Genomic DNA, 57,413 nt, shown 5'->3' with positions numbered 1-57,413 from the left:
CCTCAACAGCCACTTTCCACCGCCCACCGAATACCTGCGCCAAGGCTGGCGCTCGTTGTCGCTGGTCGGGCCGACCTTCGCCCGCGTGCTGTTCGCGCATCCGGACGCCCCGGACTTCCTGCGCAGCAACCTGGGACGCAGCATTGTGTTCGACGTTGGAATCAGTCTGTGAGCCCGTTGCAGGAATTGCTCGCTGAAGTCCCGCAAACCGGCCACGTTCGCTGGATTGGCGTGCGACCGGAACCGCACGTGCCGATGATCGAACTCGATGCCGTGGAAGCGCGCCTCGAGGCAGGCCTGACCGGCGATCGCGCCCGCCCCGGCGTGCGTAATGCCCGGCAGGTAACGCTCATTCAGTGGGAACACCTGGCGGTGATCAGTTCACTCATGGGGCGTTCGGTCGATAACCCGGTGTTACCACAGGATTTGCGACGCAATCTGGTCATCAGCGGGATCAATCTGTTCAGCCTCAAGGGTCGACGCTTCCGGATTGGCCAGGCGATTTTCGAAACCACCGGTTGGTGCCAGCCCTGTGCACGCCTGCAGAACAACCTCGGCCCCGGGACGTTTCAGGCCGTTCGTGGACATGGCGGAATCACAGCTCGAGTGTTACAAAGTGGAATCATTCGCCTAAACGACACCGTGAGCGTCGAGCCCATTCCGGACAGCGGCTATGCTCCGTTCAACGTGCGTTAAATCAGCCTGTAGCTTCTATACATTCAGCAACGTCTACCTGATGAGGCCTTTATGACCAGCCGCCTGAACCCGGACGACCAGAAGCATGTCGAAGAGTACCTGCACCTGTCCCAACACCAAGTCGAGCGCCGGCCCTTCCGGCCGTGGATGCTCCTTGTGCTGGTGCTGGCAGTGACCATTGGTTTGGGCTTGTTGAGCCGTTTCATCAGTTACCTGACGCTATGAGCCGCCTCGCGCTCGCTCGGGTAATTGCACCGATTTCTTTTAGCCTTGCGAGATATCCCCATGACTCATCGTATTGTCATCGTTGGCGGCGGCGCCGGCGGCCTGGAGTTGGCTACCCGTCTGGGTAAGACTCTGGGCAAGCGCGGCACAGCCAGCGTGATGCTGGTCGACGCGAACCTGACTCACATTTGGAAACCCCTGTTGCACGAAGTGGCCGCTGGATCGCTGAACTCTTCCGAAGATGAACTCAACTATGTCGCCCAGGCGAAATGGAACCACTTCGAGTTCCAGCTGGGGCGCATGAGCGGGCTCGATCGCACCCAGAAGAAGATCCAGCTGGCCGCGACCTATGACGAAGCGGGCGTAGAACTGGTGCCTGCCCGTGAACTGGGTTATGACTCGCTGGTGATTGCCGTTGGCAGTACCACCAACGATTTCGGCACACAGGGTGCGGCGCAGCATTGCCTGTTCCTCGACACCCGCAAACAGGCCGAGCGCTTTCACCAGCAACTCCTGAATCATTATCTGCGCGCCCACGCAGGACAAACCGACAAGGTCGAGCAAATCAGCGTCGCCATCGTCGGCGCAGGTGCGACGGGTGTCGAATTGGCCGCCGAGCTGCACAACGCCGCCCATGAACTGGCAGCGTACGGACTGGACCGGATCAAACCAGAGAATATGCACATCACCCTGATTGAAGCCGGACCACGGGTGTTGCCAGCATTGCCGGAGCGAATTGGCGGGCCTGTGCATAAAACCCTGGAGAAACTTGGGGTCAACGTCATGACCAATGCTGCTGTCAGTGAAGTGACGGCTGACAGCCTGATTACGGCGGATGGCAAAGTGATCAATGCCAGCCTGAAAGTCTGGGCCGCAGGGATCCGCGCACCGGGTTTCCTCAAGGACATCGATGGTCTGGAAACCAACCGCATCAACCAGCTTCAGGTGCTGCCGACCCTGCAAACGACTCGCGATGAAAACATCTTCGCCTTCGGTGACTGCGCGGCCTGCCCGCAACCGGGCACAGATCGCAACGTGCCGCCACGGGCGCAAGCCGCGCACCAGCAGGCGTCATTGCTGGCCAAATCGTTGAAGCTGCGCATCGAAGGCAAAGCGTTGCCCGAGTACAAATACACCGACTACGGCTCGCTCATCTCGCTGTCGCGTTTTTCGGCTGTGGGTAACTTGATGGGCAACCTGACCGGTAGCGTCATGCTTGAGGGCTGGCTGGCTCGGATGTTTTATGTGTCGCTGTATCGCATGCACCAGATGGCGCTGTATGGCGCGTTTCGCACGGCGATGTTGATGCTGGGCAGCAAGATCGGGCGCGGGACTGAGCCGCGTTTGAAACTGCATTAAATTTCGGCGCCCGTCAGGGCCTCATCGCGGGCAAGCCCGCTCCCACAGGTTAGGTGTTGATCTTGGAATCCGGGTCCAGCACTAAACCTGTGGGAGCGTGGCTTGGTCTGGGCGGCATTCCGACGATGCGGTCGCCTCGGTTTAACCTGCGCAAACTGTGTCCCACTGTATCCCCTCCCCGATTCAGCCCCTTCGCTTACAAACCTCCCCCTGGCGCGACACAGTAGCGATACACCCATCCCGCTAAATGGCCACACCCGATCAAGGCAACCCGCCTGCTCTGGCTACCAGACCCTTTATCGAGCGGTTGTGTCGTGCAACCCAGGAGAATTCAAATGTCCCGCATCCCTACTCTCGGCAAGAACACTTTTGGTCTGCTCGGCGCTGTACTGGCCGGCGGCATGATGTTGTCCGGCTCCGTATTTGCCTCCCAGCCTTTGACTCAGGGCTATTTGCTGGCGTCGGCCGAACAGGTCGTGAAGACCCCTGAAGGAAAATGTGGTGAAGGCAAGTGTGGCGACGAGTCGATGGCCCGGACCGATACCGACGGTGACGGCAAAGTATCCCGCGCAGAATTTTTGAAGGTGGCGCCCAAAGCGGACTTCGACAAGATCGATACCAATCATGACGGGCAGATCGATGAGCAGGAGGCATTTGATAACGTGAAGGCTAATTACGAAGCCAATGGCAAAAAAATGCCAAAAGGCTTGTTCGAACACCTGAAGGACAACAGCTAAGCCCTGAACGTCGCACCCACGCCTCGCTTCTCAACAAGAGACGCGGGGCTTTTTATGTGCATTTCCAGCAGGCAAAAAAAATCCCCGTATCTTTCGATACGAGGATTTTTAATATGGTCGGGGTAAGGGGATTCGAACTCCTGACATCCTGCTCCCAAAGCAGGCGCGCTACCGGACTGCGCTATACCCCGGTAAAAAAAAGGCGACCTTATCAGTCGCCTTCTTCGATCAGTGCTTTTGGCCTCTGATCTTAAGATCTGATTCCAGCGTTAACTGGTTTCAAAAATGGTGGGTCGTGTGGGATTCGAACCTACGACCAATTGGTTAAAAGCCAACTGCTCTACCAACTGAGCTAACGACCCAAAAATGGTCGGGGTAAGGGGATTCGAACTCCTGACATCCTGCTCCCAAAGCAGGCGCGCTACCGGACTGCGCTATACCCCGGTTTGAAATTGGCTCCGTGACCAGGACTCGAACCTGGGACCCAATGATTAACAGTCATTTGCTCTACCGACTGAGCTATCACGGAACTACATATTTCAATTTACAACATTGAAGCTTTACAGCGTTCTCTTCGACCCGTTCGCATCGCTGCGTTCGTGTGTCTGAGGCGCGCTATTCTACAATCTTAAGCACCTCTGTCAACCCCCTAAATTGCTTTCAAGTTAATGATTTGCAACTTATTTCAGATTTCTGCTTGGGGAGCAGAAACCCTTGCGGGTGACTTACTGCGGGGCGCACTTTACAAGCCTTTTCCTTTGAGTTCAACAGCCTAACGAAAAAAAGGCCTCGCAATGCGAGGCCTCTTCTATTTTGCTGCCGCTTTGGATCAGACGAAGACGATTTCGTCGTTCTCCACGACACCCTGAGCGGTATCGCCAGGCATGAACCGACCCGAAAGGATCAGCTGTGCCAACGGGTTCTCGATCCAGCGCTGGATCGCTCGTTTGAGCGGCCGTGCGCCATATACCGGGTCGTAACCCACCGCGATCAGCTTGTCCATGGCCTCAGGACTGAGATCAAGCTTCAGTTCCCGTTCAGTCAGACGACTGCGCAGGCGACTCAACTGAATCTCAGTGATGCCGGCGATCTGATCGCGAGCCAGAGGCTCGAAGATCACCACTTCATCGACCCGGTTGATGAACTCCGGACGGAAGTGTGTGGAAATCGCGTCCATCACCGCAGCGCGCTGAGCCTCACGGTCACCGACCAATTCCTGAATCTGTACCGATCCCAGGTTAGAGGTCATGACAATCACGGTGTTCTTGAAGTCCACCGTGCGGCCATGACTGTCGGTCAAGCGGCCATCTTCCAGCACTTGCAGCAAGATGTTGAACACATCGGGATGGGCCTTCTCGACCTCGTCCAGCAAGATCACCGAGTAAGGCTTGCGACGCACTGCCTCAGTCAGGTAACCGCCTTCTTCATACCCTACGTACCCTGGTGGCGCACCAATCAGTCGAGCCACGGAATGTTTTTCCATGAACTCGGACATATCGATCCGCACCATCGCCTCTTCCGTGTCAAAGAGGAACTCGGCCAAAGCCTTACACAGCTCGGTTTTACCCACACCGGTCGGGCCGAGGAACATGAACGAGCCACTCGGACGATTCGGATCGGACAACCCGGCCCGCGAACGCCGCACCGCGTTGGAAACGGCAATCACCGCTTCGTCCTGGCCGATCACACGCTGGTGCAACAGGCTTTCCATCTTCATCAGCTTGTCGCGCTCGCCTTCGAGCATTTTCGATACTGGAATACCGGTCCACTTGGAGACGACTTCGGCGATCTCTTCTTCAGTGACCTTGCTACGCAGCAACTGGTTTTCGCTCTTGCCGTGCTGGTCGACCATCTGCAGGCTGCGCTCCAGATCCGGGATAACCCCATACTGCAACTCTGCCATACGGTTGAGGTCGCCTTTGCGGCGGGCCGTTTCCAGCTCCTGTCGCGACTGCTCGATTTTCTGCTGGATCTGCGCAGAACCCTGGACTTCAGCTTTCTCCGCGTTCCAGATTTCTTCCAGGTCCGAGTATTCGCGCTCCAGGCGGGCGATTTCTTCCTGGAGTTTTTCCAGGCGTTTTATCGCCGGCTCGTCACTTTCTTTCTTCAGCGCCTGGGATTCCACCTTCAGCTGAATCAAGCGACGCTCCAGACGGTCCAGCACTTCCGGCTTGGAATCGATCTCCATGCGGATGCGGCTGGCAGCTTCATCGATCAGGTCGATGGCTTTGTCCGGCAGCTGACGGTCAGTGATATAGCGATGACTGAGCTTGGCCGCAGCAATGATCGCACCATCGGTGATCGCCACCTTGTGGTGAACCTCGTAACGCTCTTTCAAGCCACGCAGGATGGCAATGGTGTCTTCTTCGCTCGGTTCGTCTACCAGGACTTTCTGGAAGCGCCGTTCGAGGGCCGCGTCCTTCTCTATATATTGGCGGTACTCGTTGAGCGTGGTAGCACCCACGCAGTGCAACTCACCCCGAGCCAATGCCGGCTTGAGCATGTTGCCCGCGTCCATCGAGCCTTCGCCTTTACCGGCGCCAACCATGGTGTGCAGTTCGTCGATGAACAGGATGATCTGCCCTTCCTGCTTCGACAGTTCATTGAGCAGGGATTTCAGACGTTCCTCGAACTCACCGCGATATTTGGCGCCGGCAATCAGCGCCCCCATGTCCAGGGACAACAGGCGTTTGCCTTTCAAGCCATCCGGCACTTCGCCATTGATGATCCGTTGCGCCAGACCTTCAGCGATGGCTGTTTTACCAACGCCAGGCTCACCGATCAGTACCGGGTTATTTTTCGTACGACGCTGCAGCACCTGAATCGTGCGGCGAATTTCGTCGTCACGGCCGATAACCGGGTCAAGCTTGCCGTCTTCGGCACGCTTGGTCAGGTCGACGGTGTATTTATCCAGCGCCTGACGCGACTCTTCGTGGTTGGCGTCGTTGACGGCCTCACCACCGCGCAAGTTGTTAATGGCATTTTCCAGGGCTTTTTTGCTGACACCCTGGCCAAGCAACAATTTGCCGAGCTTGCTGTTCTCATCCATCGCCGCCAGCAATACCAACTCGCTGGAGATGAACTGGTCACCCTTCTGCTGTGCCAGACGATCGGCCTGGTTGAGCAGGCGCGCCAGATCCTGCGACATGTTGACGTCGCCGGTCGGGTTCTGGATTTTTGGCAGCTGGTCGAGCTCTTTCGTCAGCTCTTTGCGCAGGCTGTTGACGTCGAAGCCTACCTGCATCAGCAGAGGCTTGATCGAACCACCCTGCTGTTCGAGCATGGCTTGCATCAAGTGCGCCGGTTCAATGCCCGGATGGTCAAGGCCAACCGCCAGCGATTGGGCGTCGGATAGTGCTAACTGTAATTTGCTTGTTAAACGGTCGATACGCATAAGTCACCTTCCTTTTGAGCAGGCCGGACCTATAAAACATCCTGAATGAAGAAACCTGCCAGATACCGTTATAGATGCGGTCGATTCTGGGAGTTTCAAGCGTTGATCAGTTGATGCAGGTCAGGGAAGTCTAGCGTTCAAGCCAGATAAGGGAGGCAAACCGGCCGGTACGGGATGAACGGCGGTAAGAAAAGAAGCGTGGATCGGTGACCGTGCAGAAATCACCACCATAGACAGCGGTTACTCCGCGAGCCGCCAGACGCAGGCGTGCCAGCTCATAGATGTCGGCCATGTACTTGCCGACGTTTTGGCTGGCGACAAAGGCTTTCTCGGTTTCGGGTAACTGCTGGATGAAGGTTTCACGGACTTCGGGGCCGACTTCAAAGGCCTGTGGGCCAATGGCCGGACCGAACCAGACCAGCACTTCTGCTGATGGCAACGCCAGGGTATCGAGTGTTGCTTCGAGCACACCCGCCGCCAACCCGCGCCAACCGGCATGAGCTGCCGCGACGCGAGTGCCGGCACGATCACAGAACAGCACAGGCAGGCAGTCCGCCGTCATCGCCGCGCAGGCGATACCCGCGGTTGCCGTCCAGCTCGCGTCGGCCGTGGCTACCACGCCCGGATCAGCATGAGCCACGGCAATGCCATGAACTTGCTGCAACCAGGCAGGTTGAATAGAGAAACAATCGGTTAGGCGCCGGCGATTTTCGGCAACAGCTTCAGGGCTGTCATCGACATGATCACCGAGGTTGAGGCTGTCGAACGGCGCCAGACTGACGCCGCCCGAACGGGTGGTAACACAGGCTTTTACCCCGGCAGGCGCAGGCCAGTCGGGAATCAGCCAGTCACTCATCCGATGAACGCCTCGCGGTCTTGCTTGAGCAGCGTCAGCAACCAGACGAAATCGTCCGGCAATGGCGATTCCCAGCTCATGCGCTTACCGGTCGTCGGGTGATCCAGTTCCAGGAATCGCGCGTGCAATGCCTGGCGCGGGAACGCCTTCAAAGATTCGACCATGGTTACACTGGCTGCCGGCGGAATGCGGAAACGACCGCCGTAGGCAGGATCTCCGACCAACGGGTAGTTGATGTGAGCCATGTGCACACGAATCTGGTGCGTACGACCGGTTTCCAGCTTTACCCGCACGTGAGTATGGGAGCGGAAACGCTCAAGCACGCGGTAGTGGCTGACGGCTTGCTTGCCACCTTCCATCACGGCCATGCGCTGGCGCTGCTGGCCGTGACGACCGATCGGGGCGTTGATCTTGCCGCCAGCGGTCACCACACCAATCACGATGCACTCGTAGATCCGGCTTACGCTGCGGCTCTGCAACTGAGTGACAAGTTGTGTCTGCGCTTGAATGGTCTTGGCCACCACCATCAGACCGGTGGTGTCCTTGTCCAGGCGATGCACGATACCGGCGCGGGGCACATTGATAATGTCCGGCACATGGTGCAGCAAGGCGTTGAGCAAGGTGCCATCGGCATGACCGGCAGCCGGATGCACCACCAGGCCCGCAGGCTTGTTGATCACCAGGATGTCGTCGTCTTCATAGACGATGTCCAGTTCGATGTCTTGAGCGATCCATTCGCCCTGAGCTTCCTGCTCGGCAGTCAACTCAAGAATGGCGCCACCGTGAACGATGTCTCGCGGGCGTATTACCGCCCCATCCACAGTCAGGCGGCCGTCTTTGATCCAGGCGGAAAGGCGCGAGCGCGAGTGCTCAGCGAATAATTGTGCGGCGACTTGATCGAGGCGTTGGCCGCCCAATTCGGACGGCACCTCTGCGCGAAGTTCAATTTTATCGGACATGCTCAGACTAGGCGTCGGCACAGCCTTTGGTTTCGGCTGCGCGCTTGTGGTTAAATACGGCGTCTTTTGCCCCGAGGCTTTTCAACGGGGCGCTCATCATAACAGGACGGCCTCGCCCAAGACAGCGGCCGTCATAGGGACGCAAGCCGCCATGCAAGTGAAACACCTGCTGCTGATCGCCATCCTCGCATTGACCGCTGCTTGCTCATCGAAGGAAGTCGTAGACGAAAACCTGAGCGAGGTCGAGCTGTACCAGCAGGCTCAGCACGATCTGGATAACGATAACTACACCGCGGCCACAGCCAAGCTGAAGGCCCTGGAATCGCGCTATCCGTTCGGTCGCTACGCCGATCAGGCTCAACTCGAGCTCATCTACGCCAACTACAAAAACACCGAGCCTGAGGCTGCGAAATCGGCTGCCGAGCGTTTCATTCGCCTGCACCCACAGCATCCGAACGTGGATTACGCTTATTACCTGAAGGGTCTGACGTCTTTCGACCAGGACGTCGGTCTGCTGTCGCGTTTCCTGCCGCTGGACATGACCAAGCGTGACCCGGGCGCTGCTCGCGACTCCTATAACGAGTTCGCCCAGCTGACCAGCCGCTTCCCGAACAGCCGTTACTCGCCTGACGCCAAGCAGCGCATGATTTACCTGCGCAACCTGTTGGCGGCCTATGAGATCCACGTCGCCGACTATTACCTGACTCGTCAGGCCTACGTTGCCGCTGCGAACCGTGGCCGTTATGTAGTGGAAAACTTCCAGGAAACCCCATCGGTTGGCGACGGTCTGGCGGTGATGGTCGAGGCCTACCAGCGTCTGCACCTGGACGAACTGGCCAGCACCAGTCTCGAAACCCTGAAGCTCAACTACCCGAACCATCCAAGCCTGGAAGACGGTCAGTTCAAGCCTTCGGTTGCCGAAGCCGACAACCGTTCGTGGTTGAGCAAGGCCACATTGGGCCTGATCGAATCCCGTCCGCCACTGCCGCCGGGTGAAACTCGCGCCAATCAGGACGTGCAGAAGCAATTCCAGGATGCCAAGGACGCGATCCCTAACGATCTCAAGCCGCGCGATGAAAACGGCGACGTGATCGAAGAAGAGGAACAAGAGTCCGAAGGCAATAATGACGACCGTTCCTGGTTCAGCTACATGACGTTTGGCGTGTTCGACTAACGCTTCAACGTTGCGCGAAAAGGGAGACTCTAGAGTCTCCCTTTTTATTGCCTGATGATTACGGCGAGTTAATCCGCTGTGCGCCTGCCCCGTCCTTGGCTAAACTGCCGAATCATCAATCAAATAGCAGCTGACCATGCTTCGTTTACTGTTCTGGATCGCCCTGATTGCCGCCGCCATATGGTTCTGGCGCAAGTTCAAGGGACAGGCTTCCGCGCCAAAGTCATCTGCCGAGCTGGAAGCGGCCCCCATGGTTCGCTGCGCTCACTGCGGCGTGCACCTGCCCCGTGACCGAGCGCTGAACCTTCAGCAGCAGTGGTATTGCAGCCAGGCTCACCTTGAGCAAGGCCCGGGCACCAGTGATCGCTGAGACGTCCAGTCCCGGCAACAAACAAGCCCAGCGACTGCTGCGCCTCTATCATCTCTACCGTTTAAGCGTTGGCATCATTCTGGTGCTGCTGATCTCCAGCAACATGGACGGTCAGTTGCTTTCACGTGCCAATGGCGACCTGCTGAGCAACGGCAGCTGGCTGTACCTGGTGCTGAATATTCTGTTGGTGGTGTTCCTCGAGAACACCCGCCGTCCAGCCCAGCTGTTCACCCTGGCGCTGGTCGACGTCGTGTTGCTGTGCGGGCTGTTCTATGCCGCCGGCGGCGTCGCCAGCACGATCGGTAATCTACTGATCGTCTCGGTCGCCATCAGCAACACCTTGTTGCGCCGACGCATCGGACTGTTGATCGCCGCCATCGGCGCGATTGGCATCGTAAGCTCGAGTTTCCTGCTGAGCTTCAGTCGCCCCGCCAGCCCTAACGATTATTTACAGGTCGGTACGGTCGGCGCCCTGTGCTTTGCAGTGGCATTGCTGGTGCAAGGCCTTATCCGACGTCTGGAAGTCAGTGAAAGCCTGGCCCATCAGCGGGCGAACGAAGTCGTCGGCCTTGAAGCCCTCAATGCGCTGATCCTGCAACGCATGCGGACCGGCATCCTCGTCCTTGACGACGTGCAGCGCATTCAACTGGCGAACATCAGCGCGCTGACCTTGCTAGGCCAGGAAACACTTGAAGGCCTTCTGATCGAAGACGTCTTCCCCCTCCTCGTCGAACGCCTGCAACTGTGGCAAAACAACCCGACGCTGCGCCCCCAAAGCCTGAAAGTCGTCAGTAACGGACTGGAGCTGCAACCGAGCTTCATTGCGCTGGATAACAGTCCAAGCCAGCAGACACTCATTTTTCTTGAAGACCTGGCCCAGATTGCCCAACAGGCTCAGCAGCTCAAACTCGTCGCCTTGGGTCGACTGACCGCCAGCATTTCCCACGAAATCCGTAATCCACTGGGCGCCATTAGTCATGCCGCCCAGCTATTACAGGAATCCGAGGAACTGAACAGCGCGGATCGGCGTCTGACCCAGATCATTCAAGACCATTCCCAGCGGATGAATCGGGTTATCGAAAACGTTCTACAACTGTCTCGGCGCCAGCAAACCTTACCGCAACGACTTGATTTGAAGCCGTGGCTGGAACAGTTCGTCAGTGACGTCCGCGAAAGCGCTACCGAGAAGCAGAAGATTCATCTGAACATCGGTCCGGGAGACTTCAAGACCCTGATGGACCCGAACCAACTGACCCAAATTCTCGACAATCTGTTACGCAACGCCTGGCGCCACAGCGCCCAGATCCATGATCAGGCACAGGTCTGGCTGGCATTGTTCGTAGACCCGCAAAGCCAGCTGCCAATGCTCGAAGTGCGGGACGACGGCTCTGGTGTGACTGCGCAATCCCAAGCCCATTTGTTCGAACCATTCTTTACCACCAGCAACCAAGGCACAGGTCTTGGGCTTTATCTGTCCCGTGAGTTGTGCGAAAGCAATCAAGCCCGCCTAGACTTCCAACCACGCCAAGGCGGCGGCTGCTTTCGCATCACCTTTGCTCACGGACGGAAACAAAGTTGAACATGAGCCCACTGCAAAAAATCCTGATCGTCGATGACGAACCCGACATACGCGAACTCCTCGAAATCACGCTCGGCCGAATGAAGCTCGATACGTTCAGCGCTCGCGACCTCGGCGAAGCCCAGGCGCTGTTGGCTCGGGAGAAGTTTGATTTGTGCCTGACCGACATGCGCCTGCCTGACGGTACCGGACTCGAACTGGTGCAGTTCATCCAGCAGCGCTACCCGCAAGTACCAGTGGCGATGATCACGGCCTACGGCAACCTGGAAACGGCGATCAACGCCCTCAAAGCTGGCGCGTTCGACTTTCTGACCAAACCGGTCGACCTGACCCGCTTGCGGGAGCTGGTGAGCAGCGCACTGCGCCTGCCTGTGCCCGGTGGCGCCAGCACGTCAATCGAACGTCGGCTGCTGGGTGATTCATTGCCCATGCGCAACCTGCGTAAACACATCGACAAACTGGCTCGCAGCCAGGCGCCGGTCTACATCAGCGGCGAATCAGGAAGTGGCAAGGAACTGGTCGCACGCCTGATCCATGAACAGGGCCCGCGTACCACTCAACCGTTTATCCCGGTGAACTGCGGCGCGATTCCATCGGAGTTGATGGAAAGCGAGTTTTTTGGGCACCGCAAAGGCAGCTTCAGCGGCGCCGTCGAGGACAAGCCAGGGCTGTTCCAGGCCGCTCATGGCGGCACTTTGTTCCTCGATGAAGTGGCTGACTTGCCTTTGGCGATGCAAGTCAAACTGCTGCGCGCCATTCAGGAAAAAGCCGTGCGCAGTGTCGGCGGTCAACAGGAAACCGTCGTTGATGTCCGCATTCTCTGCGCCACGCATAAAGACCTCGACGCTGAAGTCGCCGCTGAACGCTTTCGTCAGGATTTGTACTATCGGCTCAACGTGATCGAACTGCGGGTTCCATCCTTGCGAGAGCGTCGCGACGACATCGAACTGCTCGCCAGCCATGTACTCAAGCGTCTGGCAGCGGACAGCGGCGAACCCGTCACAAAACTTCACCCCCAAGCTCTGGATGCGCTGAAAAGCTATCGTTTCCCAGGCAACGTACGGGAGTTGGAAAACGTCCTTGAGCGCGCTCATACGTTGTGTGAGAACAAGCAGATTGAGGCGAGCGACCTGCGGCTGGTTGATGGCAACTGCAACGCAGAGGGAGATGTGCCAGACCTGACACAGATCGACAACCTGGAAGATTATCTGGAAAACGTTGAACGAAAACTGATTCTCCAGGCTCTGGAGGAAACCCGCTGGAACCGCACCGCAGCGGCTCAGCGGTTGAATCTTTCATTCAGGTCGATGCGTTATCGGCTCAAGAAACTGGGATTGGATTAACGCCAAAAAAGATCGCAGCCTTCGGCAGCGCCTACTGGAGAGTGCATTCCTCTGTTGGAGCTGCCGCAGGCTGCGATCTTTTGCTTTTCTGTCAAATCCGGCCTGTCGGCGCATAAGGCGCAGGATCAATAATCGGCTCACGCCCAAGCATCACATCCGCAAACAACTGGCACGACGCAGGCGCCAACACCAACCCGTTTCGATAATGCCCGCAATTGAGCCAGAGCCCTTCAAATCCAGGCACCGGGCCGATATAGGGAATCCCCTCCGGCGACCCCGGACGCAACCCGGCCCAATGCCCTACCACCTCGGCATCCGCCAACGCCGGAATCAATTCCACCGCCGAAGCCTTCAGGCTCTCCAGAGCCACTTCGGTCGGCGTCTTGTCGTAGCCTTCGTGTTCGAGCGTACTGCCAATCAAGATGTGCCCGTCGCGCCGTGGAATTGCATAGCGCCCTTTGGCCAGCACCATGCTCGGCAGGAAATCCGCTGCGCACTTGTAAAGAATCATCTGCCCTTTCACCGGTTCAACCGGCAAATCCAGACCCAGGCTTTTAAGCAAGTCCCCACTCCACGCACCTGCGGTCAGCACAACCTGGTCGGCACGAATGGCACCCGTGGACGTTTGCACACCCACCACTTGATCACCTTCGCGGATAAACCCGTCGACCTCGCACTGCTCGTGAATCGTGACGTTCGGCAGTGCCAGTAACGCCGCCTTCAGGGACTTCACCAGCCGCGGATTACGTACGTTGGCGACATCAGCCATGTAGATCGCTCGCGAAAAACCGGCACCCAGCACCGGCACCGCGTCATGAGCCGCGGAGATATCCACGGCCCGCAACGGACGGTTTTCCCGCAGCGCCCAGGCCAGCGCTTGCGCTTCATCGTCCAGATCCAGCCAATACAGCCCGGTGACATGCACTTCGGGATCGACGCCGGTCGCAGCATGCAATCGCTTACCCAGCTGTGGATAGAAATCCTGTGACCAGTGCGCCAGCGCGGTGACGGCCGGGCTGTATCGCCATGGATAGAGCGGCGACACAATCCCGCCGCCCGCCCAGGAGGACTCCTGGCCAACATTCGAGCGATCCAGCAGCACCACGCTTTGTACTTCGGACGCGAGATTGAACGCTGTCAGCAAGCCAATCACACCGCCGCCGACAATCACTACTTGCTGTTGCCTGGTCATGTTCTGATCCAACCGTTAGATAGACAGAGGGCGCAAGGAGCGCCCAAAACGTAATTCAGCGACCCCAGCAGTCCTTGGTGGTCAGTCCGGCTGTCGCGTTCACCATGCTCCTGATGCCGGTATTAGTGATGGTGAAGTCCCCGCACTTGTCACCCGCCATGGCAGTGCCAGCCTTGCGCACAGCCGTCAGCAGGAAGGTCTGATCGGTCAGCGTCGGGGTGATGGTGTAGAAGTCATTGCCGGCGCTCAGCCCGGTGGCACCGGTGTAGACACTGGTTTTCGAATTCGAGTAGAACCGCTCGAGTATCTGCGCCTGCTCCGAAAGCAACCCCGCCACTTCAGTTCGGCGCCCCTTTTTCACGTATTCGGTCAGGCTCGGGTAGCCAATGGTGATGACGATCCCGATGATCGCAATCACGATCATGATTTCGATCAGGGTAAAACCTCGGTTGGATCTGCGCATGCCTCAACTCTCACTTACTGTATTTGTCGCCACATGATGCGACGGCTGCCGCCGCCGGCCTTTTCCACCAGCGTCGTTGGCGTTCCGCTGGAGTCGTTCACGATCTTGCGGGCGCCGCCGTTGACGATGGCGTTGAGCACCGGCATTCCGCCCGTGAAGATCACGCCGCTGGAAATCGTGTCCGTGCCGTCAACCAACCCGTCACCGTTGGTGTCGAGTACCGCGTAGTTGAGCATCTTACCGCTGAACGCATCGAGTTCGACCAGTTTGCCCGTGCCAAAACTGGCGCAAGGGTCGGTGGTGTCGACACTGGCCGTGGTAAAGACGATCCGCCCCAACACCAAAGCGGCCTGATTGATCACCCGTTCACCGGTCAGGGCACTGTTATAGACCAACGGCAAATACCAGCCCTTCTCCGCCGGATAGGTCACGTCGTTCTGGCTTGTGGTGATGAACTGTCCCGAACTTCCCGAGAACACACCCGTGACAGATTGAGCTTGCAGGCTCGCGGTGGTGATCTGCCCGGAGCCGCCATCTGCGTCCCACACCGCATAAAACGCCTGCAGGTCCTTATTGGTTTTATCGGCGGTTTCGTTGAATTTTCCGGTGCCGAAAAATACCACTTTGCCGCCCTGGGAATTGTCCGCGAGCAACGGCTGTGCAGTGATCGGTTGGGTGGCGCCCCCGGCGGTGGTAAATAACGGTTTACCGGAGAACGCCACGCCCCATGCATCGGGACTTGTACTGCTCAAATCAAACTTCCACAGCCGTCCTTTCAGGTCGCCACCATAAGCCGCCTGCACCACGTTCTGGGAGTTGACCTTGAGCTTCACCGAGGACAGGCCGTTCGTGGTTTCGGTACTGTCGACCACGATCTTCCTGATCAGCGAGCCGTTGCGGATATCGACGACGTACAACGCCGCCACACCCGAATTGCTGCCATAACCGTTTGAGATAAACGCCGCCCAGCGACCATCATCAAGGCGTGCTACCTCGGGACGGGCGTAGGCGTAACCCAGATCGTTGAAAGCATTCGACGGGCTTGCCGTGGCCGGCGCGCTGATCTCCCATAACGCCTTGGGAGTGTTGTTGGGCGAAGCATCAAACAACTGCAACGCGTAATACGTCCGGCCACCGGCACCTGTTCCGCCCAGCGCCAGGGTTTTCCAGTCACTGTCGAGTTGGGCGTCGAACACACCTACCTGACCGTCCACCAGGAATTTGTGGCTGACGCCATTGATGTAAGCGACATCGGCAATGTTACGCAGCGATGGCAACACACTGGAGGGCATGTAGGCATAACGTCGGGCGCCATTGTTTGCATTGATGACGCTGACAAAACCATCGTTGCCGTTCACCACCAGACTGGTAGTCATATTCTGGGCCTTCTTGGCCAGATAGGTGGTGTAGCTCGAATTACCCGATAAATCCGAGGCGGTTTTCTCCGAGGACGAAGCGAGTACCAGTGGCGAATTGATGACGTCGCCGAGCAAAACGCTTCGTACCCTCAGCCCTGCTTTGTTCGTCCCCTTGCTCCACTCCACCAGATCGCCGCCGCCTATGTTGGTGGGCAGTCCCTGGTTGAGGACTGTTTGCTGAGCGGGAGAGAAATTCGTGAACGCCAATGTCACGGGCGTATTGTTAAGGGAGTTCCAGGACTGGTAAGTGGGTGCCGTTGCGCCGGGGACAATGGCCTTGTCCGTGGTCCAGAGCACCGAAGATGTATCCACCGCGCCTGCAGAAGTGAAGCCGAACGCTTTGATTGTGCCGCGCCAGTCTTTGGGGTCGTAGCTGGTCTGGTAGTACGAGGAACCCGACCCGACGATCGCGCTGCTGGTGGTGCCGCTGCCCCCTGAACCCGCCTTGGAGGTAATGTCGCTCAACGCCGATGACAGCGCGGTGGTCAGGCCAGTACTGTCGGTTGCCAGGTAATACTTGCCCTGACCGTACCTCGCGGCATCCTCCAGCATCTGATTGGCGGTGGTGAAGCCCACGGTGTAGGTGTTCATGTTCTGCTTGGGAAAGTCCGTCGCGTCCCAGCTTTTTTTCGCCAGATCGACACCGGTCGAGCGCATGTCGATGTCGAAGGCAAACTTGGCGATGTCATCCAGAAACAGCGAATCACCTTCGTCGTCGCCGCCCAGCGGGTTATCGCCATCGTTGTTGATGCCGTCCCAGTTCGGCAGTCGGGGGCCGCCTTGGGCAATGGCTTGAGGGTCATTTGTGGGAAAAGTGCGGTCGTAGGTTGGCAATCCATCGGTGATCACCACCCCATAGTTTTTCTGGCAGCGATACTGGATCGGGCTCGTGTACAGGCTGGGCGTGGTGTTGTAGTACGGAGCCAAACCGCGCATGTAACGGGTGACTTCGTAGTAGGTTTCTGCCAGTGGCGTGTTCGCCACGGCACCCAAGGCCGCGATTGAATCGGTCAGCGTCTTGAATTTTGCATCTGTCGTCAGATCGTCGATGGGGACGGCGATGTAACCACCATTGCCGCGGTTGTTGCTGTTGACCGCATTGAAGGTTGCAAGCCCGATGCGCAGCGTGCGATTCGCCCTGACCAAAGCGGTTGATACATTTCGCGCAACACTGATGCGCGAGTCGATGGAAATGGGGGAACTGGCGGTTGAAAAGTCGGTTCTCTGCCCATTCGCCAAACCGACCACGTAGGAAATGTAGTCCCCCGAATACCGTGTATCGCCGTTCCCCGCCGGGTCAGGCAACTTGATGCACAGGGGCGCCAGTGAGTTGTTATAAAAAGCGTTGTAGCCGCTTGAACAGCCTGACGTGGCCAGGCTCGAGAGAAAGATCGAATCCCCCGTAATCGCGGACGAACTCAAGCATAAACCCAGGAATACGTTGCACTCGCGGGCCGGTGTCCAGTTCGCCGTCGGGTCGAAGGCAGCAGCGTAAATGATGTTGTTCATGCTGCCTGAGTCGTCGATCAGCAGCATCACATTCGGCGCCACGGCCGCCGCACTCAACAACGGTGAGTCGGAAGGCGTAAACGCATAGGCCGGTGCCGAGAGATACAAACCCAGCAGCGCGCCGCACAGTATTTGCCACCACCCGGCGCGCCTCTCAGTACTTCGCATAGATGCTCTCCACCACACTGCGAACGTTGTTGCCCACCACGGCCACTGCCGTGACCCGGTACAACGTCGCCGAGGTGTTGCTCGGCACATTCACGGCATTCAAGGTGGTGCCAAGGTTCTGTACGCCATAGAAGCCGCTGCCGGCCGCGACCCAGGTGACACCGGAGGTCGCATTGAACCCGGCGCCGTTAATAGTTGATGACTCCGCGGGTGGTGCGCATGGGACGGTTCCACTGCAAACCGCCAATGAATAAGTGTCCAGCTGCACGGCACTTTCGCCGATGCGCAATGCCGCTTCGGCATTCTGGAACGATTGATTGCGCAAGGACACGCTGGTCGCCATTTTTTCCTGCAGGGTGGCGTTCTGCATCGAGGAAATACCGATCAGTGTTAACAACAACAGGAATACCAGGCTAATCAGTAGCGCCATGCCGCGCTGGGATTGAGGGGTGACTGCAGAAAAACTCATCGGCCCTCCTCTCATGGCAAGCGGTTGCGCAAGGCGGCAACCACGTTGAAGGTTTGATCGCGTACCCGCTTGTCGGGGTCCGTGAGCGTCAACGTCAGTCGCACGCTGCGGATTCGCGCGGGGTCTGAAGGATTACTGCTGTAACTGGAGGCAGCAGCCTCCGTGGCAGAACTGGCGAGGCCAAAGCTCACATTGAACGCGCTGACGTTATCCACGAGCACATACTGAGTCGGCGAACCAATTCCCGCCCCCATCGTCAGCTGTCCATTTTTCAGGCTATAGATCAATCGTCGAATCGGAAACGCCAGCTGCCCTGAGGCAGGTGCCCTGGTCTGGGGGTAGGCCGTCGCGGTACTTCGGCAGTCGGAAATCACAGTCCAGGTCGGCGTCCCCCCGCTCCCCCCAACATCAGCGGTCACGAGCGTGAGTTTAAGGTTGGCGTTGTCCCAACTGATGGGCGTGATTTGATGGGTGTTGAAGTCGCTGCCCGGAACAGCCTCTGTAATAGTCCCCAAACAACCGAACATGCCCACCATGCGAATCTCTTGAATCATCTTGCTCAGTACGAAGCGTGCATCTTCCTGCATGTTGGCCGCGCTGTTCTGGGTGACATAGGTATTTTTGGCTGCGATAAAAATCTGCGCGACGCCCAGCACCACGATCAGGCTCAACGCCGTGGCGATCAATAGTTCGACCAGGCCGAAACCGCTGTCGCGCCGGGTCATGGTGTAGACACCGGGTCGACGGTCGCACGACTGGTCAATACAAAACTGCGACGGGCATTGGCGGTGTTGGCGGCTCGGGAGTCATCCCAGGTAATTGTGATGGTGTATACCCGCTGATTAAGGGCGACGCTGCCTGTGGCGGTGGCGCCAAGGGCGCTGGCGATGTTGGTGGTGAAATCGTAAAGATCCTGATCCCGGGCGACGCTCAGGTTGGCCGAGGTGGGTGGCGTGACCGTGTAATCGGCTGCCGAGTTGGCGCGAATTCGATCCATCATGTCGTAGGCAATAAAACTGGCCTGACTGGTCATCCGCGAGCTGTCGGTGTACTTCAACGCATTGAGTTGAATGGCCGCCGCCCCCAACAGGCCCACAGCCAGAATCAACATCGCAACCAGGACTTCAATCAGCGTCGTGCCTTCCTGTGCGCGTTTGCTCCATCCCCTCATCCGCAATTTCCGCTCAATATGATTCGTCCGTTCAAACACACATTCAGTGTCCTGCTTTGCGCGCCCAGCGCATAGCTGATCGCCACCGCAGTGGAAGGTGCCGACAACCCGCCAAGGTTGTTGAAATCGATGGCGGTCACTCCTGAGGGTAGCGTCAGAGTCGCGCCGCTGCTTATTGCGGGAACAACCCGCAATACATTGGCGGGCGTGCCAATACCGTCGTACACCGTCAATTCGCCGGTCCAGACACTACCACCCGCCGTCGGACGAACCCGTGTGGTGATGCCCCGGTCGATCGCCTCCAGTCGCGCGAAATTCAAAGCGCGTCGCAGGTCACCGATCTCGGTATCAGCCTTGGTCCCTTGAACCGAACTGGTGAACGCCGGTACCGCCAGCGTGATCAGGATCAGAAAGATGGCGAGCGCGACCAACAACTCGATCAGCGTGAAACCTTTTGTACGATGATCCATCGATGCCCTCCGTTGCCGTCGGCTATACCTGCTGTTACACGCTAGAGCATTCAGCCGGCAGATGTAGGGTTGTTTTGCCATTAGTCGCGCTCGAATGTGCGTGTCACCACACTCCAGGGAGGGAGATGTCATGCGCCAACAAGGTTTCAGCCTGATCGAACTGCTTATGGGACTGACGATTGCCGGGATTGTTCTGTCGCTGGTCAGTCCGGCGTTCGCAGCACTTACCGAATCGAACCAACGCGAAGAAGCGGCGAAGAGTTTGGTCGCCGGTGTACGCAGCGCGCGAAGCGAGGCGATCACGCGCAATCAGACAGTGATGATTCACGGCATCAATGGCGATTGGAGCCAGGGGTGGCGAATCATTTTGGACGTCAGCGGCAAGGGGTATGAGGACAGCGACAATCCGGTGTTGATCGAGCGTCAAAGTGGCATTGGCGCGCCGATTGTCGGCAACACGCATGTTACGACATCCATACGATTCACCGGTCTTGGCAGACCAGCAAGTAGAGGATTTCAAAATGGAACATTACATGTGTGTGCAATCAGCGAGCCGGTAAGCCAACACCAGGTGGTGCTGGCTTCCAACGGCCGCGTCAGCCTGCGCAGTGATAAAACTGCACAGACGTTATGCGTGGGAGGAGAAGACTCAGAGAAGGGAGCGGACGCGTAATTCCTTGGGCATGGAGAACGTGATGTTTTCCTCGCGCCCGGCCAATTCATCGGCACCGGTAGCACCCCACGCCTGCAACTGCTGGATCACACCACGCACCAGTACTTCCGGTGCGGAGGCGCCGGCAGTAATGCCGATCCGCTCGACACCGTCGAACCAGCTCTTTTGCAGGTCTTCGGCGCCGTCGATCAAGTAGGCCGGAGTCGCCATGCGTTCAGCCAGTTCACGCAGGCGATTGGAGTTGGAGCTGTTAGGGCTGCCGACTACCAACACCACGTCACATTCATCAGCCAATTGCTTGACCGCGTCCTGCCGGTTTTGCGTGGCGTAGCAGATGTCGTCCTTGCGTGGACCACCGATCGCCGGGAAACGCGCACGCAGAGCGTCAATGACACGACTGGTATCGTCCATGGAGAGCGTGGTCTGGGTCACGAACGCGAGCCTTTCAGGATTGCTCACTTGCAGCGCGGCGACATCTTTTTCGTCTTCGACCAGGTAGATCGCACCACCATTGCTGCCATCGTACTGACCCATGGTGCCTTCGACTTCCGGGTGACCGGCGTGGCCGATGAGGATGCATTCGCGCCCGTCACGGCTATAGCGTGCAACTTCGATATGCACCTTGGTGACCAGCGGGCACGTTGCGTCGAACACCTTCAGGCCGCGGCCTGCGGCCTCGGTACGGACCGCCTGGGAGACGCCGTGGGCACTGAAGATCACGATGACGTCATCCGGCACCTGATCCAGTTCTTCGACGAAGATCGCCCCGCGAGCCCGCAGGTCTTCAACGACGAATTTGTTATGCACCACTTCGTGGCGCACATAGATCGGCGGCCCGAAAACTTCCAGGGCGCGGTTGACGATTTCGATCGCCCGGTCCACACCGGCGCAGAAGCCACGGGGATTGGCGAGTTTGATTTGCATGCTGTGCCTCGTGTCTTGCCCTATGTAGGAGCGAGCTTGCTCGCGATGGACTTCAGGACACCGCGTTAATTCAGAACAAACGCGTTATCGTTAACGATCATCGCGAGCAAGCTCGCTCCTACAGGACACCGCGTAGATTCAGAAAGAACGTATGTTATCGCGAGCCGTGTTCGGTCAGTTACAGCGACGTAACGCTGATGATCTCAACGTCAAACGTCAATGTCTTGCCAGCCAACGGATGGTTGAAGTCGATGGTCACCTGCTCATCATCGAACTCTTTCACCACGCCCGGCAACTCGGTATTCGCCGCATCGTTGAAGATCACCAACAAGCCCGGAGACAGGTCCATGTCCTGGAACTGCGAGCGCGGAATGATCTGCACATTTTGCGGGTTGGGCTGGCCAAACGCGTTTTCCGGCGCAATCGCCAGCGTACGCTTGTCGCCCGCCTTGAAGCCAAACAGTGCTGCTTCGAACCCTGGCAACAGGTTGCCATCACCGACCTTGAAGGTCGCCGGCGCTTTGTCGAAGGTGCTGTCGACAGTGTCGCCGTTCTCCAGGCGCAGTGCGAAGTGCAAGGTGACTTCCGTGTTCTGGCGGATGCGTTGCTCAGCCAATACGTGTTCAGTCATGAACGGCTTCTCCGGTCTTTTTACTTTTGAACATATCCAGTGCAAGCATCACGGCACCGACAGTAATAGCACTGTCGGCAAAGTTGAACGCCGGGAAATACCAGCGGTTCTGCCAATGCACCAGGATGAAATCGATCACATGGCCCAAGGCAATGCGGTCATACAGATTGCCCAGCGCGCCACCGAGCACCAGGGCCAGCGCAACCGCCAGCCAGGTTTCGTTGCGCCCCAGCCGCTTGAGCCAGACCACCAGCACGGCACTGACCACAATCGCGATCAACGCAAACAGCCAGCGCTGCCAGCCGGAGCTGTCGGCCAGGAAGCTGAACGCAGCGCCCGTGTTGTAAGCCAGGGTCCAGCTGAAGTAATCGGGGATCACCACGATTTGCTGGTACATGCTCAGCGAGCCTTCGAAGTAGAACTTGCTGGCCTGGTCAATGACCAGAACCAGCAAGCTCAACCAGAGCCAGCTCAGTCGTCCGAAACGACCAACGCCATTAGGCATAGTGGCGAACCTCGCCAGCGCCGCTGATGTTGTCGACACAACGACCGCAGATTTCCGGATGCTCCGGGTTCACGCCAACGTCTTCACGGCAGTGCCAGCAACGGGCGCACTTGGCGAAGCTCGACTTGACCACTTTAAGCTTCAGACCGCTGACTTCGGTGACCACCGCGTCGGCCGGTGCCTGCACGAAAGGTGCAACGCTGGCGGTCGAGGTGATCAGCACAAAGCGCAGTTCGTTGCTGAGCTTGGCCAGGTCGGCGCTCAACGCCTCTTCGGCAAACAGCGTGACTTCGGCTTGCAGGTTGCCACCGACAGCCTTGGCCGCGCGCTGGATTTCCATTTCCTTGTTGACCGCTACCTTCACCGCCATGATCCGCTCCCAGTAGGCGCGGCCCAATTCAACATTTTCCGGCAACTCGGTCAGGCCTTCGTACCAGGTGTTGAGCATCACCGATTCGTTACGCTCGCCCGGCAGGTATTCCCACAGTTCATCAGCGGTGAACGCCAGGATCGGCGCGATCCAGCGCACCAGCGCTTCGGAGATGTGGTACAGCGCGGTTTGCGCTGAACGGCGAGCCTTGCTGTTGGCGCCAGTGGTGTACTGACGGTCCTTGATGATGTCGAGGTAGAAACCGCCCAACTCCTGCACGCAGAAGTTATGGATCTTGGAGTAGACGTTCCAGAAGCGGTATTCGCCGTAGTGCTCTTGCAGCTCGCGCTGCAGCAGCAAGGTACGGTCCACGGCCCAACGATCCAGTGCCAGCATTTCTTCGGCCGGCAGGATATCGGTGGCCGGGTTGAAACCGGTCAGGTTGGAAAGCAGGAAGCGAGCGGTGTTACGGATACGCCGGTAAGCGTCCGCGCTGCGCTGCAGAATCTGCTCGGAAACCGCCATTTCACCCGAGTAATCGGTGGAAGCCACCCACAGACGCATGATGTCTGCGCCCAGGGTGTCGTTGACTTTTTGCGGCGCGATCACGTTGCCCAGGGACTTGGACATTTTGCGGCCGGACTCGTCGACAGTGAAGCCGTGAGTCAGCAGTTCGCGGTATGGCGCGTGATTGTCGATTGCACAACCGGTCAGCAGCGAGGAGTGGAACCACCCGCGGTGCTGGTCGGAGCCTTCGAGGTACAGGTCGGCACGCGGGCCGGTTTCGTGGCCCATCGGATGCGAACCGCGCAGGACGTGCCAATGCGTGGTGCCTGAATCGAACCAGACATCGAGGGTGTCACTGATCTTGTCGTACTGCGGCGCTTCGTCACCGAGCAGTTCGGCAGCGTCCATCTTGAACCAGGCTTCGATGCCTTCGACTTCTACGCGCTTGGCGACTTCTTCCATCAGTTCAACGGTACGTGGGTGCAGCTCGCCGCTTTCCTTGTTCAGGAAAAACGGAATCGGCACGCCCCAGTTGCGTTGACGGGAAATGCACCAGTCAGGACGGTTGGCAATCATCGAGTGCAGGCGCGCCTGGCCCCAGGCCGGCACAAACTTGGTCTCTTCGATCGCTTTGATTGCCCGCTTGCGCAGGGTTTCGCCAGTTGCAGGCTCTTTGTCCATGCCGATGAACCATTGCGCGGTGGCGCGATAGATCAGCGGAGTCTTGTGACGCCAGCAGTGCATATAGCTGTGTTCGATGATGGTGGTGTGCAGCAGCGCACCGACCTCGGTCAGCTTGTCGACGATGGCCGGGTTGGCTTTCCAGATGAACTGGCCGCCGAAAAACTCCAGCGACGGAACGTAGACGCCGTTGCTCTGCACCAGATTGAGGATGTCATCGTTGACCATGCCGTATTTCTTGCAAGTCACGAAGTCGTCCACGCCGTAAGCCGGGGCGGAGTGAACCACGCCAGTGCCAGCGCCCAGCTCAACGTAGTCGGCCAGATAAACGGGAGACAGGCGATCGTAGAACGGATGACGGAAGTTGATCAGTTCCAGCTCTTTACCGGTCGTGGTCGCGATGACCGAACCTTCCAGGCTGTAACGGGCCAGGCAACACTCGACCAGCTCTTCAGCCAGCACCAGCAGTTTGTCGCCGACGTCGACCAGGGCGTAATTGAATTCCGGGTGTACGTTCAGCGCCTGGTTGGCGGGGATGGTCCACGGCGTGGTGGTCCAGATCACGATCGAAGCGGGCTTGGTCAGCGACGACAGACCGAAAGCCGCAGCCAGTTGGGCCTCGTCGGCAATCGGGAAGGCCACGTCGATGGTCGCAGACTTCTTGTTCTCGTACTCGACTTCAGCTTCGGCAAGAGCCGAGCCGCAGTCGAAGCACCAGTTCACTGGCTTCAAGCCCTTGAACACGAAGCCGCCCTTGACGATTTCCGCCAGGGCACGGATTTCACCCGCCTCGTTTTTGAAGTCCATGGTCTTGTACGGATTGGCAAAGTCGCCCAACACGCCGAGACGGATGAATTCGGATTTCTGACCTTCGATCTGCTCGGTGGCGTAGGCACGGCACAGTTCGCGGGTTTTATCCGCACCCAGGTTCTTGCCGTGGGTCACTTCGACTTTGTGCTCGATCGGCAGGCCGTGGCAGTCCCATCCCGGAACATAAGGCGCATCGAAACCCGACAGGGTTTTCGAGCGGATGATCATGTCCTTGAGAATCTTGTTCAGTGCGTGACCGATGTGAATCGTGCCGTTGGCGTACGGAGGACCGTCGTGAAGCACGAACTTCGGACGATCCTTGCCAATTTCGCGCAACTTACCGTACAGGCCAATGCTGTCCCAGCGCTGCAGAATCTGCGGTTCGCGCTGAGGCAGGCCGGCCTTCATTGGGAAGGCGGTGTCCGGAAGGTTTAGCGTGGCTTTATAGTCGGTCATTTAAGGCTCTTCATTAGCGATTGGCGCTAGGTGCGACAGGGCACGGGCGGCGGCGACATCCGCATTGATCGCCGTCTTAAGCGCCTCCAGAGAGGCGAAACGCTGCTCTTCACGCAGCTTGTGGTGGAAAACCACCGTCAAACGCCGGTCATACAGATCGCCGGCAAAATCTAAAAGATGTACTTCGAGGTGGGCCTTGCCATCGCCCTGAACCGTTGGCCGCACGCCAATGTTGGCGACGCCAGGCCAGGTCTTGCCGTCGATATCGACATTGACCAGGTAAACACCGGTCAGTGGAACCCGACGACGCTTGAGCTGGATGTTGGCCGTGGGCGTACCCAGCTGGCGCGCCAGCTTCTGACCATGCAATACCCGCCCGGCAATCCTGTAGGGACGACCCAGCAGACGCTCGGCCAAGACAAAATCAGCTGCGGCCAAGGCATTGCGAACCTGCGTACTGCTGACGCGAATACCGTCCAGTTCCACGGTTTGCGCCGCTTCTACGGTAAAGCCCTGCATGACGCCGGCCTGTTGCAGGAAATCGAAGTCCCCCACCCGGTCACAGCCGAAACGGAAGTCGTCACCGACCTCCAGGTGCTGAACGCCCAGGCCATCCACCAGAATAGTATCGACGAATTCGCTGGCGCTGAGCTTGCTCAGGCGTTGGTTGAAGGCCAGGCACAAAACGCGGTCTACGCCTTCGTCGGCCAGCAGCTGCAGTTTGTCTCGCAGCCGGGCCAGACGGGCAGGTGCCGTGTCCGGAGCGAAAAACTCTCGCGGTTGCGGCTCGAAAATGACCACGCAGCTGGGCACGCCCAACTCGAGCGCACGCTCACGGAGCCTCGCCAGGATTGCCTGGTGGCCACGGTGAACACCGTCAAAGTTGCCAATAGTGGCGACACAGCCCCGATGCTGGGGGCGCAGATTGTGGAGGCCTCGAACCAGCTGCATAACGCGCTTCTTGCTCATAAAGTGGTCGATTATAACCACACCCGGCGGCCGACGACAGGCAACACCGTAACCCAAAGTGATCGAGCCGACAAAAACACCGACTCGCCCGTGTTTATCGCGTCGTGACGTTCAACTCAACGCCTTGCGATTGAAGTCGCGTAAACGAAAGCCCATCAAAAACAGCATACCGAAATAGGCGATCACGCCAGCAGCAACCAAAGCCCCCAGACGCAGGAACCTTTCCAGCATGTGACCCTCGGCCCAGGCCGGCATGAAATGCATCCCTGCCAGTAAAACACCGGACATCACCAGCACGGCAATCACCAGTTTGAGACCGAACTTCCCCCAGCCGGGCTGAGGCTGATACATCTGTTGCTTACGCAGCTGATAAAAAAGCAGCCCGGCATTGATACAGGCACCGGCACTGATCGCCAACGCCAGACCGGCATGTGCGAGCGGCCCGATCAGCACCAGGTTGAACAACTGCGTCACGACGAGGGTAAAAATCGCGATTTTTACCGGTGTCCGAATGTTTTGTTGTGCGTAAAAGCCCGGCGCCAACACTTTAATCACGATAATTCCGAGCAAACCGACGGAATAGGCAATCAAGGCCCGTTGAGTCATGGACGCATCAAAAGCGCTGAACTCGCCGTACTGGAACAACGAGACCGTCAACGGTTCGGCGAGAATACCCAGTGCCAGCGAGCATGGCAGCACCAGAACGAAACACAGCCGCAGGCCCCAATCGAGAATCCGCGAGTACTCGTGACGATCCTTGCTGGCATAAGTCTTGGCCAGGGTTGGCAACAGAATCGTACCTAATGCCACACCCAGAACGCCGGATGGCAACTCCATCAAACGGTCGGCGTAATACATCCAGGAAACCGAGCCTGCCACCAGGAACGAGGCGAAGATCGTGTTGATGATCAATGAAATCTGGCTCACGGACACACCGAGAATGGCCGGGAGCATCTGTTTCATCACTCGCCACACACCGGTGTCGCGCAGATTCAGGCGCGGCAGCACGAGCATGCCGATCTTTTTCAGGTGCGGCAGCTGATATAGCAACTGCGCCAGACCACCCACCAGAACTGCCCATCCGAGCGCCATGACCGGCGGATCGAAGTACGGCGTCAGGAACACCGCAAAAATAATCATGCTGACGTTGAGCAGTGTCGGCACGAAGGCCGGCACCGAGAAGCGGTTGTAGGTATTGAGGATCGCCCCGGCCAGTGATGACAGGGAGATGAGCAATATGTAAGGAAAGGTCACTCGCAAAAGGCTGGATGTGAGCTCGAATTTTTCCGGCGTAGTGGTGAACCCTGGCGCCGTCGCCCAGATAACCCACGGCGCGGCGATCATGCCCAACGCAGTGACCAGTGCGAGCACCAGCGTCAGCAGGCCGGAGACGTAAGCAATAAACGTTCGCGTCGCTTCTTCACCCTGCTGGCTTTTGTATTCCGCGAGAATTGGCACGAATGCCTGGGAAAATGCCCCCTCGGCGAAGATACGCCGCAACAGATTGGGCAATTTGAAGGCAATAAAGAAGGCGTCTGTCGCCATCCCTGCGCCAAAAGTACGTGCGATGAGCGTGTCACGAACGAACCCCAGAATCCTGGAAAGCATCGTGATAGAGCTGACGGCGGCCAACGATTTGAGCAGATTCATTGAAAGAGTTTGTGCCTGTCGATAAACAGCAGGCGAACAAAGCGCCTACTTATGCGATACTCCGCGCCGCAGCAGCACAGAGCCAAAGCTCGCGAGTTTACAGGTCAAGCGCCGGAAATAAATATCCCGCCTCTTTATACCTACCACTTAGCGGAACGTCTCAACCGCCCTTGACAAGACAACAACTCATCGGCATGATTCGCGGCCTATTTTGTTTGCTATTTCCTAAAAAGTCTTTCGAGGAGCTCGACGGTGGCCAACACACCTTCCGCCAAAAAACGTGCAAAACAGGCTGAGAAGCGTCGCAGCCACAACGCCAGCCTGCGTTCCATGGTTCGTACCTACATCAAGAATGTAGTTAAAGCCATTGACGCAAAAGACGCTGAAAAAGCTCAAGCTGCTTACGTTCTGGCCGTGCCAGTTATCGACCGTATGGCCGATAAAGGCATCATCCACAAGAACAAGGCTGCTCGCCATAAGAGCCGCCTGAACGGTCACGTCAAGGCTCTGAACCTTGCTGTAGCCGCATAAGCGATAAGCTTGTTAAAAAACCGACCTCAGGGTCGGTTTTTTATTGCCTGCGATTTGGCAGACACCGCACAAAAAAATGCAGGAGTGAGCCTGCTCGCGATAGCGGGGCAACATTCAACACTGATGTCGACTGTTCCACCGCTATCGCGAGCAGGCTCACTCCTACAATTTGGATCTTCGTCAGATTACTGGACGTGCGCCCACGGCAGGATCGGAATAGCCGTTACCGCATTCTGTGGACTGCCTTCGATCAAGCGATCGCTGTAGACCAGGTACACCAGCGTATTGCGCTTCTTATCGAGGAACCGCACCACCTGCATGGTCTTGAACACTAGCGACGTGCGCTCCTTGAACACCTCGTCCCCGTCCTTGAGCTCCCCCTTGAAGCTGATAGGGCCGACCTGACGACAGGCAATGGACGCCTCGGCGCGATCTTCTGCCAACCCCAAACCACCCTTCACCCCTCCGGTCTTGGCACGCGACAGGTAACAAGTCACGCCCTCAACCTTAGGATCATCAAACGCCTCGACAACGATACGGTCATTCGGCCCGACAAACTTGAACACTGTCGATACCTGACCAATCTCTTCGGCTGAAGCCAGCAACGGCATCGCCAACAGCAGACCCAACAATCCTTTTGCCACGCGCATTCAGGTATTCCTTCAGACCAGAATCAGGTTATCGCGGTGAACCAGTTCAGGCTCCGCCATATAACCCAACAGACCGACAATCGCCTCAGACGACTGACCAATGATTTTTTGTGCTTCGAGCGCGCTGTAGTTCGCCAGGCCTCGGGCGATCTCACGACCATCCGGAGCCACGCACACCACCATCTCGCCACGACGGAAGCTACCTTGAACCAGCTTGACGCCCACCGGCAGCAAACTCTTGTTGCCCTTGGACAACGCCGTTACCGCCCCCGCATCCAGCACCAGCGTGCCGCGGGTTTGCAGATGACCGGCCAACCACTGCTTGCGCGCCGCCAGCATGCCGCGCTCAGGCGACAGCAAGGTGCCGATGCGCTCGCCCGCTTTCAGGCGATCCAGCACGCGCTCCAGGCGCCCACCCACAATGATGGTGTGAGCACCCGAACGAGCCGCCAGACGCGCAGCACGCAATTTGGTCTGCATACCACCACGCCCCAACGCACCACCTGTGCCACCCGCCACCGCATCCAGCGCCGGATCATCGGCGCGGGCTTCGTAAATCAGGTTGGCATCGGGATTGTTACGCGGATCGGCGTCGAACATGCCGTCGCGATCGGTGAGGATCACCAGCAGATCAGCTTCAACCAGGTTGGCCACCAGCGCCGCAAGCGTGTCATTGTCGCCAAAGCGGATTTCATCGGTGACGACGGTGTCGTTCTCGTTGATGACCGGAATCACTTTCAGCTCAACGAGCGCGCGCAAGGTACTGCGAGCATTCAGGTAGCGCTTGCGATCGGACAAGTCGTCGTGCGTCAGGAGGATCTGCGCAGTGTGCCGGCCATGTTCGGCAAAGCTCGACTCCCACGCCTGCACCAGGCCCATCTGGCCGATTGCGGCAGCAGCCTGAAGCTCGTGCATCGCACTGGGTCGCACGCTCCAGCCCAGACGGCTCATGCCGGCCGCCACCGCCCCGGAGGACACCAGCACCAGCTCGACACCCGCCTCATGCAAGGCCACCATCTGCTCAACCCAGACACTCATTGCCGCGCGATCCAGGCCTTTGCCGTCCGCCGTCAGCAAAGCGCTGCCGATCTTCACGACCCAACGCTGCGCACCTGTCACCTTGCTCCGCATCATCTTCAACCTTAGCTTGAGGACAGCGCGACCCAGCGCTGCCCGTGACGTTAATCGTGGTTATTCGTGACCCATGATCGATTTCCAGATACTAAAACGCCGCTCTGGTGAGCGGCGCTTAAGTTTATCGCAACGAATCAGTCACGCACGTAAATGATTTCCGGACCGTCTTCGTCATCCACATCTTCTTCATCCCAGTCATCGTCGCCGATGTCATGGACCGACTTCACGCCGCTGCGACGCAGAGCACGCTGATCATCCAGGGCTTGCAGCTGCGCACGGGCTTCGTCTTCGATACGCTGATCGAGTTCGGCCAATTCTTCCTTGTAAGCCGGGTCGTTCGCCAGGCGATCGGCACGGTCTTCCATGTAACGCATGATGTCGTGGCACAGACGCTCGGTACCGAGCTTGGAGATGGCCGAGATCACATAAACAGGACCGGTCCACTCCAGACGATCAACGATCTCCTTGACGCGAGCATCGTGCTCTTCTTCAAGGATCTGGTCGCACTTGTTCAGCACCAACCAACGATCACGCTCAGCCAGGGACGGGCTGAATTTCGTCAGCTCGCTGACGATCACTTCCGCAGCATCCGGCGCGCTTGCATCGTCCAGCGGCGCCATATCTACGAGATGCAACAGCAGGCGGGTACGCGACAAGTGCTTGAGGAAGCGAATCCCCAGGCCCGCACCATCGGAAGCGCCTTCAATCAGGCCCGGAATATCCGCGACCACAAAGCTTTTCCAGCGATCGACGCTGACCACACCCAGGTTCGGCACCAACGTGGTGAACGGGTAGTCGGCGACCTTCGGCTTGGCGGCCGAGACCGAACGAATGAAAGTACTTTTGCCAGCATTCGGCAAACCCAGCAGACCAACGTCCGCCAAGACCTTCATTTCCAGCTTCAGGTCACGCGCCTCACCCGGCTTACCCGGAGTGGTTTGACGCGGAGCGCGGTTGGTACTGGATTTGAAACGGGTGTTGCCCAGACCGTGCCAGCCACCATGAGCTACCAGCAGTTTCTGACCTGCCTTGGTCAGGTCGCCGATCACTTCCTGAGTGGCCGAGTCGATGACGGTAGTACCAACAGGAACCCGCAGTACCAGCTCTTCACCCTTCTTGCCGGTGCAGTCGGTGCTGCCGCCGTTGGAACCACGCTCGGCATCAAAGTGCCGGGTGTAACGGTAGTCCACCAGGGTGTTGAGGTTTTCGTCGGCGAGCATGTAGACCGAGCCGCCATCACCACCATCACCGCCGTTAGGGCCGCCGTTTTCAATGAATTTTTCGCGACGGAAGCTCATGCAACCGTTGCCGCCGTCACCGGCTTTTACTCGAATCGATACTTCATCAACAAACTTCATAACAAAACGCCTCTCGTCATACGGACGAGCCGAGAAAATCTAGACATAAGACTCTTGCAAAAATGAGCGCAGCGACCTCAATCAACGACCGCAAATCCAGCGCTGGAGCCCATTACAAACAGCTTTGCAAGAGACTCACCCCACAAACGAAAAAGCCCCGTCGCGAGACAGGGCTTTTCCAGCGATCGCGCAATTAAGCTGCGACAACGCTCACGTAACGGCGGTTGAACGCGCCCTTTACTTCGAACTTGATCACGCCTTCGATTTTCGCGAAGAGGGTGTGATCCTTACCCATGCCAACACCGTAACCGGCGTGGAATTGGGTGCCGCGCTGACGCACGATGATGTTGCCCGGAATGATTTTCTGGCCGCCATACATCTTAACGCCAAGGCGTTTGGCTTCTGAGTCGCGACCGTTACGGGTACTACCACCAGCTTTTTTGTGTGCCATGAGTCAATTCTCCTAGTGAGGAATTAGGCTGAAATTAAGCCTGAATACCGGTGATTTTGATCTCGGTGTACCACTGGCGGTGGCCCATACGCTTCATGTGGTGCTTACGACGACGGAACTTGATGATGCGGACTTTATCGTGACGACCTTGGGAGATCACTTCAGCCACAACGGTAGCGCCTGCAACAACTGGAGCGCCGATATTCACGTCGTCGCCATTGGCAACCAACAGAACGCGATCAAAAGTAACGGATTCGCCGGTAGCGATTTCCAGTTTTTCGATCTTCAGGTATTCACCTGGAGCAACTTTGTACTGCTTGCCACCAGTAACGATTACTGCATAAGACATGGTATTTCTCCGATAATCCTGCTCACCCAGCTCTTTATAAGAAGAGGTATTGGCTGGCATGGCTGCATTGGGCTGGAAGGCCCGATTGCAATTGCGTAAGGCAGGTGCTGCCCAGGAAGTTCAGGGTGCGCGATTGTACGCAAGCTGCTGAAGCGATGCAAGGGGCCGTCCATCGTGCCTTGACACCCGCCGACGCGGGTCCTAGCATGCCGCGCAACCCTTCTGGAGCAACTGTCGCTGATGCAACCCCAAGCTTTCTACCGCGCGGTGGCGGACGATTTTAGCGCCGTCGACGGCATCATCAAGAAGCAGCTGACTTCCCGAGTGCCGCTGGTTTCGAAAATCGGCGATTACATCACCTCGGCTGGCGGCAAACGCCTGCGTCCTTTATTAGTGTTGCTCTGCGGCAAGGCGCTGGGCCGTGAAGGCGATGACATGCGCCTGCTGGCCGCGACCATCGAATTCCTGCACACCGCCACCCTGCTGCATGACGACGTCGTCGACATGTCCGGCATGCGCCGTGGCCGCTCGACCGCCAACGCCATGTGGGGTAACGCCCCAAGCGTGCTGGTCGGCGACTTCCTGTATTCGCGCTCCTTTGAAATGATGGTCGAACTGGGCTCCATGCCGGTTATGAAAATCCTTTCGCAAGCGACCCGCATCATCGCCGAAGGCGAAGTGCTGCAGCTGTCGAAGGTGCGTGACGCGAGCACCACCGAAGAAACCTACATGGAAGTCATCCGCGGCAAGACCGCCATGCTCTTCGAGGCGTCCACCCACAGCGCCGCGGCCCTGGCCGGTGCGACGCCGGAACAGAGCGAGGCGTTGCGCACCTTCGGCGACCATCTCGGGGTAGCTTTCCAGCTGGTTGACGACCTCCTCGACTACAAGGGCGACGCGGAAACCCTGGGCAAGAACGTCGGCGACGATCTGGCCGAAGGCAAGCCGACCCTGCCACTGATCTACACCATGCGCGAAGGCACGCCGGAACAGGCGGCACTGGTGCGCAAGGCGATCCAGAAAGGCGGTATCGAAGACCTGGAAAGTATCCGCGAAGCTGTCGAAGCTTCAGGCTCGCTTGAGTACACCGCCAAGCTGGCGCGTGAATACGTGGCCCGCGCGATCAAATGCCTGGACGCGCTGCCCGCCAGCGAATACCGCGATGCGCTGGTCGAACTGAGTGAGTTTGCGGTCGCCCGCACGCACTAAGATCAAAAGATCGCAGCCTCCGGCAGCTCCTACAGGGTTTTGTGTTCACCTGTGAGAGCCGTCGGAAGCGGCGATCTTTTGCTATCCGCGCCCTCCTCGGCTAAAACCCTATATAATGTGCGCTTTTTAGCGGTCCTGAATTCAAGGAGCTTTAGTGAGCACGTTGCCACCCTGCCCAAAATGCAATTCCGAATACACCTATGAAGACGGCCAGCAGCTTATCTGCCCTGAGTGCGCCCATGAATGGTCCGCCAGTGGCGAAGCTGAAGCAGCGTCCGATGACGCCGTGAAGAAAGATTCGGTCGGCAATGTCCTGCAAGACGGTGACACCATCACCGTCATCAAGGACCTCAAGGTCAAGGGGACATCTCTGGTCGTCAAGGTGGGCACCAAGGTCAAGAACATCCGCCTGTGCGATGGCGACCATGACATCGACTGCAAAATCGACGGCATTGGCCCGATGAAACTCAAATCCGAGTTCGTCAGAAAAGTCTGAATCTGCTCCATACCATCCCGCGCCCGCGTGGGATGGTGCTTCATCCCTCCCCCAGCCTTTCCGCCTCTTCCCGTGCAATAGCAAAACGCCAGTCGTTTTGACCTTACGCAATCTTTACCCGGAAAAAAAAGCAAACCACCAATAGGTCCTTGCTATTTGACGAATAAGAATTATTCTCATTGAACCCCAATCAATGGAGATGAGAACCATGACTTATTTGATCGATGCCTGGCTGGACCGTCCACACCCATACCTGCGGATCCTGCATCGGGAGACCGGGGAAGTGTGTGCCGTACTTGAAGAGGAAGCCTTGAACGAGCTGCAGGATCAGGGTGACCTGGACGTCAACGGCTTGAGTTCTAGCGAGCCGATGGTGCTCAAGGAATTGGTGCGTAACCTGTTTCTATTCTGTTATGCCCGAGCGTTGCGCCCGGCAAATGAACTGCACCATAAACTCGAAATATGAAAAACACCGCAAACTCTGTAGGAGCGAGCTTGCTCGCGAAGAATTCAAAGGCACCGCGCTCATTCAGAATGGCCGCGTCATCGTTGACGTCCATCGCGAGCAAGCTCGCTCCTACAGGTAACCAGCGGCTTTACAGAACGTCGAGCAGCTCGACGTCAAACACCAGTACGCTGTGCGGCGGAATGCTGCCAACGCCTTGAGCGCCGTAAGCCAGCTCGCTCGGCACGTACAGACGCCATTTGCTACCGGCGTTCATCAGTTGCAGCGCCTCGGTCCAACCCGGGATAACGCCGCCCACCGGGAATTCAGCAGGCTGACCGCGCTCGTAGGAGCTGTCGAACACAGTGCCGTCGATCAGAGTGCCGTGATAGTGGGTGCGCACTTGATCTTCACGGGTTGGCTTGGCGCCATCACCTTGGGTCAGCACTTCAAATTGCAGGCCGGAAGCCAGGGTGGTGATGCCGTCACGCTTGGCGTTATCAGCCAGGAATGCCAGGCCTTCACCCGCCGCTGCTTCAGCTTTGGCTGCTGCTTCGGCTTGCATGACTTCACGAATGACTTTGAAGCTCGCGGACATCTCTTCCTGACCTACGCGGCTTTCCTTGCCGGCGAAGGCGTCGGTCAGACCCGCCAGGATCGCGTCCAGGCTAACGCCCGGCGGCGGGTTGTCGCGCAGTTGGTCGCCCAACTGGCGGCCGATACCGTAGCTGACGCGAGTTTCGTCGGTGGACAGATTTACTTCGGACATGACACTGCTCCGCTGTGCGGACGGCCCAGGAACATGCCGTGCTTGCACAGCGCATCCCGGAGCGCCCGGAACCAAAAGGGCCAGCAGACTAGCACAGATGCTATTGCGTTGATGAGAGGCGTCAGTTGTGCCATGCAGAACGAAAGGCGATCGGCACCTTCAGGCTTTGCTCGGCACTGGCACCCAGCCCGCACATCTCGTCATGCACCGAGGTGTGCACAAGGTTGAAAGGCAAGGCTGGAAAAGCGTGCAACACTTCACGCGCGTGTTCCACTGAGCGCAAGTGGAACATGCCACCGCTGGCATCGCTCAAGGGGTAGGCGGCACCGTGCATGCGCGCCTCCAACAGATAAATACCGCCTTCCAGCGATATCAGGTTCAGCTCATCGACCTTACCGGCGATGGCAAAGGCATTCAGCTCTTGCAGGTTCATGAACGCACCTCAGACAGTGGCGAACCAGGACCCTTACAGGCATATGCCTCGCCGCATCAAAGTACAAGCCATAAACCACACCGCTTGTCAGTTTCACACTTGTCTGTGGACCAAAGCTTGATCGCGATAGCATCCCTGCGGTTTGAAGTGAAACCGAATTGACCCTGATCGCGAGCAAGCTTTGCTCCTGCAGAACGGGGTGCGTCAGTGCTTGGTCAGCTTATCCAGATAACCCATGGCAAACGCCGAAATGACGAAGGTCATGTGAATGATCACGTACCACTTCAAATGCTCGGGATCGACGTTCTTGGCGTCCATGAAAATCCGCAGCAGGTGAATGGACGAAATCGCCACGATAGACGCCGCAACTTTCATCTTCAGGGAAGACGAGTCCATGGTGCCCAACCAGTTGAGCTTTTCCTTGTCGTCATCAATGTCCAGCTGGGAGACGAAGTTCTCGTAACCGGAAATCATCACCATCACCAGCAAACCACCCACCAACGCCATGTCGATCAGCGACAACAGCACCAGAATCAGATCCGATTCCGCCATGGAGAACACGTTAGGGATGACGTGAAACACTTCCTGGAAGAATTTCAGCGCTAACGCCAGCAGGCCGAGCGACAGGCCGAAGTAGATCGGCGCCAGCAACCAGCGGGAGGCGTACATTGCATTTTCGATAAAGCGTTCCATTGAATCTCACACAAGGGCTGGAAATGGCCGCGAGTATAACAGCCGCTCGTTACACCCAGAAACCGTCCGGAATCCGCAACCTGCGCGTTTGTCACAAGGTTTTTCTGCTAGTGTCCAAACTATTGACAGCCCAGCTGCAACGGACAGGAAGACTGGAAAATGGATGTGCGATTACCTTTAACGAGTGCCGGCATTTGCCTCGCCCTGCTGATGAGCGGTTGCTCGCCCAGCGATGAGAAACGCGAGATCAGCCTCGAAGAAAAGACTGCGCAATTCGAAAAATCACTGGATGCCATCCAGGATCCGAAGCTCAAGGGCGCCGTGGCCGAACTCGGCGGCTCGCTGCTGTTGCTCGAACGGGCGCAACTCAAGCTTGACAGCAAACCTGTGGAAACCGGATACAGCGACGATGCACTGGCCGTGCTCAAGCACTACCCCACCCCTCAGGCGCTGGTCGACACCTACATCTCCGGCCTGTTTGTGCTGCACAAGGATTCCAGCTCCGACTACCTGACCGATCTGCAGCCGGTGTTCCCGTTCAGTTTCAATATCCCCGACGCGTTTCTCTTCCCTCACGGCCTGGAATGGCAATCGGTAACCCTGAGCAATAAGCGCGTGATCCCATTCCAGCCAGAGTGGTCGGAAACCGACCCCGGCATCCAGTTGAGCCCCTCAAGCTCCAACCTGACCAATCCCGATGATCTGACGGTGACCTATCCCTTCATCGATGGCCTCGACGTCGAAAACAAAAATCAGCCGCAACCGGTGAGCCTGCAAGGCAAAGTTGAAGTGATTGCGCCACGCCGGCTGTACAGCTTTGACCTGACGAAAAAAGACGTCGGCCAGATCCGCACCAATGACAACCTCAGCGTCAAGTTGCTGAAACTTGAAAACAACTATGCAGAGATCGAATTCAACAACAGCGCGCCATTAGCGCCCGAGGTGAGCGAAACACCACTCAATCCGCTGGTCGTTCAGGCGAAGGACAGCACCGGGCAATTTCTCTCGCGCTCAGGGTCGATAAACGAAACCGCCGAGCAGATCGCTTTCTATCAAAAACAACTGGCACGCATGCAACAGCAGAAGGAGTGGAGCGAGGCGTTCGAAAAGCAGCTCGATGAAGAACAACGCGCCTTTGAAAAACAACAAACCCACCACTACTCCAAGGTGTATTTCAACGGACCGATCGACACCCTCGAAGTCAACGTACTGGACTTCTCGGCTGCCACGGTCACCCGCAAGGACCTAAACCTGCCAGTTCGTCGGTTCGATTCACACACCACGGAAAAAACCATCCAGACGTTAAATCTCCCCGTGGTGGTCTATGACGACCAGGCGCCGACCTGGTTAAAAGGCGCGACGCTAAAAGAAGACCAGTTGAAGAAAGGTGTCAGCATCCGTCAGTCGGTCGAAGACCCAAGTGCGGCGCGCATCGAGTTCGATCATGCCAAAAGCTTCAATGACGAACTGCTCGGCAACTCTTTCAATCCCGGTGACAGCCCTGTCAGCTTTTTTACCGAAGACGGTCAAGGCAAACGCGATGAGCCGATCGAACTGCCTCCTGAGGCTTACCAGGTCGATCCATTGCGCGGCACCATCACCTACGACCTGAATCTGTTTCCCGAGACGCCCGCGTACGTCGTGGGCTCGATGCCGCTATTCCTGGCCACCGTCGAGCAGAAAACCCTGGAGTCCCATCAACTGCCCAAAGGCCTTGAGCTCAAAGGCAACGCTCTGGTGGTCGATCTCAAGACTTATCCCGCCCAGGACTGGCGTTTCTTCGCCAGGGACGACAGCGGCAATTATTTGAAGGAAATTCTTTCAGTCAGCCATGATGCGAGCGCGGAAGGCCCGGCATTGGTAGGCGTGCACTATTTTTACGGGCGCCCCACCCGACTGGAAACCTTTCAACGAACCGATCTCACCACCGTGCAATACGGTTTCGAGGTCAAGCTCGACAAGGCTGATACGTCCAGCCTTGCTCAATAGCTATCCCAATGACCGGATTCAATGATCAGGCCGGAACTCGAAACCACCGGGATTGCGGTTGCGACCGCCATTGATTTCCCGCAGCTGGGCCTGCAGATGCAGGCACCAGATTTGCGGGTCATCGGCCAGCTCATAACCATGTAGCGTCAGGCTTTCAACGATGGTGTCGAGGATCGATTCGGCCACGAAAGGCCCATGAAACGGCCCTTGGGCTTTGATGGCTGAAGGTTGTTCGCCGGCCATTCCAGCGGCAAAAAGTAATGTCCACATGCCCGTATCCCCCGCCAGCGGGCGGATGGCACATTCGATCCGGGTCACAAGGCCCAGGCATTGACGGGTGAGGCAGAGGTTGCGCGACATGGCGGCGACCCTCGGTAGATCCGGTATTCAGCCCCCACGAGAAGGCTGTCTCGATCCAGTGATTACTGTCGATATCCTTGAGCTGAGAATAGAAGAAAAGTATGGCTAGCATGCCAACTGAGACCAGAAGGCGCCGAGCGGTCATTGTGTGAAGTTTGACGTCAGTTTGATGTCACTTTACGGCTTTCTGTTGGAGCCGAGCTTGCTCGCGATTTCGGACTTTCATTCAACCTGATGTTGAACGTTAATCCCTCATCGCGAGCAAGCTTTGCTCATACAGGGGTTGTGGGTTACGCAGGCTTGGCCTCTACCAACGCCTCCAGCGCCGCTTCTTTTTCTGCTTCCTTCAGATCTTCTTCACTGATCATTTCCGCAATCACGCGCAAGCGCTCCACGACCCGCGCGTTGACACTGCCCTCAGGGAACTCGCCGTTCTCATCAGGTGCACCCGCCGGCTCGCCCACCAACAGGCTCAAGGCCTCATCGGCCTGCCGTACCGCGTACACATGGAACTGCCCGGCACGCACCGCGGCCAGCACCTTCTCGTCGAGCATCAGGGTCGCAACGTTCGCCTGGGGAATAATCGCGCCTTGCTCACCGGTCAAGCCGCGCGCTTCACAGAGCCGGAAGAAGCCTTCGATTTTCTCGTTGACCCCGCCCACCGCCTGCACTTCACCGAACTGGTTGATCGACCCGGTAATCGCAAAACACTGCTTGAGCGGCGTTTTCGACAAGGCCGAAATCAGTGTGCATGCCTCGCCCAGCGATGCACTGTCGCCATCCACGTAACCGTAGGATTGCTCCAGCGCGATACTCGCGGAAATCGCCAGCGGGAATTCCTGGGCATAACGACTGCCCAGGTAACCCGTGAGGATCATCACGCCTTTGGAGTGGATCGGTTGGCCCAGGTTGACCTCGCGCTCGATGTCGACGATACCGCTGCCACCCGGATACACGGTGGCGGAAATCCGCGCCGGCACACCGAATGCCGAGTCACCGACTTCCAATACGGTCAGCCCGTTACATTTGCCCACGGCCGCGCCATCGGTGTCGATCAGGATGATCCCAGCCAGCATGTCATCGAGAATCCGCGCCGAAACTCGCCCGGTGCGGGTCGCCTTGGCCTTGAGCGCACGTTCGATATGTCCGGCATCAGTCATTTCATCCGCCGCCAGGTGACGAATGAAATCCGCTTCGCTGACCAACTGGAACAGATCGCCGATACGCGCCGAAAGACGCCCCTGATGCTCAGCCAGACGCGCACTGTAGGTCGCCAGACGTGCCACCGCATCAGCGGTCAGCGGCGCCATGCCCTCCTCCGATGTTCGGGTTTTCAGCAACTGGGCGAACTGTTCCAGGCTCTCGTCGACCATCGGGATGTCTTCATCGAAATCCACCAGAACGCGGAACATCTCCTGGAAGTCCGGATCAAGGTCCTGCAGCGTGTAATACAACTGGCGAGCGCCAATGATGACGACTTTGACCTGCAACGGAATGTGTTGCGGGTTCAGCGTTACCGTGGCCAGACGGCCCAGCTCACCCAGCGGCGACTCCATCTTCAGCTTGCGCGATTGCAAGGCACGCTTGAGCGCATCCCACACGAACGGCTCGCTGAGCATCTTTTCCGCTTCAAGTATCAGGAAACCACCATTGGCCCGATGCAACGCACCCGGTCGCAGCTGGCGATACGTCGTGTAGAGCGCCCCTTGATCGGTGCTGTATTCGATGCGGCCGAACAGGTTTTCGTATGTCGGGTGCGGCTCGAACACCACCGGCGCACCGCCACTGGACGAATGCCCCACGACCAGGCTCGGAGCGTATTGCTCTTCCAGCATCTTGCGCGCCACGGCGTCGACTTTGCTGTCGTCCACCAGTTGCTCGACCACGGTCTTGAGCAGGTACACCTGCATCGCTTGCAGATAGCCGCAGACGGCCGCGTTCTCTGCGTATTTCTCCGACAACGGAGACAGCAAAGGCTGCAAGGCCAGGGTGATGGTTTCTTCGTTGAGCTGACGCAGTTGATTGCTCGACTCGCGCTTCCATTGCGGCAGGCTGGCGAGCTCTTCGTTCAGCCGCTCTTCCAGTCCAGAGATGTCGTCGTGGAAGCGTTCACGATCCGCCTCGGGCAGTTGCGCAAATTCCGCTTCATCCAGTGCCTTGCCTTCAGCCATCGGCGTGAACGCAATATTGCTGGCATCGCGGTAGAGCGCGACGTCCTTCTCCAGCGCCAGACGTTCGATGATGTCCAGTGCCTTGTCATAGCGCTGGTTGAAGGCGCGGTCGATGGCACTTTTCTTTTGCTGGTAGGACGGGTGCTCGAACACCGCCGGGAATGTCGCCAGCAAGTTGTCGATCAAACCGTTGATGTCGCCGATAAACGCACCGGCAGTACCCGATGGCAATTCCAGCGCTCGGGGCTCGCGCGGTTCGTCGAAATTATTGACGTAGACCCAGTCCGCCGGGGTCTGCAGGCGCTTGCCTTCGGCTTTCAGATAGCGTTTGACGAACGAGAACCGGCCAGTACCGGGCTCACCCATGACAAAAACGTTGTAACCGGGGCGTGGCATGGCCACGCCGAACTGCAAGGCTTCGACCGCACGTTCCTGGCCGAGCACACCGCGGAAGGGCTCCAGATCATTGGTGGTAGAGAAGCTGAACTGTTCAGCGGAAAACGGACGGGTTAGCGCTTCAGGCGCTAGACGCAAGCTGGCAGCAACAGGATCAGGCATCGGGCTTCCTTACATCAGGCGGGGCAGATAGCGGCATTCTGGCGCTGCCCATACCCCACTTGCAAGGCGCGCCTATAGGCAAAGCATAGACAACCCGCCATCGCCAGGCGGGCCGGGTGAAAAACAGCGTTTAGATCAAATGTTTTGGAAAAAATCACGGAACCCTTGGAACGTGCCTAAACTCCAAATTGCGCGGCTGGAACAATAACCGGCCCACTGGCGCCAGATCGGGCCAGACCCTGTCCATTGGTATGCACATAAAGAGAACAAAGCTATGAAACGGATTCTTCTCGGTACTCTCTTCACCGCTGTATCCATCAACGCCATGGCTCAGGCGCCAGGCGGCCCGGATTGCGGTTGGGGCAACATGCTGTTCGAAGGTCAGCGTGGCACTCCGGCTCACTTCCTGGCATCCACCACCAACGGCACTTCCGGTAACGCAACGTTTGGTATGACATCCGGCACCAACGGTTGCTCGACCAACGCGTCGCTGACCTATGGCGGCAAATCCTGGTTTGCCATGAATGGCATGATGAACGAGCTGTCCGAAGACATGGCCAAAGGTAACGGCGAAGCGCTGACTACCTATGCCGTGGTACTGGGCGTGGCGCCGGAAGACCGTGCGCACTTCGCTGCTGTGACTCACGAGCACTTCCAGCAAATTTTCAGCAAGGCTGACGTAACCGCTGAAGACGTGCATACCAACACCCTGGCCATCCTGAAATCCGATCCTCGTCTGGCCAAGTACGCAACTCAAGCTTAAGCTCGACCGACCCGTTCCTTTCGAGGAGCGGGTTTTATTTTTTGAAGCTGGCTCTTTTTGGCCCGCACTTTTGGGTCTTTATTCTCGAATTCTAAGTTGCCCACTATGCTCAAACGCCTTGCCTGGCTGGCGCTCTGTGTCTGCGCCCCGCTGTCCGCCGCGCCACACATCGACCCTCAACGTTTGCAGCAACTGGCCAACGACCCTTTCTGGATTTCCCTGGGCCACTACGAAACCGCCAAGCTCGGTGGCTGGCGCAGTTACGTCAGTGACAAGAAATTCTTTATCACCCCTGACGGCAATGAACACCCGGACCGCGAACTCGCAGCCACCGTGCAAGCGCTGTACGCGCCGGCCAGTGCAGGAGAAAAACACGCCCAGTGTGTGTATCCGTCCCGCACCCGCTGGCTGAAGTCACAGCTCAACCTGACCGATCTGCCGACGCTCGAATGCGCTGAATTCAAGCAGTGGTTCAAGGACGTCTCGCCCCACAGTGCCGTGATGATCTTCCCTGCGGCCTACCTCAATAGCCCGTCGTCGATGTTCGGCCACACCTTGCTGCGTATCGACCAGGCCGATGTTCAGAGCGACAAGACGTCGCTACTCAGCTACGCGATCAACTTCGGCGCCTACATCGAAGGCTCGGACAACAGCATTCTCTATGCCTGGAAAGGCTTGATGGGGGGCTACCCAGGGCTGTTTGCGCTGGTGCCGTATCAGGAAAAACTCTCGGAGTACCGCAGCCTCGAAAACCGCGATCTGTGGGAATACCGGCTGAACCTGACACAGGCAGAAACCGCGCGCATGGTCGAGCATGTCTGGGAATTGAAACAGATCCAGTTCGACTATTTCTTCTTCGACGAAAACTGCTCCTATCGCCTGCTGGAATTGCTCCAGGTCGCACGTCCAAGCTTGCGCCTGACCGAACAGTTCCCGCTGACCGCCATTCCGACCGACACCGTCAAAGCCGTGAAAGAAGCCGGCCTGGTGGAGTCCATCGAGTATCGTCCGTCCCGCGAACGCGAACTGTTGAGCCGTGCCGAGCCGTTGACCGATGAAGAGCAGCAATGGGTACTGAAGGTCAGCGCCGATCAGAAACAATTGCAAGACCCAGCGTTCAAGGCGCAACCACGCGCCCGTCAGGCGCTGATCATCGACGCTTCTTACCGTTTGGAACGCTACCGCGCCAACGGCCAGGAGCGCGATCCTGAGCGGGCTCAGCGCAGCTTCGAACTGCTTCGGGCGATCAACCAGAACCCCGCGCCAGATCTCGATATTCCACGCCCTGGCTTGCCCGAAGACGGTCATGAATCGCGCACCTGGCAGGCCGGCCTCGGCACCCGGGGCGACGAGGCGTTTGCCGAGTACGGCTTGCGCATGGCCTATCACGACCTCAACGACAATGCTGAAAGCTTCCCGCTCGGCGCGCAGATCGAAATCCTGCAGATGAAGCTGCGCCAGTACGAAGGCAATCGCTGGCAGTTTCAGCAGCTTGATCTGGCGACCATCCGCTCCCTGACGCCGCGCAACGAGTTGCTGCAACCGCTCTCATGGCAAGTCACTGGCGGACTGGAGCGTGTACCGGGCAAGCATGACGATGAAACACTGGTCAGCCACGTCAACGGTGGCGGCGGTGGCACCTGGCAGCTCGGTGAAGATGTGCTGGGTTTTGCCCTGGGCACGGTGCGGGTCGAACACAACAATGACTTCGCCGAATTTGTTTCACCAGCGGCAGGTTTCAACACCGGCGTGCTGTGGAAAAATCCGCTGGGCAACCTCAGCCTGGAGGCCAAGGGGGATTACTTCACCAACGGCGAAGTGCGCCGCAGCTTGAGCTTGAATCAGCAGTGGGAATTGTCGCGCAACCTTGGATTGCGCCTGAGTGCTCAGCGTGAATTCAGCCATGTGGCGACGCCTGAGACCGAGGTCATGCTTGAGGTGAAGTGGTATCACTACTAAAAGATCGCAGCCTGCGGCAGCTCCTACAATGGCCACGCGTACACCCGTAGGAGCTGGCGTAGCCTGCGATCTTTTGATCTTTCTTTCACATCCGGCTCACGAATCCACACCTAGACTTCTCCCATAGGCCGTTAAACGGCCCGGGAGTACGAGATGTGGCGTTGCATGGCTGTGCTGGGGGTTTTGCTGTTGAGTGCGGGTTGCCAGACAACCCACGAAGATCTGATCGCCAAGGGGTATCCACCGGCATTCGCCGATGGGTTCGATGACGGTTGCAGCAGTGGTCGACAAGCGGGCGGCGCCATCACCGGTGAGTTTCGCAAGAACGTCCCGCGCTATCTCAAGGACAAGCAATACGCCGAGGGCTGGAGTGATGGCTTTCGCCAGTGCCAGGCCATGCTTGAGAACAAGGATCGCGATGACTATCGCAGCCACCATTGGGATGACCGCGACAAAGCCTGGCAACAGCAAAAAGACCAGGACGCCGCGCGCGCCTATCGCTCGCAATGAGTCGCTGACAGGTATCCGCCGAAACTAAATGCCTGCGAACATGGCCCAAACCCAATAACGGGAGAAAACCATGAGTCGCGCCTTCGTCAATGAAGATAACGCCGCAGCGCAAGCTGATCAGCCGGTCGAACGACAGGTGAGCGAGCAGCCCAATTACGTGACGCCCACGGGGCTGAACCAATTGCAGGCGAAAGTCGCCGAGCTGCAACAGCAACTGAGCGAGCAATCGGCCAAAGGAGAACAGGCGGACAAACAGCGTCAAGCCGACCTGGAACGGGATTTACGGTATTTCAACCAGCGCCTGCACAGCGCTCAGGTCGTAACGCCCGCGAGCTCGACGCAAAAAGTGCAGATCGGCAGCCGTGTGACCTTCGCTGATGAACAGAGCACCGAACAAACGGTGCAACTGGTGGGCGAGGATCAGGCCGATGCGTCGGCAGGCCTGATCAACTGGGGATCACCGCTGGGCCGTGCGTTGCTCGGGGCGCAACTCGGCGACGAGGTGCTGTGGCAACGCCCCGCCGGTGATCAGATGATCGAGATCGTGCGCATCGAACCGGCTTAAACCACGCCTTGAGCGAGCATGGCGTCAGCCACTTTGACGAAGCCGGCGATGTTCGCGCCTTTGACGTAGTTGATTCGTCCGTTCTCTTCGCCGTAATGCACGCACGCGTGATGAATCGACTGCATGATCGCGTGGAGTTTGCTGTCGACTTCACCGCCGGTCCACAACAGGCGCATGGCGTTCTGCGACATCTCCAACCCGCTCACCGCAACGCCCCCTGCGTTCGATGCCTTGCCCGGCGCGAACAAAATACCCGCCTCGATGAACAGGTCCACGGCTTCCAGGGTGGTCGGCATGTTCGCGCCCTCGGCCACGCAGATGCAGCCATTGCGCAACAGCGTGCGAGCGGCGTCGGCGTCGAGTTCGTTCTGCGTCGCGCAAGGCAATGCGATGTCGCACGCCAGGTCCCACGGGCATTGACCTGCGCGGAACTCCAGGCCAAAGCGCGCGGCCAACTCGCTGATCCGGCCACGCTGGACGTTTTTCAGTTCCAGCACCGCCGACCATTGCTCTTCGGTCAAACCCGCTTCGCAGTACAGCGTGCCTTCTGAATCCGACAGCGAAATCACCTTGCCGCCCAGGTCCATGACTTTGCGCGCTGCGTATTGCGCGACGTTGCCAGAGCCCGAGATCGCCACGCGCTTGCCTTCGACTTTCTCGCCGGTGCGCTTGAGCATTTCCTCGGCGAAGTACACGCAACCGAAACCCGTGGCTTCGGGACGGATCAGACTGCCGCCGTAACTTGGGCCCTTGCCGGTCAGGACGCTGGTGAACTGGTTGCTGAGGCGCTTGTACTGGCCGAACAGGAAACCGATCTCGCGAGCACCCACGCCAATGTCTCCGGCGGGCACGTCAACGTCTGCACCGATGTGCCGATACAGCTCGCTCATGAAAGCCTGGCAGAAGCGCATGACTTCGGCGTCGCTTTTGCCTTTGGGATCGAAGTCCGAGCCACCTTTACCGCCGCCCATGGGCAGCGACGTCAGCGAGTTTTTGAACGTCTGCTCAAACGCGAGGAATTTCAGCACGCCGAGGTTTACCGAAGGATGGAAACGCAAACCGCCCTTGTATGGGCCGATGGCGCTGTTCATCTGGATGCGGAATCCGCGATTGACCTGCACCTTGCCGTGATCGTCGACCCAGGAAACCCGAAACACCACCGCCCGCTCCGGCTCGCAGATGCGCTCCAGAATGCCTGAGTTCAGGTAGTGCGGATTGGCTTCGAGAAAAGGCCACAAGCTGCGCAGGACCTCTTCGACGGCCTGGTGGAATTCAGGCTGGTCAGGGTCACGTTTTTTCAGGCGGGCAAGGAAGGATTCAACGGATTCGATCATGAAAAGTCTCGGCAAATTTGTTGTCGTTGGAGGAGATTGAGCCGGACTTTAACAAACGATTCGCGCACAAGAACAGCGCGAAATGTCGCACTTATGAAATTAAATGGTGCACAGGATATAAATCAGGCTGTTTTTTGGACTGATTTTCGCACCTGAATGGGGATTATCAATTTGGGGATGCACCGTTAGGTGTACCGCCATCGCGAGCAGGCTCACTCCTACAGGGGAACGCATTCCAATTGTAAGAGTGAGCCTGCTCGCGATGGCCACACCTTGGTCTCGCTGACAAAACCCGGACAAAAAAACGGAGCCCGAAGGCTCCGTTTTTCATGCAACCCACCTGATATCAGGCCAGTTTCTTGTGCCGTACACGATGCGGCTGGGCCGCTGCTTCGCCGAGGCGCTTTTTGCGATCGGCTTCGTATTCGGTGTAGTTGCCTTCGAAGAACACGGCTTGCGAGTCGTCTTCGTACGCCAGGATGTGAGTCGCGACGCGGTCAAGGAACCACCGATCGTGAGAGATCACAATGGCGGCGCCCGGGAAGTCGAGCAAGGCTTCTTCCAGGGAACGCAGGGTTTCAACGTCGAGGTCGTTGGAAGGTTCGTCGAGCAGCAGGACGTTGCCGCCCTCTTTCAAGGTCAGGGCCAGGTGCAAGCGACCACGCTCACCACCGGACAGGTCCTTGACGAACTTCTGCTGATCACCGCCCTTGAAGTTGAAGCGACCCACGTAGGTGCGCGACGGGATTTCGTAGTTGCCGATACGGATCTGATCGGAACCGTCGGAGATTTGCTGGAACACAGTCTTGCTGCCATCCAGGTCTTCGCGGCTCTGATCGACGCAGGCCAGTTGCACGGTATCGCCGACTTCGATGGTGCCCGAATCCGGTGTTTCCTTGCCCATCAGCATGCGGAACAGCGTGGACTTACCGGCACCGTTACCGCCGATTACACCAACGATGGCGCCTTTAGGCATGGAGAACGACAGGTTGTCGATCAGTACGCGATCGCCATAGCCCTTGGAAACGTTCTTGAACTCGATGACCTTGTCGCCCAGGCGCGGGCCGGCCGGAATGTAGATCTCGTTGGTTTCGCTGCGCTTCTGGAATTCCTGCGATTGCATTTCTTCGAAGCGTTGCAGACGAGCCTTGGATTTGGACTGGCGGGCCTTGGCGCCTTTGCGCACCCACTCCAGTTCTTCCTTCATGGCTTTTTCGTGGGCCGACTGCTGCTTGGACTCGGCCGCCAGACGATTGGACTTGGCTTCGAGCCAACCCGAATAGTTGCCCTCGTAAGGGATACCGGCGCCACGGTCGAGCTCGAGGATCCAGCCAGCAACGTTGTCCAGGAAGTAACGGTCGTGCGTGATCGCAACCACGGTGCCCGGGAAGTCGTGCAGGAAGTGCTCCAGCCAGGCGACGGAATCGGCGTCCAGGTGGTTGGTTGGTTCGTCGAGCAGCAGCATGTCGGGGGCGGACAGCAGCAGTCGGCACAGGGCCACACGACGCTTTTCACCACCGGACAGGAATTCGACCTTGGCATCCCACGCCGGCAGACGCAGCGCGTCGGCAGCGACTTCCAGTTGGCGATCCAGGTTGTGGCCGTCGCTGGCTTGCAGAATGGCTTCGAGCTTGGCCTGTTCTGCAGCCAGTTTATCGAAGTCGGCATCTTCTTCAGCGTAGGCCGCGTAGACCTCGTCCAGGCGCGCCTGGGCGTTCTTGATCACGCTGACCGCTTCCTCGACCACTTCACGCACAGTCTTGGTCGGGTCCAGGATCGGCTCTTGCGGCAAGTAGCCGATGTTCAGGTCCGGCATCGGACGGGCTTCACCCTCGAACTCGGTATCGACGCCCGCCATGATTTTCAACAGCGTGGACTTACCCGAACCGTTGAGGCCGAGCACGCCGATCTTGGCGCCGGGGAAGAAGGACAGTGAAATGTTTTTCAGGATTTCCCGCTTCGGCGGAACAACTTTGCCCAGCCGATGCATGGTGAAGACGTATTGAGCCATGGAGAACCTTGGGTCAGTGACAGATGAATGATTGGAGCGCAGGCGATGCCCGGCCAGACCGTGCGCGTCGTACGATTGATGGGTATCAATGCGTGCGCGCTGAAAAAGTCTGATTCTAGGAGCTGGAACGCTCCCGCGTAACCGGCAAAGCTACCTGATTGACGGAAGGCAGTCCAGCCGAGCGGGGCTGGCACTTTGCCACAACTCAAGGCATGCTAGCCGCCCTTCGGGCGTCCGGCTTATAGTGCACGTCGCGCCGGTCCAGCCCATCCGCAGGATTTCAGTTTGCCTAACGTCCCTCCTTCATCTGCCCCGAGCGCACCGTCTCTTGCGACCGGCTCGCCCCTGCGCGGCACGTTGAAAGGTGCGCTGGCAACGCTCGTATTACTGTTGCTCGCCCTGCTCTTTTGGCAACTGCTCGATCAACTGAGCGAAACCCAGAAAAACCAGCGTCAGTACACGATCGACTACACCGCCGACCTGGCGTCGCAAGTCAGCCTGAACATGGCACTCAACGCCCAGATTGCACTCAACCTGCTACCGATCGTCGAGCAACCGCAAAGCGCCGACGAACAGCAGGCGCTGCTGCGTAAAGTGCAGCAGTCACTGCCCGATGTCCGCAGCCTGGCACTGTTAAGCCCCTCCGGAAAAATACTCAGCGACAGCGCTGAAAGCAGCGACGACGCCGACTACCTGACCGAACTGGTCCGGCGCAGTCGCGCCCAGGCCCACTATTTCAGCAACGCCGAGGACGGTTCGGTGGTGCATCTGTTGCTGCACCAGGCCAGCGGCAGTACACGGGGTTATTGGGCCCTGCGCCTCACACCGACCTTCTTCTCCTCCCTGACCAAGCAACACGAAGCGGGCATCCGCCCGCTATGGCTGGTGGAAAACCGCCTCACCCATCAGATCATCAGCCGTGATGATGCTTTGCCCATGGCCGAACCCAGAACCCTGACGCCGGACGATCTAACCAACAGCGTGCTCACCGTTCCTCTGAGCAGCAGCGACTGGCAACTACGCGGACTGTTCGACCGTCAACGCGTTATTGAGCATCTATTGCCGGCCTTCATCGGCAAATGCCTGCTGGGACTGGCTTTCTCGCTGCTGCCGTTTATCGTCCTGCTGAACATGCGCCGGCGTCAGCGCCAATTGCACGAGGGCCGTCGACGCTATCAGGATATTTTCGAAGGCACTGGCGTCGCGCTGTGCGTACTGGATGTGTCAGGGCTCATCAGCGTTTTCGACAAAGCGAAGATCCACAGCAGCGAACACCTCAAAACCTGGCTGGATACGCCATCGCAACGTCAGCAACTGCTGCAGGAATTGCGCATCACCGAGGTCAACCAGGTCGCCCTGCAATTGCTCAACGTCAATTCCTGCGAGCAAGCCTGGCACCTGCTGATCGACGGCAATCCTCTGGACGGCACTGCCATCGGCGACCAGGTACTGGACGCCGTGCTGAACCGACACAAGCAGCTCGAACTGGAAATCAAGCTCCAGGACGCCAGTGGACGCGACCAGCATCTGTGGTTGGTCCTGCGCTTGCCGGAGGATCAGGACGACTACAAAGCGGTGATCCTGAGCATTACCGACATCACCAGCCGCAAGCTCATTGAGCTGTCACTGCTGGAGCGTGAAGGGTTCTGGTCCGACGTGGTGCGCACGGTGCCGGATCACCTGTATGTGCAAGATGTCATCAGCCAGCGGATGATTTTCAGCAACCACCATTTGGGCCAGACACTCGGCTACAACCGCACCGAGCTGCACCAGATGGGCGAGTACTTCTGGGAAATCCTGCTGCACCCGGAAGATGCCGACTTCTATCACCGTTCGCGACAGACCCAGCGCCAGGGTGGTTACGGTCAATTGATGCAGTGCCAGCTGCGTTTTCGTCATCGGGACGGCAAATGGCGGCGCTTCGAGATTCGCGAGCAAGCACTCGCGCGGGACAAGGACAATCAGGTCATCCGTATCATCGGCGTGGCCAAGGACATCACTGAACAGATCGAAGCCAGTGAGTCCCTGCGCGACAGCGAACAGCGATACCGGATGCTCGCCGAAAGCATCAGCGACGTGATCTTCTCCACCGACAGCAAGCTGTCCCTCAATTACGTCAGCCCGTCGGTGCACACCGTGCTGGGCTACGACGTCGACTCGATTTTCCAGAACGGCTGGCAATCGACCATTGCCAACCCGCAACAACTGACCGGCATTTATAGCCTGATGGATCGGGTCAGCAAGGCGCTGGACAAGCCGGAGCAGCTGGCGCTATTACGCAACCAGGTGCAGACCCAGTTGTACCTGTTCGACTGTCTGCGGGCCGACGGTCGCAAGATTCCAATCGAACTGCGCCTGGTGCTGGTCTGGGATGAGCACGACGCCTTCGAAGGTGTGCTTGGCGTAGGTCGCGACATCAGCCAGCAGCGACGGGCCGAGAAAGACCTGCGCATGGCGGCGACGGTATTCGAGCACTCGACGTCGGCGATCCTGATTACCGACCCGGCCGGCTATATCGTCCAGGCCAACGAAGCCTTCAGCCGCGTCAGTGGTTACGCGGTGGAGCAAGTCCTCGACCAATTGCCGAACATGCTCACCGTCGACGACCAGCAGGAAGCCCATCTGCGCTACGTGCTCAAACAGCTGAACCAGCACAGTACCTGGGAAGGCGAGGTGTGGCTTAAGCGCCGCAGCGGCGAGCACTACCCCGCCTGGGTAGGGATTACCGCCGTGCTGGATGACGAAGGCGATCTGGCCAGCTACGTGTGTTTCTTCAGCGACATCAGCGAGCGCAAGGCCAGTGAACAGCGGATTCACCGCCTGGCCTACTACGACGCCCTGACGCACCTGCCTAACCGGACGCTGTTCCAGGATCGCCTGCATACGGCGTTGCAATCGGCGGAACGGCAGAAGTCCTGGGTGGTGCTGATGTTTCTCGATCTGGACCGCTTCAAGCCGATCAACGACTCCCTCGGCCACGCCGCCGGCGATCGCATGCTCAAGGAAATGGCGACCCGCCTGCTCGGTTGCGTCGACGATGACGACACCGTGGCGCGCATGGGTGGCGATGAATTCACCCTGCTGCTGCAGCCGCGGGCCAACCGTGAAATGGCGCTGAACCGGGCGATACATGTGGCCGAACAGATCCTTGCCAGCCTGGTGAAACCGTTCGTACTCGAAGGCCGGGAGTTCTTCGTCACGGCCAGTATCGGCATCGCCCTGAGCCCGCAGGACGGGAATGAACTCAGTCAGTTGATGAAAAACGCGGACACCGCGATGTACCACGCCAAGGAACGCGGCAAGAACAACTTCCAGTTCTATCAGGCCGACATGAATGCCAGCGCCCTGGAGCGCCTGGAACTGGAAAGCGACCTGCGTCACGCCCTCGAACAGAACGAATTCGTGCTGTATTACCAACCGCAATTCAGCGGCGACGGCAAACGCCTGACCGGTGCCGAAGCGCTGCTGCGCTGGCGCCACCCACGTCGCGGATTGGTGCCGCCGGGGGATTTCATTCCGGTGCTCGAAGAGCTCGGCCTGGTGGTTGATGTGGGCGACTGGGTGATCAGCGAAGCCTGCCGTCAGCTCAAGACCTGGCATCAGGCCAAGGTTCGGGTGCCCAAGGTGTCGGTAAACATCTCGGCGCGGCAGTTCTCCGATGGTCAACTGGGTACGCGTATCGCCAATATCCTCAAGGACATCGGACTGCCGCCGGCGTGCCTGGAGATCGAGCTGACGGAAAGTATTCTGATGCGCGAAGTCAGCGAGGCGATGCAGATTCTCGACGGGCTGAAAAATCTCGGCTTGAGCATCGCGGTCGATGACTTCGGCACCGGCTATTCCTCGCTCAACTACCTCAAGCAGTTCCCTATCGACGTGTTGAAAATCGACCGTACCTTCGTCGATGGCTTGCCCTCCGGAGAACAGGATGCGCAGATTGCCCGGGCAATCATCGCCATGGCGCACAGCCTCAATCTGGCCGTGATCGCTGAAGGCGTCGAGACCCAGGAGCAGCTGGATTTCCTGCGTGAGCATGGTTGCGATGAGGTTCAGGGGTATCTGTTCGGGCGGCCAATGCCGGCTGAACGGTTTGAAGAACGGTTCAGCATTGATGCGTTGTTCGTGTTTGATTGAAGATCTGTGGCGCAGCCATCGCCAGCAGGCTGGCTCCCACAAGGTTGATGTCAACCACGGATTGTGGGCACTCCCGGCTTTTGTGGGAGCCAGCCTGCTGGCGATGAGGCCGGCACGATCACCGCTGATCCCGTCATGAAGCCCACTTGTCTGCGACATGATGTCCTTTCATATGCCATCTAAAACCCATTGGGTTAGAATGCCCCCCTTTTCTGCCCCGATCCTTGAGGACCGCCATGTTCAGCCGTGATTTGACTATTGCCAAGTACGACGCCGACCTTTTTGCCGCCATGGAGCAAGAAGCTCAGCGCCAGGAAGAACACATCGAGCTGATCGCTTCGGAAAACTACACCAGCCCTGCGGTGATGGAAGCTCAAGGTTCGGTACTGACCAACAAGTACGCCGAAGGCTATCCGGGCAAGCGCTACTACGGTGGTTGCGAGTTCGTCGACGTGGTCGAGCAGCTTGCAATTGATCGCGCCAAAGAGCTGTTCGGCGCCGATTACGCCAACGTTCAGCCGCACGCCGGTTCGCAAGCCAACAGCGCCGTGTACCTGGCTCTGCTGTCGGCTGGCGACACTATCCTGGGCATGAGCCTGGCACACGGCGGTCACCTGACCCACGGCGCCAGCGTTTCGTCTTCGGGCAAGCTGTACAACGCCGTTCAATACGGCATCGACGCCAACGGCCTGATCGACTACGACGAAGTCGAGCGCCTGGCGGTTGAGCACAAGCCGAAAATGATCGTGGCCGGTTTCTCTGCCTACTCGCAGATCCTGGACTTCCCGCGCTTCCGCGAAATCGCTGACAAGGTTGGCGCCTACCTGTTCGTCGACATGGCTCACGTGGCCGGTCTGGTCGCCGCTGGCGTCTACCCGAACCCGGTGCCTTTCGCTGACGTCGTGACCACCACCACGCACAAGACCCTGCGCGGTCCACGTGGCGGCCTGATCCTGGCTCGCGCCAACGCCGACATCGAGAAGAAGCTGAACTCCGCCGTATTCCCGGGCGCCCAGGGTGGTCCGCTGGAACACGTGATCGCAGCCAAGGCGATCTGCTTCAAGGAAGCACTGCAGCCTGAGTTCAAGACCTACCAGCAACAAGTCGTGAAGAACGCCAAGGCCATGGCCGGTGTGTTCATCGAGCGCGGTTTCGACGTGGTGTCCGGCGGTACTGAAAACCACCTGTTCCTGCTGTCGCTGATCAAGCAGGAAATCTCCGGTAAAGACGCCGACGCCGCTCTGGGCAAAGCGTTCATCACCGTGAACAAGAACTCCGTGCCAAACGATCCACGCTCCCCGTTCGTCACCTCCGGACTGCGCTTCGGTACTCCGGCTGTGACCACTCGTGGCTTCAAGGAAGCAGAGTGCAAGGAACTGGCCGGCTGGATCTGCGACATCCTGGCTGACCTGAACAACGAAGCGGTGATCGACGCCGTCCGTGAGAAGGTCAAGGCCATCTGCAAGAAGCTGCCGGTATACGGCGCTTAATCGCACCGTTAAATCGCAGCAATAAAAAACCGGCCAGTGATGGCCGGTTTTTTTTCGCCTGCGATCTCCCCGTGTAGGAGCTGCCGAAGGCTGCGATCTGTTGATCCTGTTTTTAAAAGATCAAAAGATCGCAGCCTTCGGCAGCTCCTACACGTGACTATGGCCACTGGTCAGACCGGTCATGCCAATTATTGGATTTCGACTTGTGCACAGGAAAAAATCCAGCGTAGACTGCGCCTGCACTGGACATACCGGTAAGACCACAATAATTAAGTTCTGAATCTGATGCGCGAAGCGCACGGCAGCCAGGACACCGACCAGGATTCCTCCCATGCTCAGATGGTGCTCGCGTTCAATCTTCCTTCAAGTAGTTCTCGGACTGGTGCTCGGCATCGTCTGCGGGCTGACCCTTCCCGAATACTCCGCCCAGCTCAAACCCCTGGGTGATGGCTTCATCAAACTGATCAAGATGCTTATCGGTCTGATTGTTTTCTGCGTGGTGGTCAGCGGCATCAGTGGCGCGGGCGATCTGAAAAAAGTCGGACGCATCGGCCTGAAGTCGGTGATCTACTTCGAAGTGCTGACCACCATCGCCCTGGTAATCGGTCTGGTGTTCGCCTTCAGCACCGGTATCGGCAGCGGCGCGAACATTCATCTGGACCAGCTCTCTGCTGCCGACATGGGCGACATCGCCCAGCGTGGTCAGCACATGCACACCACCACCCAGTTCCTGATGGACTTGATTCCGACCTCGGTCATCGGCGCCTTTGCTGACAACAACATCCTGCAAGTGTTGCTGTTTTCAGTGCTGTTCGGCAGCGCGCTGAACCTGGTCGGCGAAGCGGCCTCGGGTATTTCCCGGCTCATCAATGAACTGAGCCACGTGATCTTTCGCATCATGGGCATGATCGTGCGCCTGGCGCCGATTGGCGTGTTCGGCGCTATTGCATTTACCACCAGCAAATATGGCCTGGATTCGCTGCAACATCTGGGCAGCCTGGTGGGCCTGTTTTACCTGACGTGCGTCGCGTTCGTGTCGTTGATTCTCGGGCTGGTGATGCGCCTGTCCGGCCTGCGGATGTGGCCACTGCTCAAGTACCTGCGTGAAGAACTGACCATCGTCATGGGCACCGCTTCGTCCGACGCCGTGCTGCCACAAATCATGCGCAAGCTTGAACATCTGGGCATCGGCAGTTCGACGGTCGGCCTGGTGATTCCAACCGGTTACTCGTTCAACCTTGACGGTTTTTCGATCTACCTGACCCTCGCTATCGTCTTCATCGCCAATGCCACCGGAACGCCGCTGGCCATGACCGATCTGCTGACGATTTTGCTGGTGTCGCTGATCACCTCCAAAGGCGCGCACGGCATTCCCGGTTCGGCGCTGGTCATTCTGGCGGCGACGCTGACTGCAATTCCGGCGATCCCCGTGGTTGGCCTGGTGCTGGTACTCGCGGTGGACTGGTTCATGGGCATCGGGCGGGCGCTGACAAACCTGATCGGCAACTGCGTCGCTACGGTGGCCATTGCACGCTGGGAAAAAGACATCGATATCCAGCGCGCAAACAAGGTGCTTTCCGGTCAGGTGGGTTATACCTTCCAGCCGAGAAAACCGGTGGCACCGGCGCATCAGCAGGAATTCTAAATAACGTGTGCCTGCCCCGCGGGCGGGCACCTTTATCGCGACATGGAGCGAACAGTGATTACCTCGTCAACCGTCGTAAATTCAGTAGTGGAAAAACTGCGGGCCGCGCTGGTCCGTGGTCAGTGGCGCAAGGGCGAAATGCTGCCCGGGCAACGTGAGCTGGCCGAGCAACTGGGCATCAGCCGCCCGAGCCTGCGCGAGGCCGTGATCGTTCTGGAAACCCTTGGCCTGGTGCGTTCCATGCCGGGCAAAGGCGTGGTGGTGCTTGACGCCCCTCTCGCCGACAGCCAAAGCCACGACAGCGCGGTGGCCGGTGCAAGCCTGGAAGATGTGCTGCAACTGCGCTACACCCTCGAGCCGTTTATCGTCGGCCTGGTGGCGCAGTCGATCAGCAGCAAGGAAGTCGGCCAACTGCGCCTGACCTTGATGGATATGCGCGAAGCACTGGAGGCCAACGACAGCGAGGCCGGCGTGAACGCTTACATCGCCTTCCACGAAGAACTGTTCACGCTGACGTCCAACCCGATTTTCCAAAGCGTGGTGCAGCAAACCAGCAACGCCCTCAAGCAAAGCGCCGAGGTGCTGCGCAATTCCCCCGAACACCTGGCTGAACGCCTTGAAGAAAACGAAGCAGTGGTACGTGCGATCCGTAGCAAGAATAGCGCTCAGGCGAGTGCCGAAATGCGTCGACATATTCTTCGAGAAGGTCAGCGGATGGGCATTGAACTGAACATCCCGGACGACAATCTCGGCAGTTGACCCCCCTTACAGACACCGGAGACCGGCCATGAACAGCTTCGCATCACTGCAGACTCTGACTGCCCTGCCGTTTTCTTTGCAGAAGGACGATCTTTATACGCGGCTGTTCGATGCCATTCTCGAACAACGCATTCACGCGCAGAGTCGCTTTACAGAAGAAAGCCTGGCGCAGATGTTTGGTGCTCGACGCAGCGACATTCGTGGAGTGCTGACCCGCCTCTCACATCAACAGATCATTGTCCTCAAACCCAACCATCGTCCCCGCGTCGCTTCGCTGGATCGCGAGCAAACCCGACAGACTCTGCATGCACGGCGGTTGACGGAAACCACACTGGTACAACTGGCCTGTGAAAGACGTTGCCGACAAGACTGGAAACCCCTGCACGTTTTGGTCGAAAAACAACGCCGTTGCTCCGAGCAGGGTCCGGCCATTCGACTCTCCGGGGACTTTCACCTGCAATTGGCGGAAATGGCGGGCAATGCTCCTTTAGCGCAGTTTTTGGACAGCCTGGTGCCTTTGACCTCGCTGGCAATTGCACAGACTGAGTTACAAGAAGAGAAATATTGCGATTGGCAGGTTCACGGGGAAATGCTGGATGCCATTGAGCGAGGGGATGCGCTTGATGCCGAAAGGTTGCTGACGGGGCATCTGGATTCACTGGAAAACATGTTACTGAACTCGCCATCGGAATCCAGCAAGAATCGTGTCGCCAGTTAAGCAGTCTTCGCGAGCAGGCTCGCTCCCACACTGGCTTTGTGTCGTCCGACTTAAAGCAGGCAACCTCTATCAAATGTGGGAGATTCTATGTTGCCCAGCAACACAAAATTCTCAAGCCGATAGGTATTCGCTCTGATTTTTCATCAGAGCGAACGCCACCCGACAGAGCTTGCGAGCCAAGGCCACCAAAGCCTGAGTTTT

At 58.1% G+C, this 57,413-nt stretch carries 53 protein-coding genes and 4 tRNA genes (1 of these 57 running past the window's edge); 25 read left to right on the top strand and 32 right to left on the bottom strand.

All coding sequences use genetic code 11. The features are described from left to right. The 5 genes from GBC55_RS12745 to GBC55_RS12725 all read left to right on the top strand — a co-directional run. Positions 1-172, top strand: the 3' portion of a protein-coding gene (locus tag GBC55_RS12745; RefSeq protein WP_162437805.1) for a DUF1780 domain-containing protein. It extends 455 nt beyond the left edge of the window; only the last 172 of its 627 coding nucleotides appear in the window; its start codon lies off the left edge, out of view; the stop codon is at positions 170-172. Further along, positions 169-696: an MOSC domain-containing protein gene (locus GBC55_RS12740; RefSeq protein WP_162437804.1), complete on the top strand. Its 528-nt coding sequence runs from the start codon at positions 169-171 to the stop codon at positions 694-696. Before GBC55_RS12745 ends, GBC55_RS12740 begins: the two co-directional genes overlap by 4 nt. 51 nt (positions 697-747) lie before the next feature. After that, positions 748-921 carry a DUF3094 domain-containing protein gene (locus GBC55_RS12735; protein WP_162437803.1) on the top strand — a complete coding sequence of 58 codons (174 nt, stop codon included), beginning with the start codon at positions 748-750 and terminating at the stop codon, positions 919-921. Between the two features lie 60 nt (positions 922-981). Continuing rightward, positions 982-2,280 carry an NAD(P)/FAD-dependent oxidoreductase gene (locus tag GBC55_RS12730; RefSeq protein ID WP_162437802.1) on the top strand — a complete coding sequence of 433 codons (1,299 nt, stop codon included), beginning with the start codon at positions 982-984 and terminating at the stop codon, positions 2,278-2,280. Between the two features lie 335 nt (positions 2,281-2,615). Further along, complete coding sequence (locus tag GBC55_RS12725) at positions 2,616-3,017, top strand: EF-hand domain-containing protein (RefSeq protein WP_162437801.1); 402 nt, start codon at positions 2,616-2,618, stop codon at positions 3,015-3,017. A gap of 114 nt (positions 3,018-3,131) precedes the next feature. Here the strand turns inward: GBC55_RS12725 and GBC55_RS12720 are convergent. The 7 genes from GBC55_RS12720 to rluD form a co-directional block, all read right to left on the bottom strand. Continuing rightward, positions 3,132-3,208 (bottom strand) — tRNA-Pro (locus GBC55_RS12720). A gap of 95 nt (positions 3,209-3,303) precedes the next feature. Further along, positions 3,304-3,379: transfer RNA gene (locus GBC55_RS12715), tRNA-Lys, on the bottom strand. Positions 3,380-3,384: 5 nt separating this feature from the next. Then, positions 3,385-3,461, bottom strand: a tRNA-Pro gene (locus GBC55_RS12710). Between the two features lie 9 nt (positions 3,462-3,470). After that, positions 3,471-3,546 (bottom strand) — tRNA-Asn (locus tag GBC55_RS12705). Positions 3,547-3,846: 300 nt separating this feature from the next. After that, entirely contained in the window at positions 3,847-6,411 is a 2,565-nt protein-coding gene (gene clpB, locus GBC55_RS12700; RefSeq protein WP_162437800.1) for an ATP-dependent chaperone ClpB, read from the bottom strand. A 130-nt stretch (positions 6,412-6,541) separates the two neighbouring features. Continuing rightward, on the bottom strand, positions 6,542-7,267 hold the full coding sequence (pgeF, locus tag GBC55_RS12695) for a peptidoglycan editing factor PgeF (protein WP_162437799.1): 726 nt from the start codon (positions 7,265-7,267) through the stop codon (positions 6,542-6,544). Next, on the bottom strand, positions 7,264-8,226 hold the full coding sequence (gene rluD / locus GBC55_RS12690; RefSeq protein WP_007942311.1) for a 23S rRNA pseudouridine(1911/1915/1917) synthase RluD: 963 nt from the start codon (positions 8,224-8,226) through the stop codon (positions 7,264-7,266). The genes pgeF and rluD overlap by 4 nt, the downstream gene beginning before the upstream one ends. Before the next feature lie 151 nt (positions 8,227-8,377). On the opposite strand from rluD, the gene GBC55_RS12685 reads away from it, so the two are divergent. The 4 genes from GBC55_RS12685 to GBC55_RS12670 all read left to right on the top strand — a co-directional run bounded on the left by GBC55_RS12685 (position 8,378) and on the right by GBC55_RS12670 (position 12,692). Further along, a complete protein-coding gene (locus tag GBC55_RS12685; RefSeq protein WP_162437798.1) occupies positions 8,378-9,400 on the top strand; it encodes an outer membrane protein assembly factor BamD in 1,023 nt (340 codons plus the stop codon). 136 nt (positions 9,401-9,536) lie between these two features. Further along, on the top strand, positions 9,537-9,770 hold the full coding sequence (locus tag GBC55_RS12680; RefSeq protein WP_162437797.1) for a PP0621 family protein: 234 nt from the start codon (positions 9,537-9,539) through the stop codon (positions 9,768-9,770). Then, positions 9,760-11,349, top strand: coding sequence for a HAMP domain-containing sensor histidine kinase (locus GBC55_RS12675; RefSeq protein WP_162437796.1), 1,590 nt, complete (start codon positions 9,760-9,762; stop codon positions 11,347-11,349). The genes GBC55_RS12680 and GBC55_RS12675 overlap by 11 nt, the downstream gene beginning before the upstream one ends. A gap of 2 nt (positions 11,350-11,351) precedes the next feature. Next, on the top strand, positions 11,352-12,692 hold the full coding sequence (locus GBC55_RS12670; protein WP_162437795.1) for a sigma-54 dependent transcriptional regulator: 1,341 nt from the start codon (positions 11,352-11,354) through the stop codon (positions 12,690-12,692). 91 nt (positions 12,693-12,783) lie between these two features. Here the strand turns inward: GBC55_RS12670 and thiO are convergent, their stop codons facing one another. Genes thiO through GBC55_RS12635 form a run of 7 tightly spaced genes read right to left on the bottom strand, consistent with a single transcriptional unit; the run spans position 12,784 to position 19,552 of the window. Then, entirely contained in the window at positions 12,784-13,884 is a 1,101-nt protein-coding gene (thiO, locus tag GBC55_RS12665) for a glycine oxidase ThiO (RefSeq protein WP_162437794.1), read from the bottom strand. 55 nt (positions 13,885-13,939) lie between these two features. Beyond that, positions 13,940-14,347: a type IV pilin protein gene (locus tag GBC55_RS12660; RefSeq protein ID WP_162437793.1), complete on the bottom strand. Its 408-nt coding sequence runs from the start codon at positions 14,345-14,347 to the stop codon at positions 13,940-13,942. Between the two features lie 14 nt (positions 14,348-14,361). Continuing rightward, positions 14,362-17,442 carry a PilC/PilY family type IV pilus protein gene (locus GBC55_RS12655; protein WP_162437792.1) on the bottom strand — a complete coding sequence of 1,027 codons (3,081 nt, stop codon included), beginning with the start codon at positions 17,440-17,442 and terminating at the stop codon, positions 14,362-14,364. Beyond that, positions 17,429-17,911, bottom strand: coding sequence for a PilX N-terminal domain-containing pilus assembly protein (locus GBC55_RS12650; RefSeq protein ID WP_162437791.1), 483 nt, complete (start codon positions 17,909-17,911; stop codon positions 17,429-17,431). The genes GBC55_RS12655 and GBC55_RS12650 overlap by 14 nt, the downstream gene beginning before the upstream one ends. Before the next feature lie 11 nt (positions 17,912-17,922). Continuing rightward, positions 17,923-18,636: a prepilin-type N-terminal cleavage/methylation domain-containing protein gene (locus GBC55_RS12645; protein ID WP_162437790.1), complete on the bottom strand. Its 714-nt coding sequence runs from the start codon at positions 18,634-18,636 to the stop codon at positions 17,923-17,925. Beyond that, a complete protein-coding gene (pilV, locus tag GBC55_RS12640) occupies positions 18,633-19,082 on the bottom strand; it encodes a type IV pilus modification protein PilV (RefSeq protein WP_162437789.1) in 450 nt (149 codons plus the stop codon). Before pilV ends, GBC55_RS12645 begins: the two co-directional genes overlap by 4 nt. Next, on the bottom strand, positions 19,079-19,552 hold the full coding sequence (locus GBC55_RS12635) for a GspH/FimT family pseudopilin (protein ID WP_162437788.1): 474 nt from the start codon (positions 19,550-19,552) through the stop codon (positions 19,079-19,081). Before GBC55_RS12635 ends, pilV begins: the two co-directional genes overlap by 4 nt. 130 nt (positions 19,553-19,682) lie before the next feature. Between GBC55_RS12635 and GBC55_RS12630 the strand changes: the two genes are divergently transcribed. Beyond that, positions 19,683-20,225, top strand: a complete 543-nt coding sequence (locus GBC55_RS12630; RefSeq protein ID WP_162437787.1) for a GspH/FimT family pseudopilin — start codon at positions 19,683-19,685, stop codon at positions 20,223-20,225. On the opposite strand, the gene ispH is transcribed toward GBC55_RS12630, so the two are convergent. The 5 genes from ispH to ribF form a co-directional block, all read right to left on the bottom strand. Further along, positions 20,202-21,149, bottom strand: a complete 948-nt coding sequence (ispH, locus tag GBC55_RS12625; RefSeq protein WP_162437786.1) for a 4-hydroxy-3-methylbut-2-enyl diphosphate reductase — start codon at positions 21,147-21,149, stop codon at positions 20,202-20,204. The genes GBC55_RS12630 and ispH overlap by 24 nt on opposite strands. Before the next feature lie 178 nt (positions 21,150-21,327). Further along, a complete protein-coding gene (gene fkpB, locus GBC55_RS12620) occupies positions 21,328-21,765 on the bottom strand; it encodes an FKBP-type peptidyl-prolyl cis-trans isomerase (RefSeq protein WP_178114301.1) in 438 nt (145 codons plus the stop codon). A 7-nt stretch (positions 21,766-21,772) separates the two neighbouring features. After that, the gene (lspA, locus tag GBC55_RS12615) at positions 21,773-22,285 is read right to left on the bottom strand and encodes a signal peptidase II (RefSeq protein ID WP_162437784.1); all 513 of its coding nucleotides are present in this window, start codon (positions 22,283-22,285) and stop codon (positions 21,773-21,775) included. After that, positions 22,278-25,109: an isoleucine--tRNA ligase gene (gene ileS, locus GBC55_RS12610; protein WP_162437783.1), complete on the bottom strand. Its 2,832-nt coding sequence runs from the start codon at positions 25,107-25,109 to the stop codon at positions 22,278-22,280. Before ileS ends, lspA begins: the two co-directional genes overlap by 8 nt. After that, positions 25,110-26,060, bottom strand: coding sequence for a bifunctional riboflavin kinase/FAD synthetase (ribF, locus tag GBC55_RS12605; RefSeq protein ID WP_162437782.1), 951 nt, complete (start codon positions 26,058-26,060; stop codon positions 25,110-25,112). It abuts the gene before it with no gap. Between ribF and GBC55_RS12600 the strand changes: the two genes are divergently transcribed. Then, positions 25,968-26,186 carry a hypothetical protein gene (locus GBC55_RS12600; protein WP_162437760.1) on the top strand — a complete coding sequence of 73 codons (219 nt, stop codon included), beginning with the start codon at positions 25,968-25,970 and terminating at the stop codon, positions 26,184-26,186. The genes ribF and GBC55_RS12600 overlap by 93 nt on opposite strands. A 3-nt stretch (positions 26,187-26,189) precedes the next feature. On the opposite strand, the gene murJ is transcribed toward GBC55_RS12600, so the two are convergent. Beyond that, positions 26,190-27,728, bottom strand: coding sequence for a murein biosynthesis integral membrane protein MurJ (gene murJ / locus GBC55_RS12595; protein ID WP_162437781.1), 1,539 nt, complete (start codon positions 27,726-27,728; stop codon positions 26,190-26,192). Between the two features lie 252 nt (positions 27,729-27,980). Here murJ and rpsT point away from each other — a divergent pair, with 252 nt between their 5' ends. Then, complete coding sequence (gene rpsT / locus GBC55_RS12590) at positions 27,981-28,259, top strand: 30S ribosomal protein S20 (RefSeq protein ID WP_008154937.1); 279 nt, start codon at positions 27,981-27,983, stop codon at positions 28,257-28,259. Between the two features lie 185 nt (positions 28,260-28,444). On the opposite strand, the gene GBC55_RS12585 is transcribed toward rpsT, so the two are convergent. The 5 genes from GBC55_RS12585 to rplU all read right to left on the bottom strand — a co-directional run bounded on the left by GBC55_RS12585 (position 28,445) and on the right by rplU (position 32,201). Beyond that, the gene (locus GBC55_RS12585; protein ID WP_150701499.1) at positions 28,445-28,909 is read right to left on the bottom strand and encodes a CreA family protein; all 465 of its coding nucleotides are present in this window, start codon (positions 28,907-28,909) and stop codon (positions 28,445-28,447) included. A gap of 12 nt (positions 28,910-28,921) precedes the next feature. Then, on the bottom strand, positions 28,922-30,040 hold the full coding sequence (gene proB, locus GBC55_RS12580) for a glutamate 5-kinase (RefSeq protein WP_162437843.1): 1,119 nt from the start codon (positions 30,038-30,040) through the stop codon (positions 28,922-28,924). Positions 30,041-30,177: 137 nt separating this feature from the next. Next, entirely contained in the window at positions 30,178-31,401 is a 1,224-nt protein-coding gene (gene cgtA / locus GBC55_RS12575) for an Obg family GTPase CgtA (RefSeq protein ID WP_162437780.1), read from the bottom strand. Between the two features lie 193 nt (positions 31,402-31,594). Continuing rightward, on the bottom strand, positions 31,595-31,852 hold the full coding sequence (gene rpmA, locus GBC55_RS12570) for a 50S ribosomal protein L27 (protein ID WP_003176049.1): 258 nt from the start codon (positions 31,850-31,852) through the stop codon (positions 31,595-31,597). A 34-nt stretch (positions 31,853-31,886) separates the two neighbouring features. Further along, on the bottom strand, positions 31,887-32,201 hold the full coding sequence (gene rplU, locus GBC55_RS12565) for a 50S ribosomal protein L21 (RefSeq protein WP_003176051.1): 315 nt from the start codon (positions 32,199-32,201) through the stop codon (positions 31,887-31,889). A 240-nt stretch (positions 32,202-32,441) separates the two neighbouring features. Here rplU and GBC55_RS12560 point away from each other — a divergent pair, with 240 nt between their 5' ends. The 3 genes from GBC55_RS12560 (at position 32,442) to GBC55_RS12550 (ending at position 34,372) form a co-directional block, all read left to right on the top strand. Next, positions 32,442-33,410 carry a polyprenyl synthetase family protein gene (locus tag GBC55_RS12560; RefSeq protein ID WP_162437779.1) on the top strand — a complete coding sequence of 323 codons (969 nt, stop codon included), beginning with the start codon at positions 32,442-32,444 and terminating at the stop codon, positions 33,408-33,410. 154 nt (positions 33,411-33,564) lie between these two features. Beyond that, the gene (locus tag GBC55_RS12555) at positions 33,565-33,906 is read left to right on the top strand and encodes a zinc ribbon domain-containing protein YjdM (protein ID WP_162437778.1); all 342 of its coding nucleotides are present in this window, start codon (positions 33,565-33,567) and stop codon (positions 33,904-33,906) included. A 208-nt stretch (positions 33,907-34,114) separates the two neighbouring features. Further along, positions 34,115-34,372: a hypothetical protein gene (locus GBC55_RS12550; protein ID WP_162437777.1), complete on the top strand. Its 258-nt coding sequence runs from the start codon at positions 34,115-34,117 to the stop codon at positions 34,370-34,372. A gap of 130 nt (positions 34,373-34,502) precedes the next feature. On the opposite strand, the gene GBC55_RS12545 is transcribed toward GBC55_RS12550, so the two are convergent. The 3 genes from GBC55_RS12545 to GBC55_RS12535 form a co-directional block, all read right to left on the bottom strand. Then, complete coding sequence (locus GBC55_RS12545; protein ID WP_162437776.1) at positions 34,503-35,120, bottom strand: FKBP-type peptidyl-prolyl cis-trans isomerase; 618 nt, start codon at positions 35,118-35,120, stop codon at positions 34,503-34,505. A gap of 121 nt (positions 35,121-35,241) precedes the next feature. After that, positions 35,242-35,553, bottom strand: a complete 312-nt coding sequence (locus GBC55_RS12540; RefSeq protein ID WP_162437775.1) for a DUF6482 family protein — start codon at positions 35,551-35,553, stop codon at positions 35,242-35,244. A gap of 204 nt (positions 35,554-35,757) precedes the next feature. Then, the gene (locus GBC55_RS12535; RefSeq protein ID WP_033054284.1) at positions 35,758-36,246 is read right to left on the bottom strand and encodes a TIGR00645 family protein; all 489 of its coding nucleotides are present in this window, start codon (positions 36,244-36,246) and stop codon (positions 35,758-35,760) included. 159 nt (positions 36,247-36,405) lie between these two features. Here GBC55_RS12535 and GBC55_RS12530 point away from each other — a divergent pair, with 159 nt between their 5' ends. Then, positions 36,406-38,235: a hypothetical protein gene (locus GBC55_RS12530; protein ID WP_162437774.1), complete on the top strand. Its 1,830-nt coding sequence runs from the start codon at positions 36,406-36,408 to the stop codon at positions 38,233-38,235. Positions 38,236-38,253: 18 nt separating this feature from the next. Here the strand turns inward: GBC55_RS12530 and GBC55_RS12525 are convergent, their stop codons facing one another. Further along, positions 38,254-38,595: a hypothetical protein gene (locus GBC55_RS12525; protein ID WP_162437773.1), complete on the bottom strand. Its 342-nt coding sequence runs from the start codon at positions 38,593-38,595 to the stop codon at positions 38,254-38,256. A gap of 290 nt (positions 38,596-38,885) precedes the next feature. After that, on the bottom strand, positions 38,886-41,324 hold the full coding sequence (locus GBC55_RS12520) for an ATP-binding protein (RefSeq protein ID WP_162437772.1): 2,439 nt from the start codon (positions 41,322-41,324) through the stop codon (positions 38,886-38,888). A 274-nt stretch (positions 41,325-41,598) separates the two neighbouring features. On the opposite strand from GBC55_RS12520, the gene GBC55_RS12515 reads away from it, so the two are divergent. The 4 genes from GBC55_RS12515 (at position 41,599) to GBC55_RS12500 (ending at position 45,121) form a co-directional block, all read left to right on the top strand. Beyond that, positions 41,599-42,087, top strand: a complete 489-nt coding sequence (locus GBC55_RS12515) for a DUF3015 domain-containing protein (protein WP_162437771.1) — start codon at positions 41,599-41,601, stop codon at positions 42,085-42,087. A 105-nt stretch (positions 42,088-42,192) separates the two neighbouring features. Continuing rightward, positions 42,193-44,046 (top strand): DUF4105 domain-containing protein, encoded by a 1,854-nt coding sequence (locus GBC55_RS12510; RefSeq protein ID WP_162437770.1) that lies wholly within the window; start codon positions 42,193-42,195, stop codon positions 44,044-44,046. 153 nt (positions 44,047-44,199) lie between these two features. Next, positions 44,200-44,556, top strand: a complete 357-nt coding sequence (locus GBC55_RS12505; RefSeq protein WP_162437769.1) for a hypothetical protein — start codon at positions 44,200-44,202, stop codon at positions 44,554-44,556. Between the two features lie 70 nt (positions 44,557-44,626). After that, complete coding sequence (locus GBC55_RS12500; protein ID WP_162437768.1) at positions 44,627-45,121, top strand: GreA/GreB family elongation factor; 495 nt, start codon at positions 44,627-44,629, stop codon at positions 45,119-45,121. On the opposite strand, the gene gdhA is transcribed toward GBC55_RS12500, so the two are convergent. Both gdhA and ettA read right to left on the bottom strand, forming a co-directional pair. Beyond that, the gene (gdhA, locus tag GBC55_RS12495; RefSeq protein ID WP_162437767.1) at positions 45,118-46,455 is read right to left on the bottom strand and encodes an NADP-specific glutamate dehydrogenase; all 1,338 of its coding nucleotides are present in this window, start codon (positions 46,453-46,455) and stop codon (positions 45,118-45,120) included. The two genes, GBC55_RS12500 and gdhA, sit on opposite strands and share 4 nt — an antisense overlap. A 346-nt stretch (positions 46,456-46,801) precedes the next feature. Then, entirely contained in the window at positions 46,802-48,466 is a 1,665-nt protein-coding gene (gene ettA, locus GBC55_RS12490) for an energy-dependent translational throttle protein EttA (protein WP_162437766.1), read from the bottom strand. Positions 48,467-48,751: 285 nt separating this feature from the next. On the opposite strand from ettA, the gene GBC55_RS12485 reads away from it, so the two are divergent. From GBC55_RS12485 to GBC55_RS12465, 5 genes are all read left to right on the top strand, one after another. After that, positions 48,752-52,600: a bifunctional diguanylate cyclase/phosphodiesterase gene (locus GBC55_RS12485; RefSeq protein ID WP_162437765.1), complete on the top strand. Its 3,849-nt coding sequence runs from the start codon at positions 48,752-48,754 to the stop codon at positions 52,598-52,600. Between the two features lie 236 nt (positions 52,601-52,836). Beyond that, positions 52,837-54,090: a serine hydroxymethyltransferase gene (gene glyA / locus GBC55_RS12480; RefSeq protein ID WP_162437764.1), complete on the top strand. Its 1,254-nt coding sequence runs from the start codon at positions 52,837-52,839 to the stop codon at positions 54,088-54,090. 331 nt (positions 54,091-54,421) lie between these two features. Then, the gene (locus tag GBC55_RS12475; protein ID WP_162437763.1) at positions 54,422-55,735 is read left to right on the top strand and encodes a C4-dicarboxylate transporter DctA; all 1,314 of its coding nucleotides are present in this window, start codon (positions 54,422-54,424) and stop codon (positions 55,733-55,735) included. Positions 55,736-55,789: 54 nt separating this feature from the next. Beyond that, entirely contained in the window at positions 55,790-56,494 is a 705-nt protein-coding gene (locus GBC55_RS12470) for a FadR/GntR family transcriptional regulator (RefSeq protein WP_162437762.1), read from the top strand. A gap of 28 nt (positions 56,495-56,522) precedes the next feature. After that, a complete protein-coding gene (locus tag GBC55_RS12465; RefSeq protein WP_162437761.1) occupies positions 56,523-57,212 on the top strand; it encodes a GntR family transcriptional regulator in 690 nt (229 codons plus the stop codon). Positions 57,213-57,413: the final 201 nt, after the last annotated feature.

The organism is Pseudomonas sp. TNT3 (genome assembly GCF_010095445.2).
In the GTDB taxonomy this organism is placed as follows: domain Bacteria; phylum Pseudomonadota; class Gammaproteobacteria; order Pseudomonadales; family Pseudomonadaceae; genus Aquipseudomonas.
Note: the sequence above shows the minus strand (reverse complement) of the source record. Positions and strands in the feature narration are given on the sequence as shown.

Excerpts from the sequence above, each read along its gene's own strand:
- GBC55_RS12735 (WP_162437803.1), top strand. The coding sequence starts at position 748 with ATGACCAGCCGCCTGAACCCGGACGACCAGAAGCATGTCGAAGAGTAC.
- GBC55_RS12730 (WP_162437802.1), top strand. The coding sequence starts at position 982 with ATGACTCATCGTATTGTCATCGTTGGCGGCGGCGCCGGCGGCCTGGAG.
- GBC55_RS12725 (WP_162437801.1), top strand. The coding sequence starts at position 2,616 with ATGTCCCGCATCCCTACTCTCGGCAAGAACACTTTTGGTCTGCTCGGC.
- clpB (WP_162437800.1), bottom strand. The coding sequence starts at position 6,411 with ATGCGTATCGACCGTTTAACAAGCAAATTACAGTTAGCACTATCCGAC.
- pgeF (WP_162437799.1), bottom strand. The coding sequence starts at position 7,267 with ATGAGTGACTGGCTGATTCCCGACTGGCCTGCGCCTGCCGGGGTAAAA.
- rluD (WP_007942311.1), bottom strand. The coding sequence starts at position 8,226 with ATGTCCGATAAAATTGAACTTCGCGCAGAGGTGCCGTCCGAATTGGGC.
- GBC55_RS12685 (WP_162437798.1), top strand. The coding sequence starts at position 8,378 with ATGCAAGTGAAACACCTGCTGCTGATCGCCATCCTCGCATTGACCGCT.
- GBC55_RS12680 (WP_162437797.1), top strand. The coding sequence starts at position 9,537 with ATGCTTCGTTTACTGTTCTGGATCGCCCTGATTGCCGCCGCCATATGG.
- GBC55_RS12670 (WP_162437795.1), top strand. The coding sequence starts at position 11,352 with ATGAGCCCACTGCAAAAAATCCTGATCGTCGATGACGAACCCGACATA.
- thiO (WP_162437794.1), bottom strand. The coding sequence starts at position 13,884 with ATGACCAGGCAACAGCAAGTAGTGATTGTCGGCGGCGGTGTGATTGGC.
- GBC55_RS12660 (WP_162437793.1), bottom strand. The coding sequence starts at position 14,347 with ATGCGCAGATCCAACCGAGGTTTTACCCTGATCGAAATCATGATCGTG.
- GBC55_RS12655 (WP_162437792.1), bottom strand. The coding sequence starts at position 17,442 with ATGCGAAGTACTGAGAGGCGCGCCGGGTGGTGGCAAATACTGTGCGGC.
- GBC55_RS12650 (WP_162437791.1), bottom strand. The coding sequence starts at position 17,911 with ATGAGTTTTTCTGCAGTCACCCCTCAATCCCAGCGCGGCATGGCGCTA.
- GBC55_RS12645 (WP_162437790.1), bottom strand. The coding sequence starts at position 18,636 with ATGACCCGGCGCGACAGCGGTTTCGGCCTGGTCGAACTATTGATCGCC.
- pilV (WP_162437789.1), bottom strand. The coding sequence starts at position 19,082 with ATGAGGGGATGGAGCAAACGCGCACAGGAAGGCACGACGCTGATTGAA.
- GBC55_RS12635 (WP_162437788.1), bottom strand. The coding sequence starts at position 19,552 with ATGGATCATCGTACAAAAGGTTTCACGCTGATCGAGTTGTTGGTCGCG.
- GBC55_RS12630 (WP_162437787.1), top strand. The coding sequence starts at position 19,683 with ATGCGCCAACAAGGTTTCAGCCTGATCGAACTGCTTATGGGACTGACG.
- ispH (WP_162437786.1), bottom strand. The coding sequence starts at position 21,149 with ATGCAAATCAAACTCGCCAATCCCCGTGGCTTCTGCGCCGGTGTGGAC.
- lspA (WP_162437784.1), bottom strand. The coding sequence starts at position 22,285 with ATGCCTAATGGCGTTGGTCGTTTCGGACGACTGAGCTGGCTCTGGTTG.
- ileS (WP_162437783.1), bottom strand. The coding sequence starts at position 25,109 with ATGACCGACTATAAAGCCACGCTAAACCTTCCGGACACCGCCTTCCCA.
- ribF (WP_162437782.1), bottom strand. The coding sequence starts at position 26,060 with ATGCAGCTGGTTCGAGGCCTCCACAATCTGCGCCCCCAGCATCGGGGC.
- murJ (WP_162437781.1), bottom strand. The coding sequence starts at position 27,728 with ATGAATCTGCTCAAATCGTTGGCCGCCGTCAGCTCTATCACGATGCTT.
- GBC55_RS12585 (WP_150701499.1), bottom strand. The coding sequence starts at position 28,909 with ATGCGCGTGGCAAAAGGATTGTTGGGTCTGCTGTTGGCGATGCCGTTG.
- proB (WP_162437843.1), bottom strand. The coding sequence starts at position 30,040 with ATGCGGAGCAAGGTGACAGGTGCGCAGCGTTGGGTCGTGAAGATCGGC.
- cgtA (WP_162437780.1), bottom strand. The coding sequence starts at position 31,401 with ATGAAGTTTGTTGATGAAGTATCGATTCGAGTAAAAGCCGGTGACGGC.
- rpmA (WP_003176049.1), bottom strand. The coding sequence starts at position 31,852 with ATGGCACACAAAAAAGCTGGTGGTAGTACCCGTAACGGTCGCGACTCA.
- rplU (WP_003176051.1), bottom strand. The coding sequence starts at position 32,201 with ATGTCTTATGCAGTAATCGTTACTGGTGGCAAGCAGTACAAAGTTGCT.
- GBC55_RS12560 (WP_162437779.1), top strand. The coding sequence starts at position 32,442 with ATGCAACCCCAAGCTTTCTACCGCGCGGTGGCGGACGATTTTAGCGCC.
- GBC55_RS12550 (WP_162437777.1), top strand. The coding sequence starts at position 34,115 with ATGACTTATTTGATCGATGCCTGGCTGGACCGTCCACACCCATACCTG.
- GBC55_RS12545 (WP_162437776.1), bottom strand. The coding sequence starts at position 35,120 with ATGTCCGAAGTAAATCTGTCCACCGACGAAACTCGCGTCAGCTACGGT.
- GBC55_RS12540 (WP_162437775.1), bottom strand. The coding sequence starts at position 35,553 with ATGAACCTGCAAGAGCTGAATGCCTTTGCCATCGCCGGTAAGGTCGAT.
- GBC55_RS12535 (WP_033054284.1), bottom strand. The coding sequence starts at position 36,246 with ATGGAACGCTTTATCGAAAATGCAATGTACGCCTCCCGCTGGTTGCTG.
- GBC55_RS12530 (WP_162437774.1), top strand. The coding sequence starts at position 36,406 with ATGGATGTGCGATTACCTTTAACGAGTGCCGGCATTTGCCTCGCCCTG.
- GBC55_RS12525 (WP_162437773.1), bottom strand. The coding sequence starts at position 38,595 with ATGTCGCGCAACCTCTGCCTCACCCGTCAATGCCTGGGCCTTGTGACC.
- GBC55_RS12520 (WP_162437772.1), bottom strand. The coding sequence starts at position 41,324 with ATGCCTGATCCTGTTGCTGCCAGCTTGCGTCTAGCGCCTGAAGCGCTA.
- GBC55_RS12515 (WP_162437771.1), top strand. The coding sequence starts at position 41,599 with ATGAAACGGATTCTTCTCGGTACTCTCTTCACCGCTGTATCCATCAAC.
- GBC55_RS12510 (WP_162437770.1), top strand. The coding sequence starts at position 42,193 with ATGCTCAAACGCCTTGCCTGGCTGGCGCTCTGTGTCTGCGCCCCGCTG.
- GBC55_RS12505 (WP_162437769.1), top strand. The coding sequence starts at position 44,200 with ATGTGGCGTTGCATGGCTGTGCTGGGGGTTTTGCTGTTGAGTGCGGGT.
- GBC55_RS12500 (WP_162437768.1), top strand. The coding sequence starts at position 44,627 with ATGAGTCGCGCCTTCGTCAATGAAGATAACGCCGCAGCGCAAGCTGAT.
- gdhA (WP_162437767.1), bottom strand. The coding sequence starts at position 46,455 with ATGATCGAATCCGTTGAATCCTTCCTTGCCCGCCTGAAAAAACGTGAC.
- ettA (WP_162437766.1), bottom strand. The coding sequence starts at position 48,466 with ATGGCTCAATACGTCTTCACCATGCATCGGCTGGGCAAAGTTGTTCCG.
- glyA (WP_162437764.1), top strand. The coding sequence starts at position 52,837 with ATGTTCAGCCGTGATTTGACTATTGCCAAGTACGACGCCGACCTTTTT.
- GBC55_RS12475 (WP_162437763.1), top strand. The coding sequence starts at position 54,422 with ATGCTCAGATGGTGCTCGCGTTCAATCTTCCTTCAAGTAGTTCTCGGA.
- GBC55_RS12465 (WP_162437761.1), top strand. The coding sequence starts at position 56,523 with ATGAACAGCTTCGCATCACTGCAGACTCTGACTGCCCTGCCGTTTTCT.